The following is a 57,671-nucleotide window of genomic DNA, read 5'->3' as shown; positions in this document are numbered from 1 at the left end:
TTTTAAATTATATTGTTATTGACTGAAAGTTTCCATTCTCTTATATCTTATACTCATGAAACGACTAGCCAACGACTTGAGAACTATTCTATGCAGTAGCAAGGCTATTATTCCCAATGAAGCTAAAATAACCTCAGCGATATAAGTATTATCGAGACAAAGCATAAGTGCACCATAAATCCCCATTGGTATCAATATCACGAAACCATAGAGGTTTATTGCCATATTAGCACCCTGATAGTTGAAGAATGCAGAAGAGAAAAGGTCTATGCGCTTTGAGAAAAGACACGTTGGCATCATTAGAATGTTAACAACGGCACAGAAGAAGAATGTTGCTATAAGTAGGTCTATTCCCCAATATCCAAAGAAAAGACCTGGGATATATGGTATAATCATTACAAGATTTATAAGCATAAGAAAATAATACTTTGTACATAACATCTCATAAATAGACATAGGCTTAGTCATGATACCGTGGAAGAAATTACCTTCAACACCAAATACCCACTGCCCAAGCAATACTGACGGAAATGCCATAGCAAACATTACGATTATAGATAATCCACCAACACCAATACCTTCATGGCTGTGAAGTGACAATGCCTGAGTATAAACCTGAAATAAGAATACTATAGGAATAAATATCATCGCCTGGCGAAGACGCTTTGAACGGAACACACTGATATATTCCATACTGAACAGTGAGACATCCCCAAGACTACGCACTTTAGAAGTATGAGTTTTCTGCTCATTATAGTGTTTTATGCTACACATGTACTTATACAAGACCAACAAGAACAGCAGCGTTATAATAATCATGCCGAAAATTGCGACAAAATTAAGATTGAGGCCAACAGACACAGCATAAAAGACTGAAGCTATAATATAATACACAAGAAGTCCTATGAACAGAGGCAATTTATACTCCCATCCCTGAGCTTTACGCAGGCATGTAAGCATGAGTCCATCTGTTATACTGACACAGAAAGCAAGCAGAAATGTAAGAAATGCATATCCTATTGGCATAATGAAACACGAAATGCCGAAAAGCAATACTGGATTAACCCAATTCCAATAATCAGCAAGATTCATAAGGATAAGGAACTTATTCCAAGAACTTTCCAAAACGGGGCGTGACTTTAGGTAATCATCCATTCCAGCAGCTTCCTGCTTCATTAGTAACTTCATCAAAATACCCATCACAGAAAAAGTCATGACCAACGGAATTGCAATTTTCTGAGTTATATCATTATGCATATTAAAATTACCGTCCTTACGTATTTGTATGTAAGCCCCAATAATACCAGAAATAATGATTAACAGAATATACAAAAACCACCCCATTCTCTTCCAGTCGAAGGTTCTCCTTTTTTGTATCCACCAAAGATTTAAAAGTGTTTTCAACATAAAATGTGCATTTTTTTAGTGACTGTTTGTTTTGTCACAAATAATATTTGATTGCAAATATAAAAAAAATCGACAAGAGTATTGCCGATTTTTCAATTATTTTGATTATTCACTTTTCATTTTGACAATATTGCCTTCTTCATCATAACTAAGCGGAATAACTTTCAAGCTTCGTAACCATGTTGTATCATTGCTAGGAACACAGTCATGGTGAAACAGATACCATTTTCCCTTGAACTCAGCGATACTATGATGTGTGGTCCAACCAACAACAGGCTCAAGTATCACGCCCTTATAGGTAAATGGACCATAAGGATTATCACCAACGGCATAACATAAATAATGAGTGTCACCAGTACTGTAACTAAAATAATACTTGCCGTTATACTTATGCATCCAACTAGCCTCAAAGAAACGTTGAGGATTATCAGCAGTAAGTAGCTTGCCATTTTCGTCAACAATAAGGACTGGTCGTGAAGCCTCACTAAACTGCAAAACATCATCTGTCATCTTTGCGACACGACTTGGCAACGGAGCTTCGTTCCCTTCAGGAAGATGTTCACATTTCAATGCCTTATTATCCTTATACCATTGAAGCTGTCCGCCCCATATACCACCAAAATAACAATACACGCTACCGTCTTCATCCTTGAACACGCAAGGGTCTATGCTATATGAGCCACGTATAGGATCAGCTTTAGGTACGAATGGTCCTTCTGGAGTATCTGAAACAGCAACACCTAAATGAAAGACACCGTTATAATCCTTTGCCGAGAATATAAGATAATATTTGCCATTCTTTTCTACAACATCATTATCCCACATCTGCTTCTCTGCCCATGGCACGTCTTTCACGTCAAGTATAACACCATGATCTGTAACAGGTGCCGTCATAGGGTCATCATTCAGAGAGAGAACATGATAGTCTTGCATCTGGAAATGTCCGCCGTCATCATCAAAACTCTCTCCACTGTTCCAGTCATGAGATGGATAGATATATAGGCGACCATTGAAAACGTTGGCAGAAGGATCTGCCATATAATCCTTAGGAAATAAATATCTTGATTTCATTATTTAAATAGTTTTATTATATCTTTTACTACAGGCTTTACATTATACTGTCTGTCTATAAGCAGGCTATAGTTTGTACGTCCAGGAACAGGCCAACCATTAAGCCAGCTATCAGCATCACTAACACCCCATAGGGTAACACGACTTATCTGATCTTTATGCTTAGCGTAAATCTTGAAAAATGCTAGATAACGCTCGTTGAAAAGCTTTTGAGCACTTTTTGTAAGTCCATTTACATAAGGATTAAGGGTCTTATCGTATTTAAATCTCTGACTTATATCAGCACCTCCGAAATGCTGTGGACTTGGAAGCATATTTATATCAAGTTCTGTCATCATTACTTTTACTCCACAAGCAGCAAATGAATCTATAGAAGCTTCATAATCATTTAGATTTGGATAATCAGTACCATTATGGCTCTGCATACCTACAGCGTCGATGCGACATCCTTTTGCTTTCAAATCACGTACAAGTCTACAAACAGCATCACGCTTACCAGGCTTTGACATTGAATAATCATTATAATAAAGTTCAGCATTAGGATCGGCTTCATGAGCAAACTTGAACGCCAACTCAAAATACTCAGGACCTATTATATTATAATACTGAGTCTTACGGTAACTACCATCATCTTCGAAAGCCTCGTTTACAACATCCCACCCTTTTATGCGGCCCTTATAGCGGCTCACAACATTTGTAATATGATGATAAAGTCTATCTATCAATACTTCACGAGTTACTGTTTTCCCATCATTATCCTTAAACATCCACCTAGGGGCTTGAGAATGCCAAACAAGGCAATGACCAGTAACAACCATATTATTGTCCTCGGCAAACTTCACCGTAGCATCAGCATCATCCCATGAATAACGATTCTCTTCTGGATGAATCGCCTCACCCTTCATACAGTTCTCGGCAACTATGGCGTTAAAGTTGTCAACTATAGCACTCTTCACCTTTGGGTCCTGGCTATATATGTTTCTTGTGCTCACAGCAGCACCTATTAGGAAATGTTTTCCTATTGTCTCCTTCATTGTCTGTGCCGAAACATTAACTGTCAGGGCAAGACATGCTACTCCCAGAATAATCTTGTTCATAATGTTTAGTCTTTGTTATTTCGTTTTTCTATTTCAATATTTATATTGTCTATAACCTCATCTGTAAGTTCGTATTTCGAGATTATAAAGATTGCTAACAACAAAAGGATAGCTGGTATAATACATACAAGCCACAATATTCCATGCTGTGCAAAAGCGCTCTGACTGACTGCATTTGACTTATCAAAGCCAACAAAGCTCAAGATAAGTCCAGGAACTACTCCACCAAGCGCCATACCTGCTTTATAAAATATACCAGTAAGTGCATTAACAATTCCGCTTATGCGGCGACCTGTTGTATACTCTCCATAAGAAATAACCTCTGGAACCAAAGCCCACATATAGCCTGTCGCAACTATGACACCGGTAGACTTGATAAACTGAGCAACATATACGATCCATATCTGACTGCGCAATGCAGGAATAACAGAAACCACATACAACAATCCCATTCCAAAAATTGCTATACCCAAAAAGACATAAAACATCTGTCGTTTTCCGATAGCTCGCTTTATGGCAGGAACCAATGGCATAAATATGAATGCTGGAGCAGAGCCCAATCCCATAAATATAGCCATTTCTGTAGGTGTGCCTTGTACGTTATATATCATATAATAACTTCCAGCAGAGTTACCAATCGCCATCATGGCAAAAGCGGTGATATAGAAAAAAGCCAATATTCGTAGAGGACGATTACGCACAAACTCAACCCAGAGATCACTAACCTTTACACTTGCAGTTTCCTTTTTGTCCATAACAACACGTTCATGTGACTGAGTAAAACAAAAAACAAGGAGTACCATACCTATCAATGCGTAAATAGCCATGGTAATAAACCATGCACCACCATCTTTCTTTGTATTAGTAAGACCATCAGGAGAAAGAAAAGCCACAATGATTGGAATGCCAAGAGACACTGCGAGTCCACCAAGGTTTGCCATAAACATTCTTACAGAAGTAAGTATTGTAATCTCATCTGTATCACGAGTTAGACTAGCATTGAGAGCTCCATAAGGTACATTAACCAACGTATAGCACATTGACATACCTACATAAGTGATGTAAGCATACATCAATGAACCAGAAAAGCCATTCCAGAAACATAATATGGCAAAACCAGAGAGCGGTATTCCTCCCAATACAAGATAAGAACGATATTTGCCCAATTTTGGACTATGCTTATCAACATATGTTCCAACCAAAGGATCCCACAGAACATCAACAAGTCTTACTATCAAGAACATTACCGCAACAGTTGCAGGATCTAGACCAAACACATTAGTATAGAACAGCAATAAATACATACCAATAGTCTGGTATATAAGATTCTGAGCCAAATCTCCGGAACCGAAACCAACACGCTGTAACCAGCTTAATTTATAAAATCCTTTCGATTCCTGCTTTGTCAAATTTGTATCCATTTATTTTATTATTTATTTTCCTTTTATTATTTCAGCAGCATAATGCCCCATCACCTCATATCCTGAAGGATTTAGGTGCAACCAGTCTGAAGAATATTCTGAGCGTAGCTTGTGAATATCTGAGGGATCGCGCACTAATTGATCAAAATCAACGATCCCATCGAAGTCTTTGCTATTTCTTATCCATTCATTGACCGTCTGTCTAGCAGCTTCGTGAAAAAGGCTATACCATCCATTTCCCTTGAACGGTGTTATCGTTCCACCATATACTTTTATACCTTTCGCCTTTGCTTTTGCTGCGAGTGTCTTATAAGCCTCAATAAGTTCTGTCGCAATTTGTTCACTATTTCCGTTACTGCATCCGATATCGTTAGTTCCCTCAAAGATTATTAGTTTGGTGACACCATTCTGGGAAAGTATATCTCTATCGAATCTTTGCAATGCAGGCTGGCTTATGCCACCACGCAGTACGCAATTACCACCGATACCAAGATTAAGAACTCCATAAGGACTTTCTGCATTCAAGGAATTAGACATAAAATCGGTCCATCTATTCTGCTTGTTTGTTGTTGTCCCACGACCATCAGTTATTGAATTACCTAAAACAGCCACAACAGGAACATTATCAGCCATTACATCTATTGCAGAAATATTATACCAATGTTCTACCTTCTCAGAATTTTCGAAATCAGACTTTGCATTAGCCATTCCTTTTATAATATAAGATGTTGTGCGTGAACCGCGATGCGATGTAGCATTTTCAGGTGTTTGGGCACCATAACATACAGTTATTGCTAAACGCTGTCCTGATTTTAGATTATATTTTATAGGATCAGACCAGACAGTTTTTCCTGCAGGAATAGTAACTTTTTTCTTTCCGGAAAAGTTTAGACTACGAGACGTTTTTATATCGGTCTGCCAACTATCACCAAGAGCATCAGCTATTAATACTGAATTTATCTCAACAGGCTGTAAACTGAACTCATTAGACAGTTTTAGTCTAATTGGCGAACCTGTAAAAGATATATGTATAATATTTCGGACAGAACGATTAGAAAGACTGTTTGCAGGCATATCTCCTTTTCCAGTGAACTCAGGTGCAGTTGCCCAAGAACCTGTCCATTTATTTTCTTGTGCATTAGATTCTTGAATATTCACAAGAAAAAACATCAATAACAATAAACCAAATATTTTTTTCATGCCATTATAACTTTTATTTTTGCAAAATTAATAAATACATTAAAAAACAAAGTAGTTTAATGTAACGAGAACATTTTGATTTGTATCATTTTTCTCATATAAACACATTTTAAGAATGAAACATTTTTGATTTTAACTGGTTTTCACTAAATTTGCAACATACACCAACAAATAACTACATGAAACGCATACATTACATTATGACATTCCTTGGTCTGTTGATAACAATAATCGTTATGGCAGACAGCAGCAGGCTCTATACATCCGAAAAATTGTCGAGCAGTCTCATAAACTGCGTTACCCAAGACAAATACGGTTTTATGTGGATTGGTACGGAATATGGACTAAGCAAGTTTGACGGTTACAAATTCACAAATTATCTGCATAACAGCAAAGATACCACCTCTATTGCTGACAATATCATATCGTCTTTCCTCGTAGACAAAAAAGGAAGGTTATGGATTGGATGTGCAAAAGGGCTTATGCGCTATAATTCTACTAACGACAACTTCATACAATACCATTTCCCAGATGGGAGAAAACCGAGAATTTACGATATGATAGAAAGTAGAAACGGTGACATCCTTATGGGTACTGCTGGATTCGGACTATACTCTATTAAAAGAGGTACTGACAAGATAAAATATGAGAAGCAATATTCCACAAGAGATTCCAACATGTTCTACACACATATATTCGAAGACAGTCATGGATATCTTTGGCAAGGAAGCCATTTAAGCCGATTTACGCGTTTCAGCAAATATAAAGGAAAAATAAAAGTCACTTATTTTGATTCACCATGTGGGGCTCCTGTAAATTTCTACCAAGACTGGAAGAACTCTATGATGATTGTTTGCATGTTTGGAATTGTAAACTATGACTACACAACTGGCAAGATAGCTGATGCTGGATATAATTTCGGACCATATAAAGGGAACATCACTATAAACTGTTCAAAATTCGATAAAAGCGGCAATTTTTATATAGGAACCTCAGAATGTGGAGTACTAATGGCCCCTGCAGGAAGTAGGACTTTTACGGCATTTGAAAACAACAACAGCAGTAAGTTCAACCTTAGCACATCATGGGTGAATGACATTTATGAAGACAAGAGCCAAAATATATGGATTGGTTGTTATAAAAAAGGATTATTTCTAATTAACAACCAGAAAATGGCTTTTAATAGTTGGAGTTTCTCTGATCAAAATTATTCAATTGGAAGCAGCGTGTCTTCACTTGCTCCCGGAAACGATGGAAGTATTCTGTGTACGGTGCAAAACAGCGGAGTTTATAAATTTGATCATGCAGGCAAGATTGTCAGTCACCCTAAATCACCAGCAGGAACGAGTATAATCTATCAGGACACATGGGGACGTTACTGGGTTGGTACAGGAAACGCTCTATATAGTTACAATCCAGAAACAGGAAACTATAAACAGGAAATGAAGTTTGCTAGTGCAGGAATATACTGCATTACAGACGATGGAATGGGCAAATTATACATATCTGTATATAGTAAGGGGTTATACATTTATGATAGCAAGACGCATAAAGTTAAGATTCTAGACATGAGCATGACGTCTCCACACGGAATGTTATGCAACGACTGGATTAGATCCTTGAGGTTCGACCGCCAAGGGCTTCTGTGGATTGGCACTTCAAATGGCGTTGCTTGCCTTAACACCCAATCTTACACCTTCGACAATTACGGTTGGAATTGCATATTGCGCAATTCTCAAGCGAACTATTTATGTGAAGACGATTGGGGCAATATGATAATAGGAACAGATGAAGGACTATACATATATTATCGTGGTTTAAAGAAACTAGCACCATTTCCACATTCATCAGTACTTAGCAATAAACAAATATGCGGTATAGTAAAAGATTCGCATAATAATATTTGGGTAAGCACAACAATGGGGATATGGCAATATGACCACCTTACAGAGAAATTCATAGCCCACATTAACGGAAATGGTCTCCGCTCTCATGAATATACATTAGGTGCAGTAATGCAATCTACAGATGGGCGCATAGGATTTGGAAATACCGATGGAATCACTACTTTTTATCCTGATAACGTAATTAGTGACATTACGGAAATGGGAGATGTACATCTTACTAATTTCATCATTTATGGCAAACACATGGACTATACCAAGAACGAATACACAGTTCCATATTCTGAAAACAGTTTTACTCTTGAATTCTCGCTATTAAACTATAAAAGTGCAGAAGATGTATGCTATCAATATCGAATAAACAGAGGTGAATGGAATTCTACAGACGAAGGAATAAACTCTATTCCTTTTAACAAGCTCAACCCTGGCAATTATCAGATTGAAGTAAGGGCTAGCTGCAACGGCATTGTTTCTAAAAATACAAAAGTAATAGATATCACTGTAGAATCACCATGGTATGCAACAACATTAGCATATATAATGTATGCAGCACTTATAATCATTCTTATATATTTCATATTCAGATATTATGAAAGACGCAGAACAGCTGATCTTGAAGAACAGAAGATGAGATTTCTCATTGATGCCACTCATGATATACGCTCTCCGTTAACATTGATAATGAGCCCATTGGAAAAACTGAAACGTAAGATTACTGATATTGACAGCCTAGGAGAAATAAATATCATTGACCGTAATGCTCAAAGACTTTTACTGTTGGTAAATCAGATTCTTGACGAACGGAAAATCGACAAAAATCAAATGCAGTTACACTGCGATGAGACAGACCTAGTGGAATTCAGTCGCAGCATAATTGCTTTATATTCATATAATGCAAAAGAAAGGAACATAAATATTTCTTTGGAAGCTTCACAGAAAAAGATAAATGTATGGATTGATCGCATTAATTTTGACAAGATTATTAATAATATAATATCAAATGCGATGAAATATACTTTCGACAATGGAACCATAAACGTGTTTATAACTTGTGACAACTCAAATGCGACACTTAAAGTAACAGATTCTGGGATTGGAATAAAGAACGAAGATGCTGGAAGATTATTTGATCGTTTCTATCAAGGAAAGAACACAACTGGCTTCCATTTTGCAGGGACTGGGATAGGTTTGAACTTATGCAAAGCATTAGTAAACATGCACGGAGGAAACATAAAGGCATATAATAGATGTGACGGGCAAAAGGGCACATGTATGGAAATAAATATTCCACTTGGAAATGCTCATCTTAAACCGGAGGAAATAGAACCAATTGATAAAGATAACGTAAATGAGATTGCATCACAAACACATAAGAAAAGCGCAAATAAAGATTTCAGAATCTTAATCGTTGACGACGACCACGAAATTGCGACATATATTATGAACGAACTCGGCGGATGGTATAAGTTCGATTATGCGTCGAATGGAAGAGAAGGATTAAGCAAACTACTTTCCTCTGAATTTCATTTGGTTATAAGTGATGTAATGATGCCTGAGATGGATGGTATAACCATGCTTAAAAAAATAAAAGGGAACAGTAAGATTAGTGATATTCCAGTAATACTTCTTACATCGAAAAGTGATGTTGATAATCGCCTTGAAGGATTAAAACGTGGCGCTGATGCTTTTCTTGCTAAACCATTCAGTATGGAAGAACTACATATTCTAATTGACAATCTGGTTGATAACGTCAGAAGGCTTAAGGGTAAATTCTCAGGTGCATTAGTACAGAAAGATAAAATGGCAAAAATAGAAGTTAAAGGTAACAATGCTATACTTATGGACAAGGTGATGAAATGCATCAACGAAAATATCAGCGATCCAGACTTCAATGTGGAAAAGCTCGTTGAAAATGTCGCTATGAGCAGAGCGCAATTACACCGTAAACTGAAAGAAATCACAGGTGTAAGCACCGGTGAATTCATAAGAAATCTACGATTAGAGCAAGCCGCGCAATTGATTATTCAAGGAGAAATCAACATTTCCCAGGTAGCTTATGCCGTAGGTTTTAATAATCAGACCCATTTTTCAACTGTATTCAAAAAACACTTTGGGGTAGCCCCCTCTGAATATTTTGAGACGAAACATAAAGAATCGGATAGGATAAACTAAGTATAATATAAAATTATTGATTAATTTTGCAAAATGAAGAAAACAATACTGTTATTTATATTCTTTGCTATTTGCTCCACGATAACGGCGGAAGACGGGCATAATCTGTGGTTGAGATACGAGACTCTAAACAAAGCTCATGTAATTGCACCGAAAGGTGGAAAGACGATGCAGATTGCCATTGATGAATTAAAGAAATATTGGAATGGCAAAGACATAAAACTCATAATTGACAAAAGTTTAAAAAATGATGACGGATTCATTTATGATGCAGATTCAATTTGTTCTCATTCTGAAATTGGACTGCTATATGGTGTTTACGAAGCTCTAAGGACACAACAACTTAGCACAAGCAGTAACGCTGGAGGATACTCGGCTCCAAAGTATTCACGACGGATTCTCAATCATTGGGATAATCTTGACGGAAGCATAGAGCGTGGTTATGCCGGAAAAAGTATTTTCTTCTCTTCAAGACTAAAAAGCTATGACTGGGAAAAACGTATTATTGAATATGCACGAGCAAATGCCTCTATTGGAATAAACGGCAGTGTGCTAAACAACGTGAATGCCTCTCCTAAGATTTTAACTAAAGAATATCTTGATAGTATAAGAAATATCGCTGATATAATAAGACCTTACGGAATAAAAGTTTATCTATCTGTGAATTTCGGTTCACCTATGGCTTTAGGATACACAAAAACTGCAGATCCACTCGATGTAACAGTTAAAAATTGGTGGATAAATAAAGTAAACGAGATATATTCTTTAATTCCAGACTTCGGCGGATTTCTTGTAAAAGCAAATTCAGAAGGGCAACCTGGACCATTTGATTACGGACGCACTCATGCCGACGGTGCCAATATGCTGGCAGATGCGCTAGCCCCCCATAAAGGAATCGTCATGTGGCGAAGTTTTGTATATGGCGCAAAGCATAAAGGTGAAGACAGAGTAAAACAAGCTCTTAATGAATTTCAAGATCTTGACGGCAAATTCCGTAACAATGTAATACTTCAAAGTAAGAACGGACCACTTGATTTTCAACCACGTGAACCCTATGCTCCGATATTCGACAACATGAAGCATACGAAACAAATGGCAGAGTTCCAAATTACACAAGAATATACAGGACAAAGCAAACATCTGGTATATCTTGCAACAATGTGGAAAGAATTTTTCAGCTATGTATCTCCAGACTGCCTTGTTGGTATAGCAGGTGTGAGTAATATAGGGGATGATATCAATTGGTGTGGACATCCTTTCTCACAAGCCAACTGGTATGCCTTTGGTAGACTGGCATGGGATCCATCCCTTTCTGCCGATTTAATCGCTCATGAATGGATTCAGCAAACATTTGGACAGAACATTAATGAGTATGCTATAGGCGATATGATGCTAACAAGCCGTGAAGCATGCGTCGACTATATGATGCCGCTAGGTCTACACCATATCTTTGCATTCGACCACCATTACGGGCCACAGCCAGACGGATACAAAGCAGAATATCCAATAGAATGGTGCCCTGTATATTATCATAAGGCAGACAAAAATGGTGTAGGATTTGACAGATCTTCAAAAGGTACTAATGCAGTATCACAATACCGAGAACCATACCGTAGTATGTTCGACAATCTACAAACTTGTCCAGATGAATACTTACTATGGTTTCATCATGTTCCATGGGATTACAAATTAAGAAATGGAGACACTTTATGGGATGAACTATGTGGACTCTATTATAGAGGCATTGAGCAAGTCGTATCTTTTCAAAAGATTTGGCAAGACGCTCAGCCTTATGTTGATGGTGAACGTTGGTCAAAAGTAAACATGTTGCTCCAAGTGCAATTAGACAATGCTAAAGAATGGCGTGACTATACATTGAGATACTTTCAAACTTTCTCAAAACAACCAATAAAGTACGATTTCACCGGAGTTAGCTTTATGCCAATATCTGTTAGCAGCAAGTTAAAACAATAATACCATTATGAAAAAAATAATATTTATTATGGTTACAATGCTAACGTGTTTTACAGCACAATGCATTGGACAGGAAATGATTTTAGGTGGTGAACTAAGTAATTCAGCAGCAACGAATATTGCAGACATTGATAGTTCAATTTCTAAGGCTGCCAAGACTGGTATTAATACTGTACTAGTACCTGCACAATGGGACTTAATTGAGCCAACAGAGGGGACATTTGATTTTTCATTAATCGATGAAACCATTAATATTGCACGAAAAAACAATATTAAGGTTATATTTTTATGGTTTGGAGCATGGAAGAATTCTATGAGTTGCTATGCACCGATGTGGTTTAAAGAAGACACCAAACGTTTTCCAAGGGCAATTACAGATAAGGGCAAAAAGATGGAAATTGCATCAGCATTTTCTGAGAATGTATTCCAAGCAGATAACACAGCATTTACTTCTCTCATAAGGCATATTAAAAAAATAGATCCACAGAAGGAGACTGTTATTATGATCCAAGTGGAAAATGAGATCGGTATGCTTGAAAGTGCCAGAGACTATTCTGAAATAGCAAACAAGGAATACAGCAAAGGTATATGGCGGAAAGAGTTAAATCAAATCGGATTTCATACAGAAGACAAACTTTATGAGGACGAAGCATTTCAAGCAATCTATTATGCAAAGTATGTTGAACGACTAGCCAAAAATGCAAAACAAATCCACAATATACCTCTTTATATAAATGCTGCCATGAATAGTCGTGGACGAAAGCCTGGAGAATATCCATCAGCGGGACCTTTAGCCCACCTCAGCAAGATATGGAAGGCTTTTGCACCAAGTATTGACATGATGTCACCAGATATCTACGATAAAGGGTTTAAAGATTGGGCTCAAAAATACGATTTCAAGAACAACCGTCTATTTATTCCAGAAAGTAAATGTTGCGCAAATAGTGGAGTAAGAGCTTTATATGTTTTTGGTGAACACAATGCTTTGGGATATAGCACTTTCTCTATTGACACTGCTGAAAAAGAAGCAATAGAAAATTTACAAGGTAGTTTTTCGCTACTTCGTCAGCTTTCCCCTATTATGAAGCACTATAATAAGAATAATATCCACGGTGTTCTTTTTGATAAGGAAGACTATCAGCAAATAATTAAAGATGACAACATCACAATAACATGCAGACATTATTTCACTTTACCTTGGGATAAACGTGCAACAAATGGTCAAGAATGGCAAGAAGGCGGCGGAATAATAATTAAACTGGCTAAAAATGATTATCTGATCGCTGGGAATGGAATTGTCGTGTCTTTTCAAAACAACGACGAGATTCAACAAAACAAAGAAGAAAGACTTGGCGAAGATGGGTTCATCATTAACGGGCGCGATGATGATTCAAGTAGAAAGAACTCATCACAATTTAACGGGAAACGCTCGGGGATTGGATATGTGGACGAAGTTACAATAAAAGCAGACGGCAAAATTGAATATCTTCGCAGACTAAACGGTGATGAAGATCATCAGGGACGACACGCAAGAATATCTGTCGGAGAATGGAAAATTCTACACATAAAATTATACGAGTATTAAATCTTTCATTTTATTATACTTGCAGCATATTCTCCCATCAGCTTATAACCTTGCGCATTAGGATGCAACCAGTCACTTTGCAAATTCTTTTGCATTCGGCTGTGATCTTCAGGATCACGAAGAAGCTCATCAAAGTCTAGAATACCATCAACTTTTTCCTTTTGTAATCTAATCCATTGATTTACGGTTTCACGAGCTGCGTCATGGAAAATAGAATAATATCCTGCGCCCTTAAAAGGAGTAATCGTACCAAGGTATACTTTAAGTTTTCTTTCCTTAGCCTTCTTGATCATTTCATCATAAGACTCTATGAGTTGCATTGCAACAGCTTCACTGTTACCTTTGGCTACAGCACCTATATCATTTACACCTTCGAAAATAATAACGGCGTTTAAGCCACGTTGTTCCAATATATCATGGTTAAAACGATTTTTTGCTAACTCTCCGAATCCTCCAGGAACTACCACCCTATTATTACCAATTCCGAGATTCAATACACCAAAATTAGTTATATGATATTTATAGTGAAACGTCTCAGACATAATATCTGGCCAACGATTTTGCGCATTATCTGTGCTGTTTTTTCCATCAGTAATAGAATTACCGATGATAGCTATGCTCTTTCCTGTTACATCAAATACATCTATTGCGGCAATATTAAACCAATGGTTTTCACAGAATGCCTTTGAAAAATCACTATCTGCATTCGTCACACCACGCATAATATAACTTGTAGTGCGAGAGCCCATGTGTACGGTTGGGGAAACTGGTGCAGAAGTATAGTTGATCGTTATTGACAAGCGCTCTAAAGGTTTCAAGTCATAAACCAAGGCATCACTAAAAATAGACTTTCCTGCTGCAATTGTTACCTTATACTTATTGCCAAACTTCAAATACTTAGCCGTTTTAGCTTCAACAGCAGATGAATCTTTAGCATGAGCAATATATACAGACCGTATTACTAGAGGTTCATTAGAAAGTTCATTGCTAATTTGCAATCTGATTAGTTTCCCGCCAATAGAAACTTTCACAATTTGTCTAACGGAACGATTTGACATATTATTGTTATAAGGCATATAAGCCTTTACAACAGGTTGTTGCGCTGAGGCCCAAGTCCCAACCCAGTGTTCCCCTATGACGCCCTTAACTTGAGCATTCACAAATAGCGAAACAAACAACATCAATATTAATAATAGTTTTTTCATCTTTTTACCTTATATCCTTTTATCACTGCAAAGATAACACAAACGAGTACAGAATCATCAAACTTGCTTGAATGTTATGCCGAGTGCAGTTTATCTTATGCAAAGATAATACAAATTTTCGGACAACAAAAAAAGGGACTGACAAAAAAGTCAGTCCCAAGATCAGAGAGAGAGATAGATAAGACTGGTCTCGCGACCAATCATCTTATCTACTATTTATTTGTTAGCAGGATGATTATATTTTGATGCGCGTACATCCCAATACATCTTACTGTAATAATTGTTTGTTCCATCAGTAAGTTTAGCTACTGCAGCCTTCCAATTGTCACCATTAAGTGTACTTTCATTAGTCGGATATTTAACACGTTCAATAATATCACCTTTAGTTTCACTCAATGGAGTAAATGCTACTTTAGAACCATTATAAATACATGTAATGTCACCTGGGCGAATCAACTGTTCAGGGTAACCTGTACGACGGATTTCAGTCCAAGCTTCAGTACCATTGGTATAAAGGTCGATATATTTCTGAAGAGCACAGGCCTCTGCGTTAACATTTCCAGAAACGGCATTTACATATGCATCAATTGTCGTATTTGAAATAGATATACCAGCTAAATCATACCAATATTGAAGTGAGGCTTTAACACCATCTTTATAATCAGCAGCATCATAACCATTATACTCACAAAGAATAAACTTCAACTCAGCATAAGTCATCAAAGGAACTGCATAAGTTTTCTGAACAACCAGAGGCTTTGTACTACCCCAGTTTGGTGAGCTTGTACGAAATTTATCCTGTGTTCCTGTTGGTGCAGCATAAGGAATACCCTGATATACGCCAGCAGCATTTGGAGTAGTATAAACACTTAGACGTGGATCTAAAGTTCCTTCCCAAGGATGCTGCTTATTATTCAATGTATCACGCTGTCCCTTCATTATATCAACCAAAGGACGTGCAATCGTAAAGTCATTGCGGTTATCAACAAAAAAACCTTTATAGAACTGACAATAATCAGAACCAGAGGCAACATAAGTAAACTTAGCTGCATCACCATTACTTTCCATGACTCCGCTCTTCAAAGCATCTGCAATATAAGACTTCCAATTAGGATCAACTTTAGAAAGATGAACTGCAAGACGACACTTCAACGAATTACCAAACTTCTTCCATTTGCTTGCATCACCGCCAAATATTATATCACCAGAAGTGAATGCAGTTTGTGAAACATCTATCATATTAACAGCTGTGGTAAGATCGTTTATCATACCAGCATAGATATCTTTCTGGTCGTCATACTTACAATACAGGATGTTGTCACTTTCTAATTTTGAAATATCAGAATATGGAACATTTCCCCATGTATCGGTAATTACATCCATCAGCCAAACTTTCATAATCATAGCTGCAGCAATCTGATTTTCATTTGCACCATATGTTGCATTCTTAACTTTTGTTACATTATCAGAATTCAACTTGACAACCTTATCAAAGTTGGCCATACCCATATAAAGGTAGTTGAAATAACTATTATTAGTAGACTCACGAACCTGATATCTGTCCTCTTCTGTATAATTACGCTGTGACCACTGCTGTGAATATGGAAGACACTGACGCCCACTAAACCAAACATCATAGATATTATCCATTGTCCATTTCTCAGCACCTTCCATCAACATATTTGATGGAACTTCAGACGTACTATTCGGACTTACATTCATTTGATCCAAATCACTGCATGATACAGCGGTAAGGCACAATGAACCTAAAAATATATATTTTAGAAAATTATTCATATTGTATATCCTCCCTTATTTTAGAATTTGAGATTTACAGTAAGACCATAGTTGGCAACCATAGGAGTTGCACCACCTTCGATACCCTGTATATTACCAGAACTTGTGACTATCATTTCTGGGTCAAAGTTCTTACAGTCAGGTCCCCATACACCAAGATTACGTCCGTAAGCTGATAGGCGAAGAGACTTAATAAACCAAACTGGATTTAATTTAAATGTATAACCTACTGTTACCTCACGAAGTTTGATATAATCAGATCTCAAAATATTCTGTGCAGCAGGACCATTATAATAGTTTTCATAATAATCGCGGGCACTTACTCTTACTGTATTTTTTTCACCTGTTCCATAAACAACGCCATCAGAGATTATACCCTTTTCACGTACACCGTTTGCAGCTGTTTCTTCAAACATACCACAGTAGTATCCCCACATCTGAGTTGTTGAGAAGAAATGACCACCCTTTGAAAAGTCAAATTGGAAGCTTGCGTCAAAATTTCCCCACTTAAAAGAGTTAGACCAACCACCAGTGAAATCAGGATAGATATGACCGATATCCTCATTGCCGCTTGTTGACATGTATAATCCGTTTGAATTAACACACTTGTTACCATTTTTATCATATACATAATTAGTACCCATGATTACACCATAAGGTTTACCAACAACTGCACCAATCTCTACCTTGAAAGGAGCACTGGAAATACGATAATAGTCTACGCCATCTGCAAGCGACTTAACAGTATTCTTATTTGAAGCCAATGTTATATTAGTTGTCCATTCAAATTTACGTGTCTTTACAGGAGTTGCATGAAAAGCAAATTCAACACCTTTGTTCTCTATTGTTCCAGAGTTAATCATTTTATAGATGTAACCTGTTGAACCAGAAACAGACAATGGTAATATTTCATTGCTTGTTTTAGTGGTATAATATGTCAAGTCAAATCCTAAACGGTTATTAAGAAATGATGTCTCAAGTCCAAATTCCCAAGACTTTGTAGACTCAGGCTTCAAGTTTGAGTTTGACAAAGTATTTGCAAGACGGTATCCTGGAGTAGAACTATCTATATTAGTGTATTGTGTATAGGTTTGCAGCACTTGATAAGGATCTGTATCATTACCGACACGAGCATAGCCTGCACGCAACTTACCATAAGACAACCAAGGCGCTTTATCTTTCAAAAGTTCAGAGAACAACCAACTAGCTGTAACAGAAGGATAAACATAAGTATTATTACTCTTTGGCAACGTTGATGACTTATCACCACGTAATGTAGCTTCTAAGAACAACATACTCTTCCATCCTATCGTAACATCACCAAATAGAGAATTAATTCCCTTTTCCAATTTATAGTTATATGCTTTAGGAGTTGTTATTGAATTTGCTAGATTATAGTAGAGAGGGATTGCAAGTCCACCCTGAGTCTGACCATAAATAAGTTCATAATGACGCTGCATAATATTGGCACCAAGATTAGCTGTAACAGAATAATCACCGAATGCCTGATTATACATCAACATAAATTCATGGTTTAACTCATACTGTTGACGTGAACTTTCCTTATATGCAGAAAGTTCTTGAGAATAAACTGCATTACGCTCATATTGTTTGTCTACATAAAAATCTAAATTTGCCTTGTATTGAGCCTTCAACTGAGGAAGAATCTGATAACTTAAGCCAACATTACCATAAATACGATTACGTGAATCATTTTCATAGTTCATATAACGGCTCCAATAAACATTGTTGTGGAACTGAATTGAAGGATCATCAAAGCCACCTCGATTCCAAGAACCTTGTGTTCCATCATCTTTGAGATACAAAGCTTTGAGTTCGTTCATATTAAGCTGGCGCTGTCCCCACTGAGTGAACTTCACCATGATATTGTTGTCACCATAACCTGTGTCCTGACGACCTTTTGTACGGCTATTGAAGAAGTTTACACTTGTGAACACGTTTAGCTTCTTATCCTTACTCATGATATTACCGTTAACACTTACAGTATTCTTATATTGCGAACTGTTTGGAAGGTAACCTGTCATTGCTGTATTTGTATATGAAATACGGAATGCACTGTTATCATAAGCTTTAGAAATAGCTACATTGTTTGTATACGAAACTCCAGTTTTAAAGAAGTCACGATAATCAGAAGTAGCAGGACTCCATGAAGATGTTGTAGGATTACCTACCTTACCACCAGCTTCCCATTTCTGCAAATCAGCCCAAGAAACGACCTGACGTCCATCAAGTTTAGGACCCCAGCTTTCATCCATACCATAATCAGGTATAGTATATGTTGTTCCATTTACAGTTGTTGTCTTGAAGTCATCACCTTCTTTGCCATAAGCGTAATCACCTGCATAGCCATAACCACCACCATATTGACTTTGAAGTTTTGGCAACTTTGTTACCGTTTCGAAACCAACCGTAGAACTGTACTCAACGCCAAGTCCCTGATCTTTCTGTCCACGTTTTGTGGTAATCATTATTACACCATTTGATGCACGAGAACCATACAGAGCAGATGCAGCTGCACCTTTCAACACTGATATGTTTTCAATATCATCAGGGTTTATATCCTGTACAAGGTTACCATAGTCGTAACCACCTGCACCACGTGCTGTTGAATTAGCATCAGAAGAGCCTACTTCTGTTGAGTTATAGTCTGTACCTTCAATTGGAACACCATCAACAACAAACAAAGGTTGGTTATTTCCAGAAAGAGAACTAGCACCACGAATGATAATCTTTGAAGAACCACCCATAGAACCAGAACTTGAAGAAATCTGCAAACCAGCAACTTTACCCTGTAATGCATTAACAGGATTGCTAACACCACCACGTGACTTAATCAAGTCAGAACCCTTAACTTCACTAACAGCATATCCCAGAGCTTTCTTCTCACGTGACACACCAAGTGCCGTAACAACGACATCATCAAGTGTTCTGTTGTCTGACTGAAGAACGATTTTAAGGTTTGTAGCAGCCTTAACATCCTTTGTCTTCATACCAAGGTAACTTACTCTTAGCACACAACCTTCCGGTGCTGTTAATTGAAAATTACCATCCACGTCTGTTACTGTACCAGTTTTAGTACCCTGTACAAGAATTGATGCACCAGTGATTGGTTCACCGTCATCACTTGATGTTACAGTACCAGACACTCTAATCTGCGCCAGTGCCATTCCTAAACTTAGGAACATGCAGGCTAGAAACACTAAAAGTCTCTTTTCCATAAAGTCTCTCTCTTTAAAGCTTAAAAATTACAAAATCTCTACTTAAACTCGATAAAAGCTGTTTCTTTTCTCGCTTAATTAATTTTATTAATGTTATCGTGCACAAAGTTAATGAATGTATAACCAACCTCCAAATATTTTGCCACAAAAGTTTCATTTTGAAACAAATATATTACTTTTTGGTTGTTTTTTGCGCATATACATCGCTATTTTACAACATTTTGCCACATTTACAACACAAAATAATAAAGAATTGACAGTTCATGAAATATTTAATATACCCTAAAATCCGCGGCATTTTGGCCCCCTGATGTCAAAGTATAAATTTAAGAGACTAACGGAGGTCCAGAACTGTTTAATGATGTTGGAGGAATTAGCATCCTTCACAGAATCCCCTTACCGCATGAAGCGTGTCAGGGCTCTACGCAATATTCCAATAATGTCTTGCCTGTTACCAGAACTTAAATTTGAATATATCGATGTATGCATTGTTGTCCGTATAAATGTTTAGCACATGTTGTCTTGCCGTTTTGATCCACTTGGCAGGAACGGTGACTAATCTAAAACAAAGGCTTTGACCCGGCTTGAAGGCTTCTGTTCGAAATAGTTGATCAGGTTAATATGAAAAAGACGCACCAAGTCCCAGTATCCGCGGTCAAAGACATAGCATGCGAGAGGTTCATAAGAGATATCATCCATCGCGTTGACATCATGCACTTTGGGATTGGTAATCTCGAAGGATACAAGTATCTGCGTAGCCATGTCAATCTGGGTATGTACTTTCACTCCAGACTTCGTCTTTCTGAACTCAACCCATTTAAACAGGGACATACATAGGTAGATCGTAGTAGAGTCGAAGGCATAGTATTTGCCTGACACATCAAATCCACGATAGATTCTCTTGCCCTGTGCAAGTTCAACCATATGATATGCGAACTCCTCAAAGATACGGTAGTCACGCACCATTTTGGCCCTGACAAGATCATTTCTGTTGCCAGGCTTCTTACCCATTCCGAGATGATAAGACTTCTTGCCATGAGCCGCTGTGATATCAATCAACTCTCGAAGGCTTCTGCATCCGTCGAGCTGTCCAAAGATCAGGACCATCAACTGATTCCTGTGATTTAGTTGCCACTTCTGTGTTCTATCATCATACTTCTTCACGAGTCTTTCAAAATTATTGCTGTCCTCTAAAAGTTTAATCTGAATATAAAAGTAAGACTGAATTCCTCTCTTGGAATTCAGTCTTTTTTTGTTACCTTTGTTTTTTACTATAAAAACGATGTAACAATGAATAAAGGTACACATTTTATCGGACAGCAATATATTCAAATACTATTTCCATATTATCAAAACTAAATATTATACAAGAGGTTACATAAATACATAAAAAAGACAGATGTAGAAACACCTGTCTTTTTATATAAATAATTAACCAATTATATTATTATATTGATATATAAAACACAATATAATTAGTCAGTTACACCATCTGTTAAATTAGAATTCTGCAGAGACTTTGGCTGAGTACCACCAGTATTATCTACAACACCAGAATTATTATTGAGCTCCTTCTGTGGGAAACGCATAATAAGCCAAGGATCATCTGGAGACATATTAAAAGCGAACGTACTTGGCCAATTACCAGTGTCAGTTCCATGTATACGAACAACTGGTTTACCTAAACGCATAATATCACTCATAGCAAAACCTTCTCCCCACAATTCAATACGGCGTTGGAACCATACTTCATTTTGGAAATCTTGAGCAGAAGTAGCTTTGCTCGTATAACTAGGGTCACGATATGTCTTTACAAAGTTCTCAAGAATTGTCTTAGCGTCTGGTAAATTACCGCTCATAGCTAAGCCTTCTGCTTCAATGAGATACATTTCTTCAACTCGCATCAAAGGGTAGTCATTATTGTTAACAGAATTACCTATTCCACTCTTCATGCCAAACTTAACATTTGTATATGGATCAAACGCAACTTTTACATCAGTAATTACTCCTGCTGGAATATCTTGTCCATTAAACACAGCGTCACCTGTTGTCCATGTTTGACCATCGAGCAAACTAGATTTTAAATTATCATCAACCCACCATTGTTTACGGATATCAGTACTTGGTATCTTATTCCATAACAAAGAATTGATTCTTTTATAGCAACCTATAGGTGCATAACCATCTGATGAAAACGAGGCCAATTGTGCACCTTCAGTCGCTTCATTCTTAGCACTACTTGAGACATCACTAGCTGATAATAATAATCCCCACATCCAATCACTTTCATTTGCATCATAGAAATATGGCTTTGATACATCTGCACGAGTTGCTGGGGTTGCATCAGTTTCAGAGATTGCATTCTTTGCAGCAGCGGCAGCTTCAGCATATTTCCCCATATTCAAATATGCACGTGCCAACAATCCGTCTACAACAGCCAAATTAACATAGCTTTTATCATCTCTGCTAAAACTTGATAATCTTACGCGTGCATCTGATAAATCACTTATGATCAAGTCATACACTTGCTTAACTGTTGCACGTGGATTATCGCTAAAGTTTGTCGTCTTTTCCGTTACTATAGGGACGCATGCTTTATCAGCAGATGTAGCGTACCTAAACTGAAAAAATGGTGCGATTGTCATATATGCAAAAGCTCTACAAGCTTTAGCCTGTCCAATATAGGCAGTAACTGTCTTATCTGTAGATGTAGAATCCATTGCTGCTATAATATCATTTGCCACCTTAATTTGGTTATAAGGTAATCCATATCTCATACGAGGGTTTGCATATGTTGCAGTACGGTCTGAATAATTTGAACAAACAGAGAACCAATTATAACCACTGTTAGCACATACCATATCTGCTGCATTCAAGTCGGAAGACAATGCTAAAGAAAAATAGCCTCCATCATCAGCTCTTCCTGCAGCTTCTCCAAAATATGTAGCTGGTACTGCCATCATATGATACATACCTACCACATCAGCCTTTATACGACTTGGTATAGCTCCGACTGTTTCTGTTTTTTGATCACCAGAGATATATTGACCATCTGGTTTTTGGTCATTAATGTCAGTACAACTTGCTAATGACAATAACCCCAAAGCTATTAAAATATATTTATTATGTTCCATTTATATTCAATTTATAGTTTCTACATTAATTATTAAAATGTAACTTGAATACCACCAACGATTGTTCGCATTACCGAATAATTACTCTGTGATGCACCACTACCAGCAGTAGAGCTACCTAAACCAAAGCTACCACGTGGATCTAAACCTTTACGTGCAGATATTACAGCTAAATTGTCAGCAGATACATACAGACGAAGTGCAGAAAGTCCTATAGTATGTAACCACGTTTTAGGGCAAGTATATCCTAATGTGAGATTATTAATACTTAAATAATCTGAACTTGTCAAGAAACGGTTGCTATCAATCTGATAACTATTATCTGAGGCATCTAATCTAGGAACATCAGTATACTTGTTATCAGGTGTCCAAGCATTTCTTATATCCGTACTCCAGTTTGTACCAGCCATGCTTCCATATCCTGTATGCATGAAAGACTGATATGTTCCATCGTAATATTTACCACCTAATTGATATGAAAACATTGCAGAGAAGTCAAATCCAAAGAAATCTAAACGTGTTCCAAAACCACCATATACTTTAGGCAATATATCTCCTAAGTCACTTTGTTTGGCATCACTATAGTTTGCTGTTGTTTTCCAATTACCATTATCAGGATCAATATAATAAAGACCTTCGCCTGTCTCAGGATCAACACCAGCCCAACGTTTCATATAAGCTTCCATCATTGATCCGCCAACTCTACGAATATAATATGAACCTTTTTGTCCTCCTTGTGCTTCCAGTGATGGGTCAAGAGATAGGATTTTGCTTTTATAATGGCTAATGTTGAAATTCAGAGCCCATGATAAATCTTTTGTCTTAATGACAGTTCCATCCAAATTAAACTCTATACCTTTATTCATCACACTACCAATATTTGTTGGGATACTACCGGTCGTTATACCAGATGAAACAGGTACAGGTTTATTATATATCAAGTTATCTGTCTTACGACTCCAATATTCAAAGCTACCATTCAAGCGATGATTAAAAAGTTCAAATTCAATACCCGTATTAAACGAATAAGATGTTTCCCAAGTAAGATCAGGATTTCCTTTATAATACATAGTCATAGAATAATTTCCATTGCTGTAAGATGGCTTGTATTGATCCAAATATGCATAGTATTCTGGTACTTCAATATTAGCTGTACTACCTGTTGGATCCAAAACATTATCATTACCTTGTTTACCCCAACTTATTTTATACTTTAACACGTTTAGCCATCTAAGATTTTCCATAAATTTTTCTTTGGTAATGAGCCATGCAGCACCAACACTACCAAAATCACCCCAACGATTATCCTTTGCGAAACGTGAAGAACCGTCATGACGATAAGAAACACTACCGAAGTATTTACCATCATAATCATATTGAACACGTCCAAAGAATCCTTCTGACATATAGCTATTAGTATAAGATGTTGTAGTTTTTGAAGCAGAACCACCTGCATTACTTAATTCTCCTATAAATGGATCATAAAGATGATCATTATATCCATCAAGGAATTGGTCCTTCATTTTATATTGCTCATAACCTGCAAGAACTTCAAAATTATGTTTTTTAGCAAATGTATGTGAGTAGTCTGCCATGTATTGATTATTGACCGAGAACATTCTTTCACTATAAACATAAGCTCCACCATCTACTGCCGAGCTAGATCCAAATGTACTATAAAGTCTATTTGCACGATCATTCTGAAGATTAGCCGCAATATTTGCTGTAATGACAAGTCCTTCTATTGGAGTTAATTGAGCATACCATTTACCTGTAAACAAATCTCGATTATCTTCATAGATATTATAATCTATATCACGTACCGCATTTCCTGTGGCACCTGCTCTATGGAAGTTGGTTGTCGTACTAGCATCATATACTGGTTTGCCTGTAGCTTGATTTATCATAATAGAACCATCAGCATTACGAACATACAACGGATATATTGGCGCTATACTATTTACCACATAGAAGAGGTTACCAGAATTACCCCAATCATCAGAAGTCTGTGCTGAAGGAGCTTTATTATCAGAATTAGAGAATGACATATTTGCACCTACTCTCAACCACTTTTTTGCCTGATAATCTATATTAGCACGACCAGAATAACGTTTAAAACCAGAATTCTTTATAATACCAGAATCATCAAGGTATCCAACGCTACCATAGTATGTCAATTTATCATTTTTCCCTGAAACAGTAGCATTATATTCTTGTCTTAAATTTGAGCTAAAAGCTTCATTATACCAATTATCTGGAGTATAGTAATACTTACCGTCTGAATATCCTAATTTTGCATTAGGGTTCAGCTTGAAATCTGTACCAATAAGATTTTGTCCAGCAGGAACAGTATATACTTGATAACCTAATCCGCCATTTTTCTCATCAAACAAGTTCTTATTAGCGTATGCATAAGCATCTGCGGCGTTTGAACCATGATAAGCTTGAGAATTATAAAGAGCCTTAAATTGGGTAGCGTAATACTCTCCTGGATCAGAAATTACATTATATTGTGGAACAGCGCGAGTATTTGTACCCCATTTTGCATCAAATGTTACTTGAGCATCACCTGAGTTACCTGTCTTTGTAGTAATTAAAACTACACCATTTGCGCCACGCGCACCATAAATCGCATTAGATGCTGCATCTTTTAGTACAGTAAGTGAAGCAATATCAGTAGGATTGATAGAAGAAATACTACCGTCATAAGGAACACCGTCAAGAACTATCAGTGGTGAATTACTTGAACTCATTGATCCTATACCACGTACACGAATTACAGCATCTTGACCTGGTTGACCGTTTGCATTTACAATCTGTACACCTGCAACCTGACCAGCAAGTGCATTTGTCGCATTTGTAACAACACGTGTCTTTAAAGTCTGTTCACCAACAACACCGGCAGAACCTGTAAATGATGATTTTTTCTGCTTTCCATAAGCAACGACCATCACCTCATCCAAGGTCTCATTGTCAGGTTCAAGAGCTATCTTCATTCTTGAAGAAGCCTTAACCAACTTTCTCTGCATTCCAATGTATGAAACTTCAAGTTTCGCATTAGCAGGAACAGGAAGTAAAAATGCGCCATCAACGTCAGTTACAGTACCAGTACTAGTACCTACGACTTTAATAGAAGCTCCGATGATAGGTTGTCCATCCTCAGAAGAGGTCACGACACCTGAAACCTGAGTTTGGGCCATAGCCATTCCTAAACTTAGAAATAAGCAGGCCAAAAACATCATTAATCTTTTTTCCATAAAAATCTCTCTCTTAATTAAAAATTATATTGTCATCTAATTTATTTTGCCTAGTTAATAATCCGCTTATTTAATTAAACGGATTATTTTTATTTATCTTAAATCAAGAACGTATTAACATCCTTTTCTCATACTTCAATAAAAAAACTAAAAAAGCCTCATTGTATATGGCGACAAAATTAAGGAATGTTTAGAATATCTCCAAATATTTTGTGCAAAAACTTTCATTTAGAAGCAAAAATACCACATTTTGGTTACATTTACGCATACTTATCGCATATTTTCCAACTTCTTATAACATCAAGAATGTTAAATTATAAAGAATTGATAGTTCGTAAAAGACTTAATATATTAAAAAATAAAATAATGGTAATTACCATCAATCCTATTCTTGTAGTCTTATTGATAACCATTAGTTTACCTGTGCTAAGTAATCACTTTTTTCACGTTAGGCAATTCAATTGCCCAACGTGTGTAATCGAGTTGTTCACGTTGTGTAACACGGTTACACACGTTGTGTAATCGGATTGCACACATGCTGATGTAATCGGATTACACAAAAATTGTGAAAACTTAGGTAATAGTTTGCGCGCACTGTTTCTAAATATATTTGCATCCTTCAAATTCATTCTCTCATGTTGATATATATGTAGGGAGTAGATATTTAACTATTCATATTATTCAAGAAGCCTGCCTTTATGTTCGCCAAAACTCCATAAGCACAAATTATGTATTATGCAAATAGCATAATTGCGAAAAAAACGCTAAAAACAGGTTTACTTTAGGGCTTAATGCCACTTTTGCCCCGATAATGTCACTTAATGTCACTCGCTCAGCCCTTATAAACAAAGGGTTTGTGACATTATGACATTAGTGGCATTAAAAAAACTTTTTCTGGTAGAGTGCCTATTCAAGCCCATTTATGAAGGATGCCCCCTAAATTGACGAAGAACCTTAGATTATTAAAATATTATAGGTGTGCTTAAAAAGCACACCTATATATATAAAATAGTTAGCAAATAATTTATCGCAAGACAAATTTTAATTGATTTTTCTTTATTAGACTTGCCATCTTTGCTGGTGAATCTGTTTTTTTCACCAAGTAAGGCGAATGTAGATCTACTAGAAATCCTAATTTAGTATTTGCGTTGAGCGCTTTAGCGGAACAAGCCATGAATAATAATGTACCTATTTCATCCCCACCAACAGTTCCACTGAATTTTGCATATGTACCATCTTTACTATCATAATCAAAAGCAGCGCTATATGTTGCACCGCCAACATTATATCCTGTTAAAGATTTATTATTAGCATCAGCAAAAACTGTATAGATATAGTATTTGCTATAAGCTCCTATATACTGTCCGCATGTAGTTGAAATTGCCATATTAGATCCATCAAAAGTTGTAGGAATCTTAAAATCAAATTCAGGCAAGAACAACGTATCTTGGGAAACGACTGCCTCAAAAACCTGCTGTTGTCCATCACCATCCAGAGAAACAAGATAATAATCACCAGCTAAGTCTGTATCAAAGTCGCCTTGTACAACTTTTATTGAATCTTTATAACTTCCTACGTTATATTTAACATAGTCAGAGCGTAGATGACCAGTAGTATTAGCAGACATCCTAACCTTCAAGCTATCTTCAGTATTTGAAACCGTTATCCAATCAGGAGCTGATAAAACATTGAAGTCAAGATTGGCAGACATTGCATAAGCGAAAGAAGACGCTAGATCTGAACTATTAACAACAGAAGAAACTGACAGCTGGAAAATAAGACCTCCTTGTACCAAAGAAACATTTACGGAATCAGTTCCATTATGTAATGTAACAACCGTTGAGCGACCATCATTATTATTATTTTGTTCAACAGCAACCTTTACTGTATCTCCTACGACACTGGTCTTGCACCATGTAGCATTTGAAGATGCGCTTACTGTGCCTTGAGAATGGAATTCTACTACTCCATTAGATGCCCTAGCAGGAAATACAAGATTACTTTTCACAATACTAATTGTGGATTCTTTCGCATAAGGATTATCAATATTATCGCTACAAGCGGCAAATACGAATATACCCAATAATACAACAAATAAATTTATAATCTTCTTCATACTAATTTACTTTTTAATTAATGACTTCAAATAATAGAAACGATTAGAGCCATTCACAGCCCAGCTAGGATTAACAAAAGATCCAACACTTGCATTATTTGAGTCTATAAGCCACATAATAAATGAATCTGAAGTTAATCCGGTGTACCCATTTGAAGTCCAGTCAAAAGCTGGTTTTTCGGGAGTACTAAGACTTTGATTATACTTTAACACCATACCTGCACTTGGATTCCATGTTAGACTTCCGCCAGCAGCTACCCCCCATGCACAAAGCCAAATCTTAGAACCTTGATAATCACCAATAACCTGACTATTAAGTTCTAAATTACCTTTAGATTTATTATACTTAAGTACAGGACTAAACTTAGAGTTCAAACCATCCAACTTATACGTAGTACCATCACCTGATGGAGTCAATTTAACGTCCATCATTTGTTTCGTCTGTTTTCCAGAAACCGGCAAACTATATGTAAACGAATAATCACCAGCATAATCAGAATATTTAATATAACCTACTGGCAAAGTTCCTTTCAGTGTAACGTTAGAAGCATCCGTACAAGTCAAAGTTGTATTCTCTGCATCAAATATAAAATTTTGTAATTTCTGTCCATTAACTATTATAGGTTCATACAAGCGCACCCCTTTATCCGTAATAGTAAAAGCAGTAGAACCGGTTATTGTAGAATCATTACTAATTGAATACACGATTTGTCTGTTATCAATATTCACCAATATATCAAGATTAGTCTTATCTACCACACCCGATGCACCGTTAATAACGAAATTGCCAATAGTAGACTGTACACTATTTAGATAAGCTGATGGCGTTTCAGTTAACGGATGCATCTTCATAATAGAGCCAGTCTTTTTCCCTTGCAACACAACTTCGTTAGCATCAGCACTAAGTATTATAAATTCATAATCAGCATGAAAACCTTCGTAATTATCAGCACTTGGTGTAGCAAGAGCATGCAAGACTGTATTATAGGTATCAAAAGTCAATACAGGTCCATCGTCTGTAGTGAGTTTATAATATGATGTGGCTGTGTCAGCAGACAACTCTGAAGACGCAGTACATGTAAGTGAATCAAATTTCACTGTAAAAGCATAACCGCCGTATTGTTGATTGTCACCTACATAATAATCCATTATCCAACCCTTATCTGATCCCTCGAGAACCTTTCTTGTTTTATCTAAAGTATTCTGCATGCGCAATGACGAAGGTTCGTTGAAAACATCTTCTTGATCTTTCATACAAGACTGAAAGACAAACAAAGGAAGGAGCAATAGTAATAATTTTAATATATTATTTTTCATAATTGTATGCTTTCGTTATTTTATTGTTAAATCACTTAAGTTTATCTTGTCAGCAACAACGTCATATTCACGGCGCAATACAGAAGTTCTTAACATATCAATATCAATATTCCAAGAATTCTTCATATAAGCCCTTACCATATTAAGCTTTGCCTCAATAAGCTCACGTCCACTTTTTGGATCATCAGGAGTTCCAGCAGCTTCTTCCATCCAAGCCTCCCATTGCTCAGGTGTATTGGTTATATATGTAGAAAGCATCTCTGCGAAATCCTCAACATGCGAATGCTGAGAATAAGCTGTGATAAAACCTCTCTGCAGATATCCTGAAGCATATTCTGGAACGCTCCAACTATCAGCAACATAACCCGTAGATGTAACTAGCTGAAAGGCTGATGAATAATCCTTCGTCTGATTAAGAATATGAGTAAACTCATGATGAATTGTTTTAAGATATAATTCATTAAGATAATTCAAATTATTCTTATATTGATCAAGATTATTCACTCCCGTGAGCAATATTTTTTTTCCACTTTCGGCTGTACCAAGAATCATTGTTCCGTTGTTTTTATACTCAAATTCTCCGATGAGGAAAAACATTTTCGGGAAATAGCGGCGAGTGAACTCAACACCCCCTACCTCATTGTAGGCCTCAACACAAGTATATTTAACAATATGAGCCAATTCCACAGACTGATTATAGTCTGCTGGTACTGTATAAAAATTTTTATCGGTCTCATTATACTCGTAACGATACTTGAATTCTATATTATATGGCTGTAAATAATTTACTATCAACCATTTATCGAAGTTCGTCTTTGTTGCATTATTATTACTATCCGATGTGATTACGCTTTCCGAGCTCAGCTTATCCTCTGAACACGCAGAGAACGACATAGCGACACACACTAATAATAATAAATAAAATATATTCTTTTTCATTTTGTTGCTTTTTAAATTCTACCTAGGATTTGATGGAAGTCCTGCTTGTCTTACCTTGAAAGGTATTTGGATGGCACGACGTAAATCATTTGTTGTCAAAGAATCGGTTATTGCTTCAGGAGTTCCCGCTGCATTGATAGTTCTGCGAACGATATTTATTCCATAACGCTTAATATCAAACCATCTAAAGCCTTCATAACTTGTCTCGATTCGCTTGAAACTCAAAGCACATTGCAACATGCATTCCTGAATACTTCCTTCAGCATCAATTGTAAAAGCTGGATGTAAATGTTTCTTTATCGTTGGTACATCCCATGTAGCATAGCTAAGAGCCTTATAATATGTTTCAATATTCTGAGGGGTAAGCACTACATTCGAGTTTGTATAATTGTGCATCCATGTATTAAGGTCATCACAAGCTTTTGTATATTCTTTCAACATAATATAAGCCTCAGCACGTTCCAACAAAGTAAGGTCTGCCTTGAATGCTGGATATACTGTACGATAATTGCCAGTTTTTGCTACAGGATCTAATTCTTCAAATATATAAGGTAACTTAGCCACGATAACACGGTCCATTCCACTTCCAGAGAAAGTCATAGGTTTACAACGCATATCACTGCTGTTACCGTATATATTAGTTGCCAGCAAGTCCTCTGTTGATGCAAGATATGTATTATGAGAATATTTGGTGAAATATGTATAGTTACTTCCAAACAATCCAGCTTCAGAAATAGACGTTAGTAACAAAAAGTTTGAATTTGAACTTGCGTCTATATATAGATTACAACGTGGCGTCAGACTGTTTGTTACACCATAAGATTGCATCTTGTCCCAATTTTGCAACATTGTCTTTGGTGATGCACCAAGACATACAGATGCATATTCGGCAGCCTTATCCCATTTTTCATAAAACAAATAAAAACGTGTGGCAAATGCATAAGCTGCCTGACTGTTGAAATGATACTTTGGCACGGTATAATGTGTATCACCAACAAGCGGTAATGCTTCCTGTATATCCTTATCTATCATTTCATAGTCGTGGGCTACTGTTCCACGTTCATATTTAGGATTAAGCGTTGCCTCAGGTTCTGTAAGATAAGGAATACCAAAATCATGATTACTTGTCTTCGAATTATAATTCATACAAAACTCATTAGTCAATATAAAATGAGAATATGCACGACAAAGTAAAGCTTCAGCCTTTGTTTCTTTAAGTTTGGTTGTTGTCGCCCCGCCAAGTTCATCTATTGACTTCAATGACTGATTGGCAGAAGCAATAGCATTATAACAGCTCTGCCAAAGATACTCTGAAGATTCATTATCATCATCAGTAGCATCGTTCCAAGAATATACTTGATCAAGAAAACGTGATGTATAATTTGCATAAGTAGGCCCCATGTCATCAACATTATCAGACATACATTCATTAAGAAGAATATAATCATGATTAGGATAAGCTGATGTGGTAAGACTTGCTATCTTGTCCTCTGAATCAACCTCTGCACGGTTATCAGGCATCTTATCCAGATAACTATCACAAGAAGCTAGTGATATACTAGTAAAAGCCAGTAATACTATCAAGTATAATATATTATTCTTTTTCATAATTTTCTTTTTAGATACCTATTTTTAATGTAAGTGTAAACTGCTTTGGAACTGGTACTGCAACACCACCGGTATTAAAGAATTCCGGATCCTGTCCATTCAATTTCTTGTCAGCATAAATAAGGAACAGGTTGGTAGCCTGAAACTTCAAGGAAAGGTTGCTCAACTTTAATGAAGAAACCCATGTTTTGGGGAAATCATAACCTAATGAAATTTCCTTCATTCTAATGAAATCACCCTTAGCGATACGCTCTGTCGAATAGTTGTAAGCATTATATGCATAAGATAAATTTGCATCATTCTTATTTTGAATTGCACTTGCTATAACTGGCACATTTGTGCGAGCCTCGTCTCCAGGAATAGTCCATCTATTATTAAACTCTTTTGGCATTGATGAAAGGTCATCATATTCGTTAGAGAATACAGGATCAAGACGAACCACGTTACCGAAAGAATATGTTATAAACACATTAAGTGAAAGCCCTTTATATGTGAAGATATTTCCGAAGCTACCAACATCTGTTGGATCAATACTTCCTTCATACTTAAGGAATTTAAGTTTTTCAGGATCACTTTCTTGGAAATAGATACCTGTTGTAGTGATGTTACCGTCCTGATCAAGGAATGTTGGCAGACCTTCACGATTCAGTCCCTTGAAAGGTATTGAAAATAAACTTCTTACAGGATATCCTTCCTGAGCAAATCCATTTCCAGAAACCAGATCCATTATACTTGATGTAGTACGTAGGTCAGTAACTTGATTATGTGTATGACTATAGATAAAACTTGATGTCCAGCTAAAGTCCTTCGCCTTAATATTAGTGGTAGAAAGAGAAAGCTCAACACCACTTGACTTCATAGATGCGATATTACCATATTTCATAACCATTCCACCAACACCTTCTGTTGTTGCAAGACCAATAAGATTATAATTACGACGAGAATAAATATCCATTCCTAAATTAATTCGGTTATTAAGAAATCCCATATCCATACCAAAATTTAGTTCATGCTTTTTCTCATAAGTCAAATCACTATTTTCCAAATCAGAGATGTACAATTGACTTTCCTTAACATCAGCGAATGGACGCCAAGGGTTATTAGACTTGATAATAACACGTGAATTCGTTACATTTGACGGACCACGGTCAGCAGTCAACGAATATGAGAGGCGGAATGTCAAATGTGACATAACTGGTTCCAAGCTCTTGAAAAAAGATTCTTCATGAACGTTCCATGCACCAGACAAGTTCCATGTAGGCAACCAACGTGCAGAACGACTCTTTCCTAGTCTGTTGGTGCCTTCATAACGAATTGTTCCGTTTAAGGTATAACGCCCCTTATAAGAATATGTTCCATTACCAAAGAAAGCAACACTACGCTCACTTGTATTTCCCATTGTATAGTAATCAGCATTCTGTTCAGCACTCTTCTTAAACACCTGATAAGCATAAGAAGGTGTTTCACCCATATCATACTGCATACCCCAACCACGGAACCATGTATTATGACGATCTACACTATTAGTTTCCATACCACCATACAGGTTTACTATATGTGTATCATTATTGAAAGAATCATTATATTGTGCGGTTGCACGGAAATCATAACCAAACATATTGTTATCAGTACGATCCACGATACCTCCATAAGGCAGCACAGAGACGGGCAATGCATAAATATCGTCGGGGTCTGTATAAAGATAAGTATTATTTTTACGTATAGTTGATGTTCCCATGGCTCTATAAGCCATTGCTTGATTAGAGTTATCTTTTATATTGTGTTCCTGAGTCGTTGCACTGTATTTCATAGCGCCCAAGACAGAAAGTTCCAACTGGCGCAATGGTTTATAAGCTAATTTTGCCTGCATGCGGAAATCAGAAACATTTACGTCAATATAATTTTGTTCTAGCTCATTGAAAATATTAAATGGAGCATAATTGCGAGTGTAGTAATCCGTAGTTGACAATGCTCTAGACGTATTCAAAGCAAAAGAATACGGATTTATATCAAAAGCACGGTTTACTTTTCCTGATACAGGATCTGTAGTCGCACTGATAGTTCCAGGGGCTTTCTGCTTACGATAAGAAGCATTACCAATAAGTCCAAAAGTAACTCTAGAAGATACATTATAATTCGCATTGAAATTTGTAGTATAGCGCTGCACTTGACTACTCTTTGTCCACCCGGGATCATACATAGCACTTACAGATGCGTAATATTGTGCTTTGTCTGTTCCTGCAGTAATACTTACAGAATGGTTACTCTGGATAGAATTTGTAAAAAGTTCCTTAAACCAATTTGTATTACGATACTCAGCAGAACGCAAATAAGCTGCCTTAGCTTCTGTCGTATTAGCTAAGCCAAACATTCCTGTTGTAGAATCATATGTATTTAGCAGCTGATACATCTTACCATAAATGCCACTATTTGCAGCTGTCGATGTTTCAGCATAATTAAGATAACCTTTTTGCTGTAGCTCTTGATATATTGACATCTGGTCCTGTGAGTTCATTATATTAAAAGTAGAATAGCTAGGTATCAAACGCATTGTATATTCACCTGTGTAACTGATGTGACTCTGTCCTGATTTTCCTTTCTTTGTTGTAACAACAATAACACCTGCCATAGCACGAGCACCATAAATTGATGTAGCAGATCCATCTTTCAAAATCTGAAAACTCTCAATATCATCAGAGTTAAGACCTGCTATTGCTGAACTGATCAGTGTATTGGCATTTCCAGAAGAAAGCTGATCAGCACTGACATCTACAACATCTTCCATTATAACTCCATCAACAACCCATAATGGTTTTGAACTGCCATAAATTGAGGTAGCACCACGAACACGAATCTTTGGCGCAGTTCCGAATGTTCCTGATACATTCTGAACAGATACACCTGCCGCACGACCTTCAAGAGAACGGCTTATATCAGGCAAACCGTCAATTTTAGCATCCTGTGCATTAATCTTAGTAGTTGAGCCAGTAAACATACGTCTATCCATTTTCTGCATACCAGTAACAACTACTTCCTGAAGAGAAGTAGAAGGTTTCAATACAACCTTCATTCCCGGTTTTGCTTGGACACTCTCAGTTTCCATTCCAACATAACTAATCGTTAGTTTCTTGTTTGCAGGAACATTTAACGAGAATGTTCCTTCTCCATCAGTAACGGTTCCTGTTTTTGTTCCCTGAATAAATACGGATGCGCCTATAACAGGTTCTCCATCATCCTGGGATACAACAGTACCGGTGATTTTAGTTTGAGCAAAAGTCATTCCAAAAGACAGGAATAGACATACCAAAATCATTGTTAGTTTTTTCTCCATAAAAAGTCTCTATTAATAATTAATAACTTAATTTTATTATCCATTCGCAAAAATAAGTAAAAACATTATAATTTGCAAATAAAAATATCATTATCTTACATTTTAGCCAAAAATATTACCATTAAGCAACTATAAACAATAAAAACAAATACTTTTGATAGATTATTTTCACAAACAGCATCTTTTGTTTTTACAGTAAAGTAATATTTAAAAGTATATTTGCATCAAAAACAAAACATAATGCATTCACGACTAATCACGGCAAACAATACTTAACATAAATTTATCAAAAAAGTATATTATAGATAAATATATCAAGGCATTAAAAGGTATCAGATAAATAGAATTATGCTTATCATAAATTATATAATAAAAAGGCAGCAGTAATTACTTACTGCTGCCAAAACTTTTTATACTATTACTAATAGTAAGAATAGTCTTAAATTATTTAGGAGTACTTCCTGAAGCATCTGCAGTCTTCAAGGCAGCATTGTATTCCGTCTCGTTCAAAGGAACTTCCCATGTCCATTTATTACCATCACTAGGTTTAATTGTAATTGCAACAGAAGTATGTGCATTACCACCATTAGCAAAACTATTACGCACTACTGGTAAATTCCAACGTTTAAAATCACTCCACTCAAAACCTTCGCCCCAAAGCTCCAAATTACGATAGTCACGTATTTCAGCAAAAAGCTCGTCTCCTGTCTTAGTACATGTATAATTAGGATTACGCTTTGATGTCGCATTTAATTCAACAAGTGCATTTTGAGCATCCGTAGGCTTATTTAAGAAATAATCAGCTTCAGCCTCAATTAATAACATCTCTGATGAACGTATAAATGGAACATAACCTACACCAGGTTGGTCATCAACCCAGAATTTCAGCTGACCGTCTAAATAAATATAGCCACTTTGATAAGGAGCTGCCATACCAGAAGGAGTATGTGACTTACAGATTGAATCTGCTTGTGCAAAGACAGCATCGTTGCCTAAACCCAAAATACCAAAATTCTGATGTACATCGCTAGCAGACTTAATATTTATCTTACTAAATTTGTCCTCTGTTATAAATAATTGCTTACGTGCATCGTTATCAGGAATTCTTTCAATCAACTCATGACCAATCGTACCTGCTCCTGTAGGATTACGATTGGCTGCATAACCGTTACATGCCATTTGGGTTCCAAAACTCCAATACCAGTTCTGTTGATCAGCAGCTCCATAGCTACCCATTATCCATTCAGATGTTGGTTTACAGAAACCTCCAGCATATGAAGCATTATCCATAAGATCATATCCTATACGCGCTAGTTTTGCCTGATCCAATGCAGTGGAATAGTCCTGCTTTGTCAATGCAGCACGTGCATAGACTGCATGAGCAACATTTACATTAGGCAACCAAACCTTACCAGAAGGGCGGTTCTCACCACTCTTTTCGAAAAGATTTATTGCATTAGTACAATCATCATAAATTTGCTTGTAAGTTTCAGCAAGCGTTGAATAAGCTAAATCACCTGTTGACTCATCTAGACGAAGCACAAGTCCCTGGGTTGCTCCATTATTACTGTCTTGCCAACGATAGCAATAATAGTTAACAAGCTTTTGGAATGCATATGCACGAAATGTCAACGCAGAAGCCTTAACAAAAGCCTTGTCAGCATCTGATCCTGAGCATGAAGCATCATCAGCATGATTAATGATTACATTTGCAGCTCCTACTATCTGATAATAATAATACCAAGCGTATCCATCATAAATAGAATTCGTACGAAAATGAAATGTCTGATTAATTATAGAAGACCAGCCAGAAGCAATATAATTATAATTATAGTCTTGACTAGGAAGGTCTTCATAAAGGCGTATAATTGCATTCTCGCCAGCAAAGCCCTGACTAAAAGCAGACTGCTGTGTTGTCATTGTTTTAGCAATACCATTCAGAGCTTTCTTCATATTATCAGTGCTACTGATAACACTACTTGAGCTTACCGACTCTGTTGGATTAGTATCTAGATAATCACTGCTGCACGAAGACAAAGAAGCTACGGCAAAGAGGCCAGCAAAGAAAAATTTATTAATATATCTTTTCATTTTGTTTATCCTTTCAATTTAAAAGTTGACTGTAAGTCCAAAGTTAAATACTCTAGCAGGAACATAAGTATCATCCATACTTCCTGTGAAAGACTGCTGTGGATTCAAACCCTTGCGCTTAGTCATAGTAAACAAGTTCTCAACACCTGCATTCAATGTAACTCCAGAAAGTCCCCATTCACTGACAATATTTCTAGGAAGAGTGTAACCAAGTGTTACATTCTTGAAAATAAGATAAGATGCACTAGTCAACCAACGATCACTTGTATCATTATTATCGGTACTTCTATTGAAGTCAAGCACAGGAATGCCCTTTGTATCAATACGATTATTAGATGTTTCAGTCATTCCTTCTGGTACACTAGTCCAAGATTTCAACAAATCTTTATGAAGAGCTGATGCTGACGAAGCTGAGGCCGTTGACATTAAACTTTTATAGCTGCTATCATAAATTTTACCACCAAGGCTATATGAAAGCATCATGCTAAATGAAAAGGATTTCCAAGACAAATTCGTTCCGAAAGAACCATATATATCAGGAATTGCTGAGCCAGCCCATTGTTTCTTAGCATAAGCAGTCATGGTTGTATAGTCTGTTCCATTTATCGTCACAAGAGCACCGCCTGCAATAGCTTTTGCCTTACTATCTGGATCCAATGTATATAATGAATTACCAGTCATCTGGTCAACACCTTCAAAATGATATGTAAAATACTCATATGGGTCATGTCCCTCTGAGAATTTCATCAAACCGTTAAGAATATCTTTCCCATCAGGAAGTTTCTTCAATTTACTACTAACAGTTGTACCATTAAAGAAAACATTCCATGTCAAGTTGTTTTTGCGAATGACATCAACGTCAGCAGAGAACTCAAAACCACGGTTAGAAATCGTACCTATATTTTTCCACACAGTAAGGTTTGAAGGAGCATCATCACCTACATAAGGGAATGAACCTGCAGAGTAAGGAAGGCGGACCTGGAAAAGCAAATCCTTTGATCGCTTATCGAAATAACCAAGTTCTAAGTTCAAGCAATTAAACAAACGGCCTTGTACACCTAAGTCTACAGTCTGTGTTGTCTCCCATTTCAAATTATTAGCTGGCAAACTTTGTCTAATAAGAGCACCTGTTTCTGAATTACCATTCTTGTCTATATAATAGAGAGACTGATAAGCATAATATGAAGCAGCCTTATCATTACCTACCTCACCATAAGAAGCCCTTGCACGCAAAGTGTTCAACCATTTTACATCACGAAGGAAACTTTCGCCCTTCGCATTCCAGTTCAAACCGAAAGAGAAGAAATTTCCCCATCTTGCAGACTTACTGAAACGTGAACTACCATCACGACGATAAGAAAAATCAGCAAAATATTTTTCGTCATAGTTATAACGTGCACGGAACAGATAGCCTTCAGTCTTGTAAGTATCATCTGAACCTATAGAAGATGAATTCTTAACAAAGTTACCCATAGTCATATTGCCTTGGGCAACCATATCTGTATTCAATGCATAAGTATAGCTACTCATCCAACTATGATTTTCATGGCCTAAAGTTGCATCAATGTGATGTACTCCATAATCCTTGGTCCAATTCAAAAGTTCCTGAAGAGTATAATAATTATACTGGTATGCGTAGCTTGCTAAACGACCATTGTTAGTTGCACCATCTCCTATTACAGGATTATTATATCTCTGTCGATTGTTGTTGATATGATTCAAGTCACCTGTAAGAGTGAACGAGAAGCCATAAGGCAACAACACTGTTCCAAAGATATTAGCACCAATTACGGCACGATGATTCTTGTCGTTATCCATATCCATCTCGTAAGAAATGTTGCGGTTACTTAAATATGAAGAAGTTGTATCATATTGTTTGTTTCCTGCTAAATCTAAATCATAACTTCCATCAGCATTATGCATATAGATAGGATAAATTGGAGCCATATAACGCGCTACGTTAAATGGATTTGAATAAGCCGCACCTTTAGCGTTATCATTAAATCTTTGGTTATAATATGAACTTGTGAGTTTCATTCCAGACTTAAACCATGTTGTAGGTTTGTACTCGGCCTTAACCAAACCAGAAAAACGCTCGAAACCTATATTCTTTATATATCCTTTTTCATTCAAATAACCTGCAGATGAGTAAACATTGAACTTGTCATTACCTGCACTTACAGACATATTGTATTCCTGACGCCAACCTGTACGCTGAATATTATCAAACCAATCCAAATCATTATAACCTGGCTTCATCTTTGCTATCAAAGTTCCATTAGCATCAAATAGTTTATTGTCTGCCCCGTCATAAATATTACGTTGCGTATAATCACTAACCAAGTGCTCTGTTGCATAAGCGGCCGCATCCGTTGCGTTTTTGTGTAAAGAGCCACTCATAGCATAGTTTTTCATAGCCTGCCATGAGGTTTCCATCCATTGATTTGCTCCAAGACGATCATATTCGCTCATACCACGAGTATAAACACCTTGATTAATATTCAATGTAACAGATGGTTTACCGTTGTTCTGTCCTTTCTTTGTTGTAATGATAACAACACCATTCGCTGCACGACTACCATACAAGGCAGATGAAGAAGCATCCTTTAATATAGACATATTGTCAATGTCATTAGGATTTATTTCTGAGATATTGCCTTCAAAAGGAACGCCATCTACTACATAAAGAGGTTCTTCTGCACCTTTTACCAAGGTACCGATACCACGAATACGGATTTTAGGATCCGATCCAGGCTCTCCATAAGAAGAGTTAACCTGTATACCAGGGGCAGCACCTTCCAAGGCCGCGGTAGCTGTTGTAGCTAGGCTTTTCTTTATTTTATCCTCACCAACTACAGACACAGAACCTGTTAAACTGCTACGTTTTGCTGTACCGTAAGCTACGACAACAACATCATCAAGCGTTTTATTATCAGGTGTCAAAACTATCTTTTGGCTCTTTTTCGCAATGACGGTTTTGGCGTTCATTCCTATATAAGAAACTTGAAGTTTAGCTCCTTCTGGAACTGAAAGTGAAAAAGCGCCATCTACGTCTGTCACAGTACCCGTATTGGTACCTAAGACCTTAATAGAGGCTCCAATGACTGGTAGTCCATCCTCCGAAGAGGTTACTACTCCGCTTACCTGAGTTTGAGCCATCGCTATTCCTAAACTTAGAAACAGACAGGCTAAAAACATCATTAGTCTTTTTTTCATAAAAATCTCTCTCTTAATTAAATTGTATTGTTTTCTTATTTATTTTGGCTACATTATCAGCCCACATTACAAAATGCAGGGAATATATTTAATCAAGAATGAATGAACATTCTTTTCTCGTACTTCAATAAAAACTAAAAATTACATATGTTGTATGTGGCGCGCAAAATTAATGAATGTTTGGAATATAACCAAATTTTTTATGCAAAAAGTCACTTTTATTGATATAAATACCGTAGATATACGCTTTTCGTAACGATTTTATTACAATTTATAAGCACTTTTTAGACAAAGCAACATATCAAAGAAAAGAAAAAACGAAGGATTAATGAAAATATTTTGAGCATAAGAAAAAAGAAGTTATATTTGCAAAATATAAAGGCAATTGCATTATTCACATTAGACATTATAAATTTATGATAAGATTATTAGTTCTCTTTGTTACGATATTTGCTTCTTTTCTAAATACTTTTGCAGATAACCGTAACCGCAACGAAATGTTAAAGATAGCACAAGAGAAATTCGCCACTAGAAGCATGGCAAAGGGTTCTTCAATAATAGACAACGAAGTAAAAGTCATGAAAGACACAGACCAATTTGCTATTTATGGCGCAAAAGGTTCCGGATTCATCGTTGTTAGCCGCAGCAATACATTTCCCGCAATCATTGGAGAATCAACACACGACTTTGACTCTGCGAATATTGCTCCAGGTTTTAAATGGTGGATGGAAAACATATCTAAATCTTTGGCCTACAGAGATGCCAATAATATTGGGAGAACTTCTATATCTGTTTCTACAACAATATATCCTTTTATAATAACAAAATGGAATCAAGGCTCACCATATAATTTATTATGTCCTAAGGTTGGCTCACTTACGCATGGCTATACTGGATGTGTAGCAACGGCTATGTCACAAATTTTAAAGTATTATAATTATCCATCAACTAGCAAAGGTAGCGGAGGCTATTCAACTGTTGTAGGAAATGATACTATAGTAAGGTTGGCAACAATCAATACAACATACAACTGGAGCAATATGTCAAACACATATTCGAATAACAGCGCAACAACCCCAGCAAATATAGCGGTAGCAGAACTTATGAGAGATGCTGGCTATGGAGCTAACATGGAATATGGTACTGACGGAAGCGCTGCTACAAATATTGATGCAACAAAAGCTTTTGCAAACAACTTTACATATAATCCATATTCATTAAAATACTTGATGAAGGATTTATATACAGACGATGAATGGGCACAAATCATTTACAATGAGATAAAACAACTCCGTCCTATTCTATACGGAGGATCTACAAAAACAAAAGAAGGACATGCATTTGTCTTTGATGGTATAAATACAGAAGGAAACGTTGACGTAAATTGGGGATGGGGCGGTGCATGCGACGGCTGGTATGATATTTTTGATCTGACTCCTTCAGGTTTTGGCGAGGAATTCAGTTCAGGAACAACATTTTCAGAAGGCAATGATATGATATTAGGTTTCGATCCACAAGCAACATCAAGTGGAAGCGATTTCTCAATATGGGCAACAGACGAAAATTGTGAATTTACAAAAGCTACTTACAACAAATTGAATCTAGTAATGACAGCTTTTTATAATTTATCATACAAGACATTTACCGGCAATGTTGCTGTTATATTCGAAAATATAGCTACAACAGCAATCACGGCTGATACTCTTATAACCAAGGAAAACTCATATATTCCGTACTCAGGATTCGGATTAAAATCTGGTTCAATTACTTTAGATATATCTGATCTTCAAGCTGGTACATACCAAGTTTATCTAGCTAGTAAGGCTACAAATGAAACTAACTGGAGTCCTGCTAGAAGTTTTATTACTCATGATGTAATATCTTATACCTTGACAAAGGCTAGTGATGGAGGACTTACTCTGACAGGCATAGATAAAGTAACAACGGAGAAAGAAAACAGCGATAAAACCAAGAGGATTTACGATATTAGCGGTAGACTTATAAATACAACAACAGAAGGGAATACAATCTCCACAAAAGGTATTTATATTATCAAACAAGGCAATGTTACAAAGAAGGTAATTAAACTGTAATATCAGAATACAACTTAGAATAAACAAAAGTTGTCTATTGTATCATTTTGACGATTTTCGACTTTATGTAATCCTTGAAGCCATCACCTTCAAGGATTTCTATATCGTCGTAAAGTCCAAGTACGAACCTACCAATACCCAGATAACTTACTACGTCAAGAGACACTATCCAATGATTTTTATCTTTCTGAGAAAATGAAGCCGATGAAATGGGGAATTCTTCCATCATCAAGTTATAAGAAAGCTGTCCCACAAGGAGTTTTATAGGGTACAATTCTTCACCACTAAATGAAAACACATCTGTAAAAACCTTCCGATGCTCGGATGCATGTATCCAAGGAGCATCATAAACTTCTACATTTGTTATTCTTGATAGTTTGAATGTTTTGTTCTTTCCTGATACCAACTCATAGCAGCGCACGTCCTGATTGTCATTGAACAACAAAAAAGGTTCGACAACACGATCGGTAAATGTATGGCTATGTGGAGAAGAATACTCTTTCAAACATACTATTCGTTTAGCAGCAATAGCGTCACTAATATCCTTCAAATTGCGCAACTGCTTTTTCTTGTATTTAGAATCTGAGAAAAAGCGAAGATCATAATAACGTTCAAGTTTCTTTTTAACCGATAAAACCGCTGGATTTTTCTGCTCGGCACTATCAGCAAGGTTATGAATCAGCACAGCTTCCTGCAATGTAAAGTTCACAGAAGAAGCAATATTTGAGAAGAAAGGAGAATTCACATCAAGACTATAATAATTTTCGTTGCGAAGTACGCCGAAACCATATTCTCGAAGAAACTGAAGGTAATAATAGAGATTACGACGAGTACATCCCAAATGATTGCAAAGATCCTCAGCGGTATAATCATTTCCGTCAGTCATAAGTTGAATCAATGTAAGTTCATTTCCCAGTTTCTTCATGATATCAGTCTTTAAAATTAAGGCTCAGTTCACCACCTAGCAGATTGTAACTTTTACGATGAATTGGGGTAATTCCGTAGTTCAGTATGCCAAGTCTATGCTTTTTTGTAGGGTATCCCTTATTGTTTTCCCAGTCATAATGTGGATAAATAAGCGCCTGTTGCTGCATATAGTCATCACGATATGTCTTAGCAAGTATACTAGCAGCGGCTATACTCTGATATTTTCCATCTCCCTTCACAATACAAGTGTAAGGAAGTTGTTTCTTTTCTTGACCTTCAGAATATACATAAGGATCAAAGTGGTTACCATCAATGATAAGACCCTGTGGACGGACTTTCAGTTGGTCTATTGCACGGTGCATTGCCAAGAAACTAGCATGAAGGATATTAATCTTGTCTATCTCCTCAGGAGTAACTATACCTACAGCCCAAGCTACAGCATCATGTTTAATCTGTTCACGCAATGCATAACGCTTCTTTTCGCTCAACTTCTTACTATCGTTTAATTCGGGATTATCATAGTCAGAAGGTAATATCACTGCAGCAGCATAGACACTTCCAGCAAGACATCCACGTCCAGCCTCATCACATCCAGCCTCAATAAGTTCCTTATAATAATGTGGTTCTAACATATTATTGTTAATAAATGTTGCCAGTTAACTTAATTAACGTTTGATTATTTGGTGTGAAAATATATTTCCACTAATACAAGTAATTTTGCAGTTGTAAAAGTCAAACAAGTTAATACAATTACAATATGGAAAAGAATATCTATATCAAAAGAGAAGTTTCTACATCTAGCAGTGTACAAAACATTATGAGTAGCATCGCGAACAAAGCAAAGTCACCAATCACTGCACTAGCCAAATACTATTCAATAGTATTAGAACGCGAGATTGGCATGAAACAAACACTATTACTACTCAATGCACAAATAGCATTCGTATTTGCTGTTTTCCCGGCTAACATCGGCTTTATTGCTCGTGCCGTATGCTGTGCATGGTTCGTTAAAGCTGTTTTGACATGCAAGAAAAACCTCTAAAACATTTTTGATACTCTCTCTATACCTGCAATAAGAACATCTATTTCTTCTTTTGTATTATAGAGAGCGAAACTGGCGCGTGATGTACCCAACACTCCCAGACGGTCCATGAGCGGTTGTGCACAATGATGACCAGTACGTATAGCTATCCCCAGACGGTCAAGAAGTGTACCCATATCCATGTGATGAATATCACGCAACTGGAAACTTATCACAGCATCATGATTGCGAAGAGTTTCTTCCGTAATAGGTTTACTTTCGTCTATTCCGAATATCTTCATGCCGTCTATCGCCAACATTTTCTCAATAGCATAGGCAGTAAGTTCCTTTTCATGGCGGGTAATATTGTCAATACCCAAAGCTGTAACGTAATCCAAAGCCTTAGCAAGTCCGGTTGTAGCGATGTAATCAGGAGTTCCTGCCTCAAACTTCAATGGCGGACGCTCAAACGTAGTCTTTTCGAAACTAACGTTCTCAATCATTTCGCCACCACCCTGATAAGGAGGCAGCTTATCTAACCATGCTTCTTTTCCATAAAGTACGCCAACACCAGTAGGACCATATATCTTATGCCCACTGAACACGAAGAAATCGCAATCCAAATCCTGCATGTCCACAGTAAAATGAGGAGTACTTTGCGCACCGTCTATCATTACAGGAATATCATGTTCATGCGCAATGCGAATAATATCTTTTACTGGATTGATAGTTCCAAGAACATTACTTACATGACTTACACTTACGATTTTAGTACGTGACGTTATCATTTTGCCGAATTCATCGAGATTCAGCTTACCAAAATCATCAATAGGGATAACCTTCAGTACAATACCTTTTTTGCGTGCCTGTAACTGCCAAGGTACTATATTTGAATGATGTTCAACGGCTGAAACGATAACCTCGTCACCCTCTTTCATAAACTCATCAGAGAATGAAGAAGCTACAAGATTAAGTCCTTCCGTAGTTCCACGAGTAAAGACAATCTCTGTAGTAGACTTAGCATTGATAAACTTTCTTACCGTTTCACGAGCTCCCTCATGCAATTCAGTAGCCTGCTGGCTCAACCAATGTACACCACGATGCACATTAGCATTGACATTTAGATATTCATCACGCATGGCATCAAGAACACATAATGGTTTCTGAGTCGTTGCGGCATTATCTAAATACACCAACGGTCTACCATAAATTTTTCTTGATAATATAGGGAAATCCTTACGAATCTTGTTTATATTATACATAATCATTACAAATTAAACATCATCACTAAAATGAAACTACTTGCAGAGTTTACAACCCTCACATTTATTGAGCTCACCACGGAAACGTTTCTCTACAAGATGATGCAAACGATCACGTAATGGTTCCAGTTCCATTTTATCGATGACTTCGTTGATAAATGCAAATTCAAGGAGCAGTTTAGCTTCCTTTTCTCCGATACCACGCTGTTGCATATAAAACATTGCAGCATCATTAAGCTGACCAACAGTTGAACCATGTGCACATTTCACGTCATCTGCATATATCTCAAGCATTGGCTGCGTGTACATCCTAGCCTTCTTTGTGACACAAAGGTTTCTATTGGTTTCCTGACTTATAGTCTTCTGTGCTCCATGACGTACAAGGACTTTTCCTGCAAAAGCGCCAGTAGCCTCATCGTCAAGAACATATTTATATAGTTCATTGCTTGTGCAATGACCCACTTTATGATCTATAAGAGTATTGTTGTCAACATGTTGATTCTTGTCGGCTATAACACAACCATTGCAGTGACATTCTGCACCCTCACCTTCAAATACTAAATCAAGGCAATTGCGTGTCATACCGTTATGCAAAGTGATAACATTGTGATTTACACTACTGTTAGCCTGCTGCTGAATATACACATTGCTTACACGCGTATTTTTAAGATGTGTCTCCTCAAGGCAATTCAGTTCCAAATTCGCATTTTCTCCAACATACGCCTCAATAACTTGAGTAGATAGGAAATTACGATCATCAGCTGAGTGATCACAAAACAAGAACTTTGCTTCAGAGCCTTCTTCAAGAATAATAAGCACACGACGATTAACCATTAGGTCAACATCAGAGCGAAGTATATTTATCACTTGTATAGCACGGTCCACCTTTACATTTTTCGGAATATAAACAAGCAGTCCGTCCTGAGCAAGCATTGTATTAAGAGCTGTAATTGCATCTTCATCAGTAGATGCAATTTTAGAATAATATCTAGCGATGAAATCAGGCTTTTTTGAAGCAACACTACTCAAAGAATCAACGATCACACCCTCAGGAAGATGTGCCTGAGGAAGGACTTTCGTATAGAAGCTGTCGTTGACAACAAAATATAGTGATGTACTTAAATTAGGAACATCACACTTAAAAGCATCATAAGGGTTAACAGGAATATCCAATCGGTTAATATTCAAACCATAGTTAGGTTCAAACAATTTAACCATGTCGGTATATTTATAACGCTCAACCTTGCGAGTTGGAAATCCCAACTTTTTGAAATCTTCAAAAGCCTTATCACGAACCGAGTTCATGATATCGGCAGAATGATTCTTAATAGTAGCCGATGTACTTTCATACAACTGCACATACTGAGCCTCGGCTTTAGGTTGTGAAGAACCTAAAGGGTTTTGAGCCTTATTATTATTAATATCTTCTTGCATAATAAAAATCCAAATAAAAAAGCTATATTTCCCTTTTAGGGAAAATATTAATCCTGTCCAAACTTTGCATCAGCCTCTTCCTTAATCCAGTCGTATCCACGAGCCTCAATATCCTTTGCCAGTTCAGGTCCGGCAGTCTTAACGATACGACCATTATAAAGAACATGAACAAAACTAGGTTTAATCATATCAAGGAGTCGTTCGTAGTGAGTAATCACGATAGCTGAAGTCTCGCTTGTATGCATTTTATTCACACCATCAGCTACAACTCTCATTGCATCTACGTCAAGACCAGAATCAGTTTCATCAAGGATACTCAACTTTGGTTCAAGCATAGCCATCTGGAATATCTCATTTCTTTTTTTCTCACCACCAGAAAATCCTTCGTTTACAGAACGATGTGATAGTTTTGAATCTAGTTCAACGAGTTTACGCTTCTCACGCATAAGTTTCATAAAATCGCCTGCATTAAGAGATTCTAGGCCTTCATACTCACGCTTTGCATTAATCGCCGCACGCATAAAGTTTGTCATTGAAACTCCTGGAATTTCAACAGGATACTGAAAAGAAAGAAACAAGCCTGAACGAGCACGGTCTTCAGGTTTCATCTTCAAGAGGTCGTTGCCATTGAAGATAGCTTCACCCTCAGTAACTGTATATAATGGATTACCTGTAAGTACGGCACTAAGAGTAGACTTTCCTGAGCCGTTAGGTCCCATGATAGCATGAATCTCACCGTCATTCACAGTAAGGTCAATGCCCTTTAATATCTCTTTGCCTGCAATAGTAGCATGCAGATTTTTAACTTCTAACATATCTCTTGTATTTTATTCCTTATTAAACTATTAACCTACAGTTCCTTCAAGACTTACGCTTAGTAGTTTCTGAGCCTCTACAGCAAACTCCATAGGAAGTTTATTGAGCACTTCCTTTGCATAACCGTTAACGATAAGTCCAACAGCTTGTTCCGTAGGTATTCCACGCTGATTACAATAGAAAAGCTGATCTTCACTGATTTTTGAAGTAGTAGCCTCATGTTCAAATACTGCAGAATCGTTATGTGAATCCATATAAGGGAATGTATGTGCACCACAATCACTTCCTAACAACAATGAATCACATGAACTGTAATTTCTTGCATTGTCAGCATTACTTGTAGCTCTTACTAAACCACGGTAGCTATTCTGGCTATGACCCGCAGAGATACCTTTGGAGATAATCGTTGACTTAGTATTTTTACCCATGTGGATCATCTTCGTTCCAGTATCTGCTTCTTGATAATGATTTGTTACAGCAACACTGTAAAATTCAGCTATAGAATTGTCACCACGAAGAATGCATGAAGGATATTTCCATGTTATAGCTGAACCAGTCTCAACCTGAGTCCAACTAAGTTTTGAATTAACGCCACGAAGATCACCACGCTTTGTAACAAGATTAAGCACTCCGCCCTTTCCATTTTCATCGCCAGGATACCAGTTTTGAACTGTAGAATATTTCACTTCTGCATTATTCTTGATTATAATCTCGACAATAGCAGCGTGTAACTGATTCTCATCACGCATAGGAGCCGTGCAACCTTCAAGATAACTAACATAGGCATCATCTTCTGCAATGATAAGGGTACGTTCAAACTGTCCTGTATTACGTGCGTTTATACGGAAATAACTACTTAGTTCCATCGGACATCTCACTCCTTTCGGAATATAGACAAACGAACCGTCACTGAACACAGCACTGTTAAGAGCGGCAAAGAAGTTGTCACGATAAGGGACAACACTTCCGAGATATTCTTTTACAAGTTCTGGATGTTCTTTTACGGCCTCACCAATACTACAGAAAATAACTCCCTTCTCACGCAATTTTTCTTTAAAAGTTGTCTTCACTGAAACTGAATCCATAATAGCATCAACAGCAGTGCCACTTAATGCCAAACGTTCTTCCAAAGGTATACCCAATTTGTCGAATGTCTTTTCAAGTTCTGGATCAATCTCATTGTTCTTTGGTTTCTTAACCAAAGGGTCAGCATAATAAGAAATTGCCTGATAGTCTATTTCGGGTACATGCACATGTCCCCAAGTAGGCTGGGTAAGGGTTTCCCAATAATTATAAGCTTTCAGACGAAAGTCGAGCATCCAATCGGGCTCGCCTTTTTTCTGAGAGATAAGGCGCACAACGTCTTCGTTAAGCCCTTTATCTATGATTTCTGTTTGTACATCAGTAGTAAATCCGAATTCATATTTCTTTTCAGCTACCTGACTAACAAACTCATTTTTTCCTTTTTCTTCCATTTTGCAAAAATACCTATTTTATATATGATACATACAAATAGTGTACCACAAACAAACTGGCAACATTTGTTATTAATTACAGCAGTGACATCCCTGTAATAGAATATAAGGATGTCACTACTTTATTACATAATGGATTCCAACTCCCATTATATTAGGGAGTATAGAAAACTTTATAGTTTCTGTTCAACTTCTATTTCAGTGAATGTCTCAATGATATCACCTCCAAGAATATCATTAAAGTTGACAAGACTGATACCACATTCCATTCCCATTGGAACTTCCTTAACATCATCCTTGTAACGCTTCAATGCATTGATGTCTGCTGTACGTATAACGATACCGTCACGTACAAGGCGAGCCTTATCTTTGGCATGTACCTTACCCTCGGTAACTAGACCACCGGCAATAGTACCAACCTTAGACACCTTAAATACCTGCTTAACTTCAACCTGACCAGTGATAATTTCTTTCTTGACCTTGTCAAGCATACCGACCATTGCGCTCTTGATATCATCAATTGCATCGTATATGATTGAATAGGTATTAATTTCAACGCCTTCACGATCGGCAAGTCTGCGAGCTTCAGAAGAAGGGCGAACCTGGAAACCAACGATGACAGCATCTGATGCACTGGCAAGCATTACATCATTCTCACTAATCTGACCTACAGCCTTACTAATTACATTTACCAAGACTTTCTCTGTAGAAAGCTTAATGAACGAATCACTCAAAGCCTCAATAGAACCGTCGGTATCACCCTTGACGATGATATTAAGTTCATGGAACTCTCCACGTGCAATACGATGTGAAATATCACCAAGAGTAAGACGTTTCTGAGTTCTCAAGCCCTGTTCACGCTGCAATTGCTCACGCTTGTTTGCAATCTCGCGAACCTCCTGTTCTGACTCCAAAACGTGGAACTGATCACCAGCTGTAGGAGCACCATTCAGACCAAGGATAATAGCTGGCTCAGCAGGAGCAGCCTCATCAATGCGCTGATTACGTTCATTGAACATAGCCTTAATACGTCCCCAACTTGTTCCGGCGATTACAACATCACCTATTTTAAGAGTACCATTACTTACGAGTACAGTACTTACATATCCACGTCCCTTATCAAGAGAAGACTCAATGATAGTACCAGTAGCTTTACGGTTTGGATTAGCCTTCAAGTCAAGCATTTCAGCCTCAAGAAGGACCTTATCTAGAAGTTCTTCAACTCCTACGCCCTTCTTTGCGCTTATCTCTTGACACTGATATTTACCACCCCACTCTTCAACAAGCAAGTTCATCTGTGACAAGTCTTCACGAATCTTATCAGGATTAGCTCCTGGCTTATCAATCTTATTTATTGCGAATACCATTGGAACACCAGCAGCCTGAGCATGTGCGATAGCCTCTTTTGTAGTAGGCATAACAGAGTCATCAGCTGCGATGATAATGATTGCGATATCTGTTACCTGAGCACCACGTGCACGCATAGCAGTAAATGCCTCATGACCTGGAGTATCAAGGAATGTAACTTTCTGACCATTCTTAAGAGTAACACCGTAAGCACCAATATGCTGTGTAATACCACCAGCCTCACCGGCAATCACATTAGTATTACGGATGTGGTCAAGCAAAGATGTCTTACCATGGTCAACATGTCCCATGACTGTAACGATAGGAGCGCGAGAGAACAAATCAGTTTCTTCATCGATCTCTTCACTTACAGCCTCCTGAACCTCGGCACTAACATATTCTGTCTTGAAACCGAATTCATCAGCTACCATGTTGATTGTCTCTGCATCAAGGCGCTGGTTTATTGAAACCATGATACCGACACTCATAAGAGTAGAGATAACCTGAGTCACACCAATATTCATCATGGTGGCAAGTTCACTTACAGTTACAAATTCGGTAAGTTTAAGGATTCTAGCATCTTTCTGCTCTGCATTAGCAACCTTCTGGAGTTTTACCTGAACAGCATCACGCTTATCCTTACGGTATTTAGCGCCTTTCTTGTTCTGGCTCTTGCTTGTTAAACGTGCAAGAGTCTCCTTTACCTGACGTGCTACTGCATTATCATCAACCTCTAAAGGCTTCTGACCACGTTTGCGGTTTCTATTATTATTATTATTGTTGTTTCCAGCAGCGTTATTAGGACCTCTATTAGCACCGTTCTGGTTACTATTATTTCTATTATTGTTATTGCGATTGTTGTTGTTTCGGTTGGTGTTATTATTATTATTATTATGGTTATTATTACCGCCCTGATTAGCAGCGGCATTAATATCCACGCGTGTCTTGTTTATACGCACGCGCTTCTTTCTTTCTACACCAGCGTGCTGCTGCGCAGTCTTTTCCTCACGTTCTTTGCGCTTTTCTTCCTTAGACTTTTTCTTTGGTCGAGTACTCTGATTCAATGAATCAAGGTCAATCTTACCAACAACATTCATCTTAGGAGCATTAAGGATTTTCTTTTCACTTTTTAATGTAAAGATTCCATCGTCGGCTTTCTCTGCAGGTTTTTCAGACTCTACTGATTTTGGAGCCACAACAACTTTTGGAGCAGCAGCCTTAGGCTGTCCAACCGGTTTAGCAGGCTTCGGGGTTTCTACCTTTGCAGCAACTGGTTTAGGTGCCGCAGTAGCTTTTACTACTGGTTTATCCACTGGTTTATCAACATGTTTATTTATAGGCTCATGGCTGACGGCAGCAGCCTTTACTTCAGGAGCAACAGACTTCTGAGCCGCTGGTTTCTTACCAATACTATCCAGATCAATCTTCCCAACAGGTTTGAAACGCTGTTGATTAGAAGATTCAAGAAGATTCTCGGCACGATTTTCCTTTGCCTCAGGCGTACGCTTCTTTTCCTTTGGTTTCTTCTGGAAAAGCTTTTCTGCCTCGCTACGAACTTCTGCATCCTGTTTGAATGCCTCAACAAGAGCGTTATACTGCCCTTCTGAGAGTTTGTAGCTCAAGTCAGACTTTACCTCTCCCAGTTCATTTTTCTTCTCTAGGAATTCAACTGCCGTTTGAAGTCCTATGTTTAATTCACGTAATGCTTTATTTAATCTGATGCTCATATTTATCTATTTGAAGGTAATGAATGAAATCGGCAAAAAGGGAAAACCACTCATTCCGTTACCTTAATTATATTTATTTCCTCATTTTCATTAAATACTTTCTTTCCTTTTTATTGTTAATTATTGTTCAAACTCTGCACGAAGCACCTTAAGAACATGATCAACTGTTTCTTCCTCAAGATCAGCCTTTTCAATAAGCATCTCTCGTGGAGCATTAATTACAGCCTTAGCTGTATCAAGTCCAACAGCCTTAACTGCATCGATAACCCACTGATCAATCTCATCTGAGAATTCATCCAAGTAGATATCCTCGTCTGCCTCATCCTCTGGAACCTCACGGAATACATCAATTGTGAATTCTGTAAGCATAGAAGCTAGTTTGATATTTAGTCCACCACGACCGATAGCCAAGCTGACTTCTTCTGGCTGCAAGAAAACTTCTGCCTTATGATTTTCCTCGTCAACATTAATACTGCTTACACGTGCAGGACTAAGTGAACGCTGGATAAACAGCTTGATATTTGAAGTATAATTCACAACATCAAGGTTTTCATTGCACAATTCACGAACGATACCATGAACACGACTACCCTTAACACCGACGCAAGCTCCTACTGGGTCAATGCGCTCATCGAAACTTTCAACAGCAATCTTAGCACGTTCACCTGGCATACGAGCAATCTTACGAATAGTGATAAGACCATCACCAATCTCAGGAACCTCTGCTTCAAGAAGACGCTCAAGGAATAATGGACTTGTACGAGAAAGAATGATCTTAGGATTGTTATTTTCGTTATCAACACGAAGTATCACCGCACGAACAGTTTCACCCTTATGATATACATCAGCAGGAATCTGTTCTGTCTTAGGAAGTATAAGCTCATTATTCTCATCATCAACAATAAGAACTTCACGTTTCCAAATCTGATATACTTCACCTGAAATAATCTGTCCTACTCTATCCTTATACTTATTATATAAAGAGTCATGTTCCAACTCAAGAATCTTTGAAGCAAGAGTTTGGCGCAGATTCAATATCGCGCGACGACCGAACTTAGCGAAGTTAACAGGCTCTGAAACATCCTCCCCAACCTCGTAGTCTGGTTCTATTTTAAGTGCATCCTTAAGTGCGATCTGCTTATTTTCATCCTCAACCTCACCGTTTGCAACTACAACACGATTACGATAAATTTCAAAGTCTCCCTTATCAGGGTTTACGATAACATCGAAATTTTCATCGCTACCAAAGATTTTAGCAAGCACATTACGGAAACTTTCCTCCAATACACTTACCAGAGTTGTACGGTCGATATTCTTTGTATCCTTAAATTCGCGGAAAGTATCGATCATACTGATCTGCTCTTCATCATTCTTTTTTGCTGCCATAGCTTATTTGAAACTTATTAAATATTTTGTATATTTTACATTATTCATAACAAAAGTATGATCGACGTCCATTTTCTGAGGACGCTTCTTACCTTCAACCATAACTTTTTCGTTAACTGTAACTACAAAGCTGTCACCGTCAACGCTTTTCAAAATACCTTGATACTTTTTACCATCCATATCAAGGACTTCAACTTCTTTACCTATGAAGTTTACATACTGTTGAGCAACCTTAAACGGTTGTCCAAGACCTGCCGAACCAACTTCGAGTTCATAGTCTTCTTCATCTCTACTGAGATGATCCTCTATATACCTACTTAATTCAACACAATCCTCGATCCAAACGCCATCAGCGTGATCAATCTCAACTACAATCTTGTCGTTTGGGCTGATATCAATACCAACAAGGAAATATTCCTTATCTTTCAACCACTCATCTACTAGTTTTTTTACGACGTTTTTGTCAATCATATATGCTATATTAAAATAAAATGAGGAACTCTCTCGGAGCCCCCCATTCCACTGAATGCTGCAAAATTACGAATAATTTCGTTAGCATGCAAATATTTTGCAATATTTTCTCATTTTGGCAATAGAATCTTCTTATATTCAACCGGTTTTGACAAAAGTTTCATAGCTTCAGCCATTTGACGGTCATGTTTAAGACTATATTCAATACTGCCTTGTTGATAGTAATATACTGATATAATGTCACTTGCGAGGGCTTCTCTTATATCTTCCTTATTGTATTCAATATCCTTTCCGATATTATGTTTAAGCTTTTTTTCAATAGCAGCAAACTCATTTTTAGCATCATTATAATAGCCTTCAAACTTAGCCGATTTAACTAGTTCCTGTAAGATTTTCTCACTTACGCCATCATACTTAAAGCCACTTTTTATAACGTGCTGCTTGAAATCTTCAAAATCTGCATCCGAAAGCTCAAACTTATCTGGAGATGCAATAGTAGGATGCTTAGCCACATAATCAACAACATAATCAAGTACCGTCTCTGTTGAATCTATAATACTTGTAAGGTAGGTTTGAATATTCGAAGCCGTATCTGGTTTGATTTCAACATCCGGTTTTATTCCACCACCATCACGAACCTCACGTCCATGCAATGTGCGGAATACTTTTGTAAGAGAATCAGGTACATGTTCAGTGTATCCTCCACGTCCATGTTTGTAATTTATAGCCTGAATGCAGCGACCACTTGGAATGTAATATTTATTTGTCGTGAGTTTCAGATTTCCATTATATGGAAGATCTACCGTCATCTGCACAAGTCCTTTTCCATATGTACGTGTACCCATTACAACAGCACGATCAAAGTCCTGCAAAGCACCACTTGTGATTTCACTTGCGCTGGCAGTTCCGCCATTAACAAGTACAACTATCGGCATAACTGTATCAATTGGTTCTACGGTAGTTTTATAATCATGGTTCATACGTTTAAGCTTGCCGCGATTAGAAACAACAAGAACATCTTTTGGAACAAACATATTCACAATGTTTACTGCTTCACTTTCAAGACCACCACCATTTCCGCGAAGATCTATAACAAGACCCTTCATACCCTGTTTTTTCATTTCAAGGAAAGCGCGACGAAAATCTTTTGAACAATCTTCCGTAAACTGATTAAGATTTATATATCCAATATTATTTGGCTGTAATCCATAATATGGCACCGATGGCATTTTTATAGCACGTCGTGTAATTTTCATCTTTAAAACCTTTCCTGTTGAAAGACGCTTCACCTTTATCATAAAAGTCGTGCCAGCATCACCACGCAAATGATCGCTAACATATTGACTACTCTTACCAACCATTGATAAGTCATCTACTGCCAAAATAAGATCACCCTTTTTCAGTCCAGCTTCTGCAGCTGGCATATTTTCATAAGGTTCGTCGATAAACGAATTATTATATTTCTGGCTAAATCGTATAAGCGATCCCACACCTGCATACTTACCAGTAAGCATGGTTTTCAAGTCCTTAACTTTTGCGTCAGGAAAATACTCAGTGTAAGGGTCAAGAGAACCCAACATTGCGTCAACTGCATTACCTACAACAGTGTCAGCAGACAGTGTATCAACATAAAGCAAGTCTAGATTCTTGTATATTGAATTAAATACTTCAAGATTCTTAGCTACTTCAAAATTATGATCTTTTCCAGGCTGGGCTGCGGCAGGCACAGCCAACAGAGCTAGGATGTATATTATTATCTTTCTCATATTGATTGACAAAAGTAATATATAAAGATGTAAAAAGCAACACAACAAGTGATAAATTTCAAAAAAATAGCTTTAATGTGATTTTTTTCTCAAAAAAGTTTGGCAGTTTAAAAAAAACGTTTTACCTTTGCAACCGCAAATCAGAAATGATAAAGCAATGCTTCAATAGCTCAGTTGGTTAGAGCACCTGACTGTTAATCAGGGGGTCGTTGGTTCAAGCCCATCTTGAAGCGCATTAATTTACAAGGAGTTACAGAAATGTAACTCCTTTTTTGTTTTTATTTGTTTGAACAAATATCGAATTCTACAGCATTATATGATTTTGCGCTAACATTAGTAAGTCTAACTTCGAAGAAATTCAATAGTCATTCATAACATTGTTTGAATATATTTATGGTCTCTTACCACCCATCATTTTCTATAAATATACAAGACTGTTATATATTATCTCCATGAAAATAATCAAATATACTTTATAATGTCGTTTTCTATTTCAGCTAAAGACAGTCTGCCCACAGCCGACAGCTTCCTCCGAATGTCTTTCATTGATTTAATTTTGTTGTATCAGATTTTATTTCTTAATTTGTAGACAAGGATATGATAATAAAAGATATTTGTAACGAAATTACCATCAACCGACAACTAATTCGGGAAGGTGACAACCATATTGGATTGAACGACAACCAATCAGGTGAGGTAGACAACTTATTTAATAACAAATGTAAACCTATTATGGCTGAAAGCAACACTCTACCAGAAAAAGTTTTTCCAATGTCACTAATGTCACTTTGCCACAAACCCTTTGTTTATAAGGGATGAGCGAGTGACATTAAGTGACATTATCGGCCTAAAAGTGACATTAAAT

General features: G+C 37.1%; 32 protein-coding genes, 1 tRNA gene and 1 pseudogene. 6 read left to right on the top strand and 28 right to left on the bottom strand.

The genetic code is table 11. The features are described from left to right. Positions 1 to 15: 15 nt before the first annotated feature. From B045_RS0102465 to B045_RS0102445, 5 genes are all read right to left on the bottom strand, one after another. On the bottom strand, positions 16 to 1,407 hold the full coding sequence (locus B045_RS0102465; protein ID WP_025882835.1) for a DUF5687 family protein: 1,392 nt from the start codon (positions 1,405 to 1,407) through the stop codon (positions 16 to 18). A 105-nt stretch (positions 1,408 to 1,512) separates the two neighbouring features. Further along, positions 1,513 to 2,478, bottom strand: coding sequence for a glycoside hydrolase family 43 protein (locus B045_RS0102460; protein ID WP_018462686.1), 966 nt, complete (start codon positions 2,476 to 2,478; stop codon positions 1,513 to 1,515). Then, positions 2,478 to 3,575 carry an endo-1,4-beta-xylanase gene (locus B045_RS0102455; RefSeq protein WP_018462685.1) on the bottom strand — a complete coding sequence of 366 codons (1,098 nt, stop codon included), beginning with the start codon at positions 3,573 to 3,575 and terminating at the stop codon, positions 2,478 to 2,480. Before B045_RS0102455 ends, B045_RS0102460 begins: the two co-directional genes overlap by 1 nt. Positions 3,576 to 3,580: 5 nt before the next feature. Continuing rightward, positions 3,581 to 4,996 (bottom strand): MFS transporter, encoded by a 1,416-nt coding sequence (locus B045_RS0102450; RefSeq protein ID WP_018462684.1) that lies wholly within the window; start codon positions 4,994 to 4,996, stop codon positions 3,581 to 3,583. Between the two features lie 12 nt (positions 4,997 to 5,008). After that, on the bottom strand, positions 5,009 to 6,196 hold the full coding sequence (locus tag B045_RS0102445) for an SGNH/GDSL hydrolase family protein (protein WP_018462683.1): 1,188 nt from the start codon (positions 6,194 to 6,196) through the stop codon (positions 5,009 to 5,011). 179 nt (positions 6,197 to 6,375) lie between these two features. Here B045_RS0102445 and B045_RS0102440 point away from each other — a divergent pair, with 179 nt between their 5' ends. The 3 genes from B045_RS0102440 to B045_RS0102430 are packed head-to-tail and all read left to right on the top strand — an operon-like array spanning position 6,376 to position 13,831. Then, positions 6,376 to 10,272, top strand: coding sequence for a hybrid sensor histidine kinase/response regulator transcription factor (locus tag B045_RS0102440; RefSeq protein WP_018462682.1), 3,897 nt, complete (start codon positions 6,376 to 6,378; stop codon positions 10,270 to 10,272). Positions 10,273 to 10,305: 33 nt separating this feature from the next. Beyond that, positions 10,306 to 12,246: an alpha-glucuronidase gene (locus B045_RS0102435; protein WP_018462681.1), complete on the top strand. Its 1,941-nt coding sequence runs from the start codon at positions 10,306 to 10,308 to the stop codon at positions 12,244 to 12,246. Between the two features lie 7 nt (positions 12,247 to 12,253). Further along, positions 12,254 to 13,831 carry a DUF5597 domain-containing protein gene (locus B045_RS0102430; protein WP_018462680.1) on the top strand — a complete coding sequence of 526 codons (1,578 nt, stop codon included), beginning with the start codon at positions 12,254 to 12,256 and terminating at the stop codon, positions 13,829 to 13,831. 5 nt (positions 13,832 to 13,836) lie between these two features. Here B045_RS0102430 and B045_RS0102425 read toward each other — a convergent pair whose 3' ends face one another. The 13 genes and pseudogenes from B045_RS0102425 to B045_RS0102365 all read right to left on the bottom strand — a co-directional run bounded on the left by B045_RS0102425 (position 13,837) and on the right by B045_RS0102365 (position 41,081). Beyond that, on the bottom strand, positions 13,837 to 15,036 hold the full coding sequence (locus B045_RS0102425) for a GDSL-type esterase/lipase family protein (protein ID WP_018462679.1): 1,200 nt from the start codon (positions 15,034 to 15,036) through the stop codon (positions 13,837 to 13,839). 216 nt (positions 15,037 to 15,252) lie between these two features. Beyond that, entirely contained in the window at positions 15,253 to 16,833 is a 1,581-nt protein-coding gene (locus B045_RS0102420; protein WP_018462678.1) for a SusD/RagB family nutrient-binding outer membrane lipoprotein, read from the bottom strand. Positions 16,834 to 16,853: 20 nt separating this feature from the next. Then, positions 16,854 to 20,072 (bottom strand): SusC/RagA family TonB-linked outer membrane protein, encoded by a 3,219-nt coding sequence (locus B045_RS0102415; protein WP_018462677.1) that lies wholly within the window; start codon positions 20,070 to 20,072, stop codon positions 16,854 to 16,856. A 657-nt stretch (positions 20,073 to 20,729) separates the two neighbouring features. Continuing rightward, positions 20,730 to 21,380: pseudogene (locus B045_RS15255) on the bottom strand (DUF4372 domain-containing protein); the annotation flags it as partial. Between the two features lie 167 nt (positions 21,381 to 21,547). Continuing rightward, the gene (locus B045_RS0102405; RefSeq protein ID WP_018462675.1) at positions 21,548 to 23,206 is read right to left on the bottom strand and encodes a RagB/SusD family nutrient uptake outer membrane protein; all 1,659 of its coding nucleotides are present in this window, start codon (positions 23,204 to 23,206) and stop codon (positions 21,548 to 21,550) included. 32 nt (positions 23,207 to 23,238) lie between these two features. Further along, a complete protein-coding gene (locus B045_RS0102400; RefSeq protein ID WP_025882826.1) occupies positions 23,239 to 26,463 on the bottom strand; it encodes a SusC/RagA family TonB-linked outer membrane protein in 3,225 nt (1,074 codons plus the stop codon). A 1,024-nt stretch (positions 26,464 to 27,487) separates the two neighbouring features. Continuing rightward, positions 27,488 to 28,579 (bottom strand): BACON domain-containing protein, encoded by a 1,092-nt coding sequence (locus tag B045_RS0102395; RefSeq protein ID WP_018462673.1) that lies wholly within the window; start codon positions 28,577 to 28,579, stop codon positions 27,488 to 27,490. A gap of 6 nt (positions 28,580 to 28,585) precedes the next feature. Further along, the gene (locus B045_RS14805; RefSeq protein ID WP_025882825.1) at positions 28,586 to 29,896 is read right to left on the bottom strand and encodes a DUF4302 domain-containing protein; all 1,311 of its coding nucleotides are present in this window, start codon (positions 29,894 to 29,896) and stop codon (positions 28,586 to 28,588) included. A gap of 15 nt (positions 29,897 to 29,911) precedes the next feature. After that, positions 29,912 to 30,835 carry a zinc-binding metallopeptidase gene (locus B045_RS0102385; protein ID WP_025882824.1) on the bottom strand — a complete coding sequence of 308 codons (924 nt, stop codon included), beginning with the start codon at positions 30,833 to 30,835 and terminating at the stop codon, positions 29,912 to 29,914. Positions 30,836 to 30,853: 18 nt separating this feature from the next. Continuing rightward, positions 30,854 to 32,443, bottom strand: a complete 1,590-nt coding sequence (locus B045_RS0102380; protein ID WP_018462670.1) for a RagB/SusD family nutrient uptake outer membrane protein — start codon at positions 32,441 to 32,443, stop codon at positions 30,854 to 30,856. Between the two features lie 10 nt (positions 32,444 to 32,453). Continuing rightward, the gene (locus B045_RS0102375; RefSeq protein WP_026234303.1) at positions 32,454 to 35,774 is read right to left on the bottom strand and encodes a SusC/RagA family TonB-linked outer membrane protein; all 3,321 of its coding nucleotides are present in this window, start codon (positions 35,772 to 35,774) and stop codon (positions 32,454 to 32,456) included. Positions 35,775 to 36,218: 444 nt separating this feature from the next. Beyond that, positions 36,219 to 37,865 (bottom strand): RagB/SusD family nutrient uptake outer membrane protein, encoded by a 1,647-nt coding sequence (locus tag B045_RS0102370; RefSeq protein WP_018462668.1) that lies wholly within the window; start codon positions 37,863 to 37,865, stop codon positions 36,219 to 36,221. A gap of 18 nt (positions 37,866 to 37,883) precedes the next feature. Continuing rightward, the gene (locus B045_RS0102365; RefSeq protein ID WP_025882821.1) at positions 37,884 to 41,081 is read right to left on the bottom strand and encodes a SusC/RagA family TonB-linked outer membrane protein; all 3,198 of its coding nucleotides are present in this window, start codon (positions 41,079 to 41,081) and stop codon (positions 37,884 to 37,886) included. Between the two features lie 416 nt (positions 41,082 to 41,497). Here B045_RS0102365 and B045_RS0102360 point away from each other — a divergent pair, with 416 nt between their 5' ends. Further along, positions 41,498 to 43,174: a C10 family peptidase gene (locus B045_RS0102360; protein WP_018462666.1), complete on the top strand. Its 1,677-nt coding sequence runs from the start codon at positions 41,498 to 41,500 to the stop codon at positions 43,172 to 43,174. A 34-nt stretch (positions 43,175 to 43,208) separates the two neighbouring features. Here B045_RS0102360 and B045_RS0102355 read toward each other — a convergent pair whose 3' ends face one another. Together B045_RS0102355 and B045_RS0102350 are read right to left on the bottom strand one after the other, a co-directional pair. Next, positions 43,209 to 44,099 (bottom strand): helix-turn-helix transcriptional regulator, encoded by an 891-nt coding sequence (locus B045_RS0102355; protein ID WP_018462665.1) that lies wholly within the window; start codon positions 44,097 to 44,099, stop codon positions 43,209 to 43,211. A gap of 4 nt (positions 44,100 to 44,103) precedes the next feature. Then, entirely contained in the window at positions 44,104 to 44,733 is a 630-nt protein-coding gene (locus tag B045_RS0102350) for a ribonuclease HII (RefSeq protein WP_018462664.1), read from the bottom strand. A 125-nt stretch (positions 44,734 to 44,858) separates the two neighbouring features. On the opposite strand from B045_RS0102350, the gene B045_RS0102345 reads away from it, so the two are divergent. After that, complete coding sequence (locus B045_RS0102345) at positions 44,859 to 45,143, top strand: hypothetical protein (protein ID WP_018462663.1); 285 nt, start codon at positions 44,859 to 44,861, stop codon at positions 45,141 to 45,143. Here the strand turns inward: B045_RS0102345 and B045_RS0102340 are convergent. The 8 genes from B045_RS0102340 to B045_RS0102305 all read right to left on the bottom strand — a co-directional run bounded on the left by B045_RS0102340 (position 45,140) and on the right by B045_RS0102305 (position 56,806). Beyond that, the gene (locus B045_RS0102340; RefSeq protein ID WP_018462662.1) at positions 45,140 to 46,384 is read right to left on the bottom strand and encodes an aminotransferase class V-fold PLP-dependent enzyme; all 1,245 of its coding nucleotides are present in this window, start codon (positions 46,382 to 46,384) and stop codon (positions 45,140 to 45,142) included. The two genes, B045_RS0102345 and B045_RS0102340, sit on opposite strands and share 4 nt — an antisense overlap. Positions 46,385 to 46,420: 36 nt before the next feature. Further along, entirely contained in the window at positions 46,421 to 47,818 is a 1,398-nt protein-coding gene (sufD, locus tag B045_RS0102335) for a Fe-S cluster assembly protein SufD (protein ID WP_018462661.1), read from the bottom strand. A gap of 47 nt (positions 47,819 to 47,865) precedes the next feature. Beyond that, positions 47,866 to 48,633 (bottom strand): Fe-S cluster assembly ATPase SufC, encoded by a 768-nt coding sequence (gene sufC, locus B045_RS0102330; protein WP_018462660.1) that lies wholly within the window; start codon positions 48,631 to 48,633, stop codon positions 47,866 to 47,868. A 30-nt stretch (positions 48,634 to 48,663) separates the two neighbouring features. Next, the gene (sufB, locus tag B045_RS0102325; protein WP_018462659.1) at positions 48,664 to 50,109 is read right to left on the bottom strand and encodes a Fe-S cluster assembly protein SufB; all 1,446 of its coding nucleotides are present in this window, start codon (positions 50,107 to 50,109) and stop codon (positions 48,664 to 48,666) included. Between the two features lie 173 nt (positions 50,110 to 50,282). Beyond that, positions 50,283 to 53,183, bottom strand: a complete 2,901-nt coding sequence (infB, locus tag B045_RS0102320) for a translation initiation factor IF-2 (RefSeq protein ID WP_018462658.1) — start codon at positions 53,181 to 53,183, stop codon at positions 50,283 to 50,285. Between the two features lie 120 nt (positions 53,184 to 53,303). Next, entirely contained in the window at positions 53,304 to 54,569 is a 1,266-nt protein-coding gene (gene nusA, locus B045_RS0102315; RefSeq protein WP_018462657.1) for a transcription termination factor NusA, read from the bottom strand. 3 nt (positions 54,570 to 54,572) lie between these two features. Next, positions 54,573 to 55,040, bottom strand: a complete 468-nt coding sequence (gene rimP / locus B045_RS0102310; RefSeq protein WP_018462656.1) for a ribosome assembly cofactor RimP — start codon at positions 55,038 to 55,040, stop codon at positions 54,573 to 54,575. 110 nt (positions 55,041 to 55,150) lie between these two features. Then, entirely contained in the window at positions 55,151 to 56,806 is a 1,656-nt protein-coding gene (locus B045_RS0102305; RefSeq protein ID WP_018462655.1) for a S41 family peptidase, read from the bottom strand. Positions 56,807 to 56,965: 159 nt separating this feature from the next. Between B045_RS0102305 and B045_RS0102300 the strand changes: the two genes are divergently transcribed. Further along, positions 56,966 to 57,039, top strand: a tRNA-Asn gene (locus tag B045_RS0102300). Positions 57,040 to 57,671: the final 632 nt, after the last annotated feature.

The organism is Segatella paludivivens DSM 17968 = JCM 13650 (genome assembly GCF_000373185.1).
In the GTDB taxonomy this organism is placed as follows: Bacteria; Bacteroidota; Bacteroidia; order Bacteroidales; family Bacteroidaceae; genus Prevotella; species Prevotella paludivivens.
This window is presented reverse-complemented; position numbering and strand designations above follow the sequence as displayed.

Coding starts and splice junctions, on each gene's coding strand:
- B045_RS0102465 (WP_025882835.1), bottom strand. CDS start 1,407: ATGTTGAAAACACTTTTAAATCTTTGGTGGATACAAAAAAGGAGAACC.
- B045_RS0102460 (WP_018462686.1), bottom strand. CDS start 2,478: ATGAAATCAAGATATTTATTTCCTAAGGATTATATGGCAGATCCTTCT.
- B045_RS0102455 (WP_018462685.1), bottom strand. CDS start 3,575: ATGAACAAGATTATTCTGGGAGTAGCATGTCTTGCCCTGACAGTTAAT.
- B045_RS0102450 (WP_018462684.1), bottom strand. CDS start 4,996: ATGGATACAAATTTGACAAAGCAGGAATCGAAAGGATTTTATAAATTA.
- B045_RS0102445 (WP_018462683.1), bottom strand. CDS start 6,196: ATGAAAAAAATATTTGGTTTATTGTTATTGATGTTTTTTCTTGTGAAT.
- B045_RS0102440 (WP_018462682.1), top strand. CDS start 6,376: ATGAAACGCATACATTACATTATGACATTCCTTGGTCTGTTGATAACA.
- B045_RS0102435 (WP_018462681.1), top strand. CDS start 10,306: ATGAAGAAAACAATACTGTTATTTATATTCTTTGCTATTTGCTCCACG.
- B045_RS0102430 (WP_018462680.1), top strand. CDS start 12,254: ATGAAAAAAATAATATTTATTATGGTTACAATGCTAACGTGTTTTACA.
- B045_RS0102425 (WP_018462679.1), bottom strand. CDS start 15,036: ATGAAAAAACTATTATTAATATTGATGTTGTTTGTTTCGCTATTTGTG.
- B045_RS0102420 (WP_018462678.1), bottom strand. CDS start 16,833: ATGAATAATTTTCTAAAATATATATTTTTAGGTTCATTGTGCCTTACC.
- B045_RS0102415 (WP_018462677.1), bottom strand. CDS start 20,072: ATGGAAAAGAGACTTTTAGTGTTTCTAGCCTGCATGTTCCTAAGTTTA.
- B045_RS0102405 (WP_018462675.1), bottom strand. CDS start 23,206: ATGGAACATAATAAATATATTTTAATAGCTTTGGGGTTATTGTCATTA.
- B045_RS0102400 (WP_025882826.1), bottom strand. CDS start 26,463: ATGGAAAAAAGATTAATGATGTTTTTGGCCTGCTTATTTCTAAGTTTA.
- B045_RS0102395 (WP_018462673.1), bottom strand. CDS start 28,579: ATGAAGAAGATTATAAATTTATTTGTTGTATTATTGGGTATATTCGTA.
- B045_RS14805 (WP_025882825.1), bottom strand. CDS start 29,896: ATGAAAAATAATATATTAAAATTATTACTATTGCTCCTTCCTTTGTTT.
- B045_RS0102385 (WP_025882824.1), bottom strand. CDS start 30,835: ATGAAAAAGAATATATTTTATTTATTATTATTAGTGTGTGTCGCTATG.
- B045_RS0102380 (WP_018462670.1), bottom strand. CDS start 32,443: ATGAAAAAGAATAATATATTATACTTGATAGTATTACTGGCTTTTACT.
- B045_RS0102375 (WP_026234303.1), bottom strand. CDS start 35,774: ATGGAGAAAAAACTAACAATGATTTTGGTATGTCTATTCCTGTCTTTT.
- B045_RS0102370 (WP_018462668.1), bottom strand. CDS start 37,865: ATGAAAAGATATATTAATAAATTTTTCTTTGCTGGCCTCTTTGCCGTA.
- B045_RS0102365 (WP_025882821.1), bottom strand. CDS start 41,081: ATGAAAAAAAGACTAATGATGTTTTTAGCCTGTCTGTTTCTAAGTTTA.
- B045_RS0102360 (WP_018462666.1), top strand. CDS start 41,498: ATGATAAGATTATTAGTTCTCTTTGTTACGATATTTGCTTCTTTTCTA.
- B045_RS0102355 (WP_018462665.1), bottom strand. CDS start 44,099: ATGAAGAAACTGGGAAATGAACTTACATTGATTCAACTTATGACTGAC.
- B045_RS0102350 (WP_018462664.1), bottom strand. CDS start 44,733: ATGTTAGAACCACATTATTATAAGGAACTTATTGAGGCTGGATGTGAT.
- B045_RS0102345 (WP_018462663.1), top strand. CDS start 44,859: ATGGAAAAGAATATCTATATCAAAAGAGAAGTTTCTACATCTAGCAGT.
- B045_RS0102340 (WP_018462662.1), bottom strand. CDS start 46,384: ATGTATAATATAAACAAGATTCGTAAGGATTTCCCTATATTATCAAGA.
- sufD (WP_018462661.1), bottom strand. CDS start 47,818: ATGCAAGAAGATATTAATAATAATAAGGCTCAAAACCCTTTAGGTTCT.
- sufC (WP_018462660.1), bottom strand. CDS start 48,633: ATGTTAGAAGTTAAAAATCTGCATGCTACTATTGCAGGCAAAGAGATA.
- sufB (WP_018462659.1), bottom strand. CDS start 50,109: ATGGAAGAAAAAGGAAAAAATGAGTTTGTTAGTCAGGTAGCTGAAAAG.
- infB (WP_018462658.1), bottom strand. CDS start 53,183: ATGAGCATCAGATTAAATAAAGCATTACGTGAATTAAACATAGGACTT.
- nusA (WP_018462657.1), bottom strand. CDS start 54,569: ATGGCAGCAAAAAAGAATGATGAAGAGCAGATCAGTATGATCGATACT.
- rimP (WP_018462656.1), bottom strand. CDS start 55,040: ATGATTGACAAAAACGTCGTAAAAAAACTAGTAGATGAGTGGTTGAAA.
- B045_RS0102305 (WP_018462655.1), bottom strand. CDS start 56,806: ATGAGAAAGATAATAATATACATCCTAGCTCTGTTGGCTGTGCCTGCC.